The organism is Sellimonas intestinalis (assembly GCF_001280875.1).
In the GTDB taxonomy this organism is placed as follows: Bacteria; Bacillota; Clostridia; order Lachnospirales; family Lachnospiraceae; genus Sellimonas; species Sellimonas intestinalis.
Map to the genome: position 1 here is coordinate 1 of NZ_LGAJ01000011.1, position 57,671 is coordinate 57,671.

55 protein-coding genes, 4 tRNA genes and 1 other annotated feature (1 of these 60 running past the window's edge) are annotated in these 57,671 nt (G+C 47.9%); of the genes, 9 read left to right on the forward strand and 50 right to left on the reverse strand.

What is annotated here, in order from left to right:
* Nucleotides 1–72: 72 nt before the first annotated feature.
* Both AOA56_RS10810 and AOA56_RS10815 read right to left on the reverse strand, forming a co-directional pair.
* Entirely contained in the window at nt 73–3,795 is a 3,723-nt protein-coding gene (locus tag AOA56_RS10810; protein ID WP_238117750.1) for an FtsX-like permease family protein, read from the reverse strand.
* A gap of 10 nt (nt 3,796–3,805) precedes the next feature.
* Nucleotides 3,806–4,510: an ABC transporter ATP-binding protein gene (locus AOA56_RS10815; protein ID WP_053769645.1), complete on the reverse strand. Its 705-nt coding sequence runs from the start codon at nt 4,508–4,510 to the stop codon at nt 3,806–3,808.
* Between the two features lie 99 nt (nt 4,511–4,609).
* Here AOA56_RS10815 and AOA56_RS10820 point away from each other — a divergent pair, with 99 nt between their 5' ends.
* Nucleotides 4,610–5,107 (forward strand): GNAT family N-acetyltransferase, encoded by a 498-nt coding sequence (locus tag AOA56_RS10820; RefSeq protein WP_053769646.1) that lies wholly within the window; start codon nt 4,610–4,612, stop codon nt 5,105–5,107.
* A gap of 100 nt (nt 5,108–5,207) precedes the next feature.
* Nucleotides 5,208–6,335, forward strand: a complete 1,128-nt coding sequence (locus tag AOA56_RS10825) for a DUF362 domain-containing protein (RefSeq protein WP_053769647.1) — start codon at nt 5,208–5,210, stop codon at nt 6,333–6,335.
* A gap of 58 nt (nt 6,336–6,393) precedes the next feature.
* Here the strand turns inward: AOA56_RS10825 and AOA56_RS10830 are convergent, their stop codons facing one another.
* The 9 genes from AOA56_RS10830 to AOA56_RS10870 form a co-directional block, all read right to left on the reverse strand.
* On the reverse strand, nt 6,394–7,005 hold the full coding sequence (locus AOA56_RS10830) for a nucleoside/nucleotide kinase family protein (protein ID WP_053769648.1): 612 nt from the start codon (nt 7,003–7,005) through the stop codon (nt 6,394–6,396).
* Nucleotides 7,006–7,008: 3 nt separating this feature from the next.
* Nucleotides 7,009–7,944 (reverse strand): SPFH domain-containing protein, encoded by a 936-nt coding sequence (locus tag AOA56_RS10835; protein WP_152334146.1) that lies wholly within the window; start codon nt 7,942–7,944, stop codon nt 7,009–7,011.
* A gap of 28 nt (nt 7,945–7,972) precedes the next feature.
* On the reverse strand, nt 7,973–8,428 hold the full coding sequence (locus tag AOA56_RS10840) for an NfeD family protein (RefSeq protein ID WP_330376500.1): 456 nt from the start codon (nt 8,426–8,428) through the stop codon (nt 7,973–7,975).
* A 220-nt stretch (nt 8,429–8,648) separates the two neighbouring features.
* On the reverse strand, nt 8,649–10,010 hold the full coding sequence (locus AOA56_RS10845; RefSeq protein WP_334291732.1) for an MATE family efflux transporter: 1,362 nt from the start codon (nt 10,008–10,010) through the stop codon (nt 8,649–8,651).
* 9 nt (nt 10,011–10,019) lie between these two features.
* Nucleotides 10,020–11,585, reverse strand: coding sequence for a ClC family H(+)/Cl(-) exchange transporter (locus tag AOA56_RS10850; RefSeq protein ID WP_053769649.1), 1,566 nt, complete (start codon nt 11,583–11,585; stop codon nt 10,020–10,022).
* Nucleotides 11,586–11,830: 245 nt separating this feature from the next.
* Nucleotides 11,831–11,904, reverse strand: a tRNA-Pro gene (locus tag AOA56_RS10855).
* A gap of 4 nt (nt 11,905–11,908) precedes the next feature.
* Nucleotides 11,909–11,979, reverse strand: a tRNA-Gln gene (locus AOA56_RS10860).
* 64 nt (nt 11,980–12,043) lie between these two features.
* Nucleotides 12,044–12,117: transfer RNA gene (locus AOA56_RS10865), tRNA-Pro, on the reverse strand.
* 4 nt (nt 12,118–12,121) lie between these two features.
* A tRNA-Gln gene (locus AOA56_RS10870) sits at nt 12,122–12,192 on the reverse strand.
* A gap of 150 nt (nt 12,193–12,342) precedes the next feature.
* Here AOA56_RS10870 and AOA56_RS10875 point away from each other — a divergent pair.
* A complete protein-coding gene (locus AOA56_RS10875; RefSeq protein ID WP_048620412.1) occupies nt 12,343–13,140 on the forward strand; it encodes a MerR family transcriptional regulator in 798 nt (265 codons plus the stop codon).
* On the opposite strand, the gene AOA56_RS10880 is transcribed toward AOA56_RS10875, so the two are convergent.
* The 4 genes from AOA56_RS10880 to AOA56_RS10895 all read right to left on the reverse strand — a co-directional run bounded on the left by AOA56_RS10880 (nt 13,137) and on the right by AOA56_RS10895 (nt 17,286).
* Nucleotides 13,137–14,351 (reverse strand): LL-diaminopimelate aminotransferase, encoded by a 1,215-nt coding sequence (locus AOA56_RS10880; RefSeq protein WP_053769650.1) that lies wholly within the window; start codon nt 14,349–14,351, stop codon nt 13,137–13,139. The two genes, AOA56_RS10875 and AOA56_RS10880, sit on opposite strands and share 4 nt — an antisense overlap.
* Nucleotides 14,352–14,465: 114 nt before the next feature.
* Nucleotides 14,466–15,281 (reverse strand): diaminopimelate epimerase, encoded by an 816-nt coding sequence (gene dapF / locus AOA56_RS10885; protein WP_024733353.1) that lies wholly within the window; start codon nt 15,279–15,281, stop codon nt 14,466–14,468.
* Between the two features lie 137 nt (nt 15,282–15,418).
* The gene (locus AOA56_RS10890; RefSeq protein ID WP_162224702.1) at nt 15,419–16,189 is read right to left on the reverse strand and encodes a polysaccharide deacetylase family protein; all 771 of its coding nucleotides are present in this window, start codon (nt 16,187–16,189) and stop codon (nt 15,419–15,421) included.
* An 80-nt stretch (nt 16,190–16,269) separates the two neighbouring features.
* The gene (locus tag AOA56_RS10895) at nt 16,270–17,286 is read right to left on the reverse strand and encodes a YeiH family protein (protein ID WP_024733355.1); all 1,017 of its coding nucleotides are present in this window, start codon (nt 17,284–17,286) and stop codon (nt 16,270–16,272) included.
* A gap of 122 nt (nt 17,287–17,408) precedes the next feature.
* On the opposite strand from AOA56_RS10895, the gene AOA56_RS10900 reads away from it, so the two are divergent.
* On the forward strand, nt 17,409–18,287 hold the full coding sequence (locus AOA56_RS10900; RefSeq protein ID WP_024733356.1) for a LysR substrate-binding domain-containing protein: 879 nt from the start codon (nt 17,409–17,411) through the stop codon (nt 18,285–18,287).
* Nucleotides 18,288–18,290: 3 nt separating this feature from the next.
* Nucleotides 18,291–18,887: a YitT family protein gene (locus tag AOA56_RS10905; RefSeq protein ID WP_082349972.1), complete on the forward strand. Its 597-nt coding sequence runs from the start codon at nt 18,291–18,293 to the stop codon at nt 18,885–18,887.
* Here AOA56_RS10905 and AOA56_RS10910 read toward each other — a convergent pair.
* From AOA56_RS10910 to AOA56_RS10940, 7 genes are read right to left on the reverse strand one after another with little or no spacing between them, the layout of a single operon-like run.
* Complete coding sequence (locus AOA56_RS10910) at nt 18,835–20,181, reverse strand: sensor histidine kinase (RefSeq protein WP_053769652.1); 1,347 nt, start codon at nt 20,179–20,181, stop codon at nt 18,835–18,837. The genes AOA56_RS10905 and AOA56_RS10910 overlap by 53 nt on opposite strands.
* Complete coding sequence (locus AOA56_RS10915) at nt 20,178–20,861, reverse strand: response regulator transcription factor (RefSeq protein ID WP_024733359.1); 684 nt, start codon at nt 20,859–20,861, stop codon at nt 20,178–20,180. The genes AOA56_RS10910 and AOA56_RS10915 overlap by 4 nt, the downstream gene beginning before the upstream one ends.
* The gene (gene phoU / locus AOA56_RS10920; protein WP_053769653.1) at nt 20,858–21,544 is read right to left on the reverse strand and encodes a phosphate signaling complex protein PhoU; all 687 of its coding nucleotides are present in this window, start codon (nt 21,542–21,544) and stop codon (nt 20,858–20,860) included. Before phoU ends, AOA56_RS10915 begins: the two co-directional genes overlap by 4 nt.
* Before the next feature lie 2 nt (nt 21,545–21,546).
* Complete coding sequence (pstB, locus tag AOA56_RS10925; protein WP_053769654.1) at nt 21,547–22,299, reverse strand: phosphate ABC transporter ATP-binding protein PstB; 753 nt, start codon at nt 22,297–22,299, stop codon at nt 21,547–21,549.
* The gene (gene pstA, locus AOA56_RS10930) at nt 22,299–23,132 is read right to left on the reverse strand and encodes a phosphate ABC transporter permease PstA (protein WP_024733362.1); all 834 of its coding nucleotides are present in this window, start codon (nt 23,130–23,132) and stop codon (nt 22,299–22,301) included. Before pstA ends, pstB begins: the two co-directional genes overlap by 1 nt.
* Nucleotides 23,125–23,994 carry a phosphate ABC transporter permease subunit PstC gene (gene pstC, locus AOA56_RS10935; RefSeq protein ID WP_024733363.1) on the reverse strand — a complete coding sequence of 290 codons (870 nt, stop codon included), beginning with the start codon at nt 23,992–23,994 and terminating at the stop codon, nt 23,125–23,127. Before pstC ends, pstA begins: the two co-directional genes overlap by 8 nt.
* Before the next feature lie 2 nt (nt 23,995–23,996).
* A complete protein-coding gene (locus AOA56_RS10940) occupies nt 23,997–24,887 on the reverse strand; it encodes a substrate-binding domain-containing protein (RefSeq protein ID WP_053769655.1) in 891 nt (296 codons plus the stop codon).
* A gap of 395 nt (nt 24,888–25,282) precedes the next feature.
* Here AOA56_RS10940 and AOA56_RS10945 point away from each other — a divergent pair, with 395 nt between their 5' ends.
* Nucleotides 25,283–26,161: a YitT family protein gene (locus AOA56_RS10945; protein ID WP_330376501.1), complete on the forward strand. Its 879-nt coding sequence runs from the start codon at nt 25,283–25,285 to the stop codon at nt 26,159–26,161.
* A 123-nt stretch (nt 26,162–26,284) separates the two neighbouring features.
* On the opposite strand, the gene AOA56_RS10950 is transcribed toward AOA56_RS10945, so the two are convergent.
* From AOA56_RS10950 to AOA56_RS10970, 5 genes are all read right to left on the reverse strand, one after another.
* The gene (locus AOA56_RS10950) at nt 26,285–26,662 is read right to left on the reverse strand and encodes a hypothetical protein (protein WP_024733365.1); all 378 of its coding nucleotides are present in this window, start codon (nt 26,660–26,662) and stop codon (nt 26,285–26,287) included.
* A gap of 139 nt (nt 26,663–26,801) precedes the next feature.
* The gene (ald, locus tag AOA56_RS10955; protein ID WP_024733366.1) at nt 26,802–27,914 is read right to left on the reverse strand and encodes an alanine dehydrogenase; all 1,113 of its coding nucleotides are present in this window, start codon (nt 27,912–27,914) and stop codon (nt 26,802–26,804) included.
* Between the two features lie 161 nt (nt 27,915–28,075).
* A complete protein-coding gene (locus tag AOA56_RS10960) occupies nt 28,076–30,205 on the reverse strand; it encodes a DNA topoisomerase III (RefSeq protein ID WP_053769656.1) in 2,130 nt (709 codons plus the stop codon).
* Nucleotides 30,206–30,326: 121 nt separating this feature from the next.
* Nucleotides 30,327–31,022 carry a GTP pyrophosphokinase gene (locus AOA56_RS10965; protein WP_048620422.1) on the reverse strand — a complete coding sequence of 232 codons (696 nt, stop codon included), beginning with the start codon at nt 31,020–31,022 and terminating at the stop codon, nt 30,327–30,329.
* A gap of 122 nt (nt 31,023–31,144) precedes the next feature.
* Complete coding sequence (locus AOA56_RS10970) at nt 31,145–31,663, reverse strand: cysteine hydrolase family protein (RefSeq protein WP_024733368.1); 519 nt, start codon at nt 31,661–31,663, stop codon at nt 31,145–31,147.
* Nucleotides 31,664–31,790: 127 nt separating this feature from the next.
* On the opposite strand from AOA56_RS10970, the gene AOA56_RS10975 reads away from it, so the two are divergent.
* The gene (locus AOA56_RS10975) at nt 31,791–32,078 is read left to right on the forward strand and encodes a hypothetical protein (protein ID WP_024733369.1); all 288 of its coding nucleotides are present in this window, start codon (nt 31,791–31,793) and stop codon (nt 32,076–32,078) included.
* A 17-nt stretch (nt 32,079–32,095) separates the two neighbouring features.
* On the opposite strand, the gene AOA56_RS10980 is transcribed toward AOA56_RS10975, so the two are convergent.
* The 17 genes from AOA56_RS10980 to AOA56_RS11055 form a co-directional block, all read right to left on the reverse strand.
* A complete protein-coding gene (locus AOA56_RS10980) occupies nt 32,096–32,452 on the reverse strand; it encodes a SpoVA/SpoVAEb family sporulation membrane protein (RefSeq protein WP_024733370.1) in 357 nt (118 codons plus the stop codon).
* Between the two features lie 14 nt (nt 32,453–32,466).
* Nucleotides 32,467–33,492, reverse strand: a complete 1,026-nt coding sequence (locus AOA56_RS10985; protein ID WP_053769657.1) for a stage V sporulation protein AD — start codon at nt 33,490–33,492, stop codon at nt 32,467–32,469.
* 18 nt (nt 33,493–33,510) lie between these two features.
* Nucleotides 33,511–33,978, reverse strand: coding sequence for a stage V sporulation protein AC (gene spoVAC / locus AOA56_RS10990; protein WP_024733372.1), 468 nt, complete (start codon nt 33,976–33,978; stop codon nt 33,511–33,513).
* Between the two features lie 24 nt (nt 33,979–34,002).
* Nucleotides 34,003–34,425, reverse strand: a complete 423-nt coding sequence (locus AOA56_RS10995; RefSeq protein ID WP_024733373.1) for a stage V sporulation protein AB — start codon at nt 34,423–34,425, stop codon at nt 34,003–34,005.
* Nucleotides 34,415–35,050 carry a stage V sporulation protein AA gene (locus tag AOA56_RS11000; protein ID WP_024733374.1) on the reverse strand — a complete coding sequence of 212 codons (636 nt, stop codon included), beginning with the start codon at nt 35,048–35,050 and terminating at the stop codon, nt 34,415–34,417. Before AOA56_RS11000 ends, AOA56_RS10995 begins: the two co-directional genes overlap by 11 nt.
* Nucleotides 35,019–35,207, reverse strand: a complete 189-nt coding sequence (locus tag AOA56_RS11005) for a hypothetical protein (RefSeq protein WP_024733375.1) — start codon at nt 35,205–35,207, stop codon at nt 35,019–35,021. The genes AOA56_RS11000 and AOA56_RS11005 overlap by 32 nt, the downstream gene beginning before the upstream one ends.
* A 115-nt stretch (nt 35,208–35,322) precedes the next feature.
* Complete coding sequence (locus AOA56_RS11010; protein ID WP_048620428.1) at nt 35,323–36,051, reverse strand: SigF/SigG family RNA polymerase sporulation sigma factor; 729 nt, start codon at nt 36,049–36,051, stop codon at nt 35,323–35,325.
* Nucleotides 36,030–36,488, reverse strand: a complete 459-nt coding sequence (gene spoIIAB, locus AOA56_RS11015; RefSeq protein ID WP_024733377.1) for an anti-sigma F factor — start codon at nt 36,486–36,488, stop codon at nt 36,030–36,032. Before spoIIAB ends, AOA56_RS11010 begins: the two co-directional genes overlap by 22 nt.
* On the reverse strand, nt 36,485–36,799 hold the full coding sequence (locus AOA56_RS11020; protein WP_024733378.1) for an STAS domain-containing protein: 315 nt from the start codon (nt 36,797–36,799) through the stop codon (nt 36,485–36,487). The genes spoIIAB and AOA56_RS11020 overlap by 4 nt, the downstream gene beginning before the upstream one ends.
* 122 nt (nt 36,800–36,921) lie before the next feature.
* Nucleotides 36,922–38,265, reverse strand: a complete 1,344-nt coding sequence (locus tag AOA56_RS11025) for a tetratricopeptide repeat protein (RefSeq protein ID WP_024733379.1) — start codon at nt 38,263–38,265, stop codon at nt 36,922–36,924.
* An 18-nt stretch (nt 38,266–38,283) separates the two neighbouring features.
* Nucleotides 38,284–38,418 carry a hypothetical protein gene (locus AOA56_RS16505; RefSeq protein WP_270522843.1) on the reverse strand — a complete coding sequence of 45 codons (135 nt, stop codon included), beginning with the start codon at nt 38,416–38,418 and terminating at the stop codon, nt 38,284–38,286.
* Nucleotides 38,412–39,716, reverse strand: a complete 1,305-nt coding sequence (locus tag AOA56_RS11030; RefSeq protein ID WP_053769658.1) for a bifunctional folylpolyglutamate synthase/dihydrofolate synthase — start codon at nt 39,714–39,716, stop codon at nt 38,412–38,414. Before AOA56_RS11030 ends, AOA56_RS16505 begins: the two co-directional genes overlap by 7 nt.
* Nucleotides 39,717–39,719: 3 nt before the next feature.
* Nucleotides 39,720–41,942, reverse strand: coding sequence for an LTA synthase family protein (locus AOA56_RS11035; RefSeq protein WP_024733380.1), 2,223 nt, complete (start codon nt 41,940–41,942; stop codon nt 39,720–39,722).
* A 16-nt stretch (nt 41,943–41,958) separates the two neighbouring features.
* Complete coding sequence (locus AOA56_RS11040; RefSeq protein ID WP_053769659.1) at nt 41,959–44,610, reverse strand: valine--tRNA ligase; 2,652 nt, start codon at nt 44,608–44,610, stop codon at nt 41,959–41,961.
* 167 nt (nt 44,611–44,777) lie between these two features.
* Nucleotides 44,778–45,015 (reverse strand) — a binding site (T-box leader).
* Nucleotides 45,016–45,130: 115 nt separating this feature from the next.
* A complete protein-coding gene (locus AOA56_RS11045) occupies nt 45,131–45,805 on the reverse strand; it encodes an HAD hydrolase-like protein (RefSeq protein ID WP_024733382.1) in 675 nt (224 codons plus the stop codon).
* Between the two features lie 2 nt (nt 45,806–45,807).
* Nucleotides 45,808–46,533 carry a DNA alkylation repair protein gene (locus AOA56_RS11050; RefSeq protein ID WP_162224703.1) on the reverse strand — a complete coding sequence of 242 codons (726 nt, stop codon included), beginning with the start codon at nt 46,531–46,533 and terminating at the stop codon, nt 45,808–45,810.
* A gap of 4 nt (nt 46,534–46,537) precedes the next feature.
* The gene (locus AOA56_RS11055; RefSeq protein WP_053769661.1) at nt 46,538–47,557 is read right to left on the reverse strand and encodes an asparaginase; all 1,020 of its coding nucleotides are present in this window, start codon (nt 47,555–47,557) and stop codon (nt 46,538–46,540) included.
* A 184-nt stretch (nt 47,558–47,741) separates the two neighbouring features.
* On the opposite strand from AOA56_RS11055, the gene AOA56_RS11060 reads away from it, so the two are divergent.
* On the forward strand, nt 47,742–49,100 hold the full coding sequence (locus tag AOA56_RS11060) for an MATE family efflux transporter (protein ID WP_053769662.1): 1,359 nt from the start codon (nt 47,742–47,744) through the stop codon (nt 49,098–49,100).
* Here AOA56_RS11060 and AOA56_RS11065 read toward each other — a convergent pair.
* Nucleotides 49,097–49,681, reverse strand: a complete 585-nt coding sequence (locus AOA56_RS11065) for an HD domain-containing protein (RefSeq protein WP_024733386.1) — start codon at nt 49,679–49,681, stop codon at nt 49,097–49,099. The genes AOA56_RS11060 and AOA56_RS11065 overlap by 4 nt on opposite strands.
* A 178-nt stretch (nt 49,682–49,859) precedes the next feature.
* Between AOA56_RS11065 and AOA56_RS11070 the strand changes: the two genes are divergently transcribed.
* Nucleotides 49,860–50,606 carry an SDR family NAD(P)-dependent oxidoreductase gene (locus tag AOA56_RS11070; RefSeq protein ID WP_053769663.1) on the forward strand — a complete coding sequence of 249 codons (747 nt, stop codon included), beginning with the start codon at nt 49,860–49,862 and terminating at the stop codon, nt 50,604–50,606.
* Nucleotides 50,607–50,691: 85 nt separating this feature from the next.
* On the opposite strand, the gene AOA56_RS11075 is transcribed toward AOA56_RS11070, so the two are convergent.
* The 5 genes in view from AOA56_RS11075 to AOA56_RS11095 are tightly spaced (at most 58 nt apart) and all read right to left on the reverse strand, a layout consistent with a single transcriptional unit that may run on beyond the window.
* Nucleotides 50,692–52,491, reverse strand: a complete 1,800-nt coding sequence (locus AOA56_RS11075) for an amylosucrase (RefSeq protein WP_053769681.1) — start codon at nt 52,489–52,491, stop codon at nt 50,692–50,694.
* 58 nt (nt 52,492–52,549) lie between these two features.
* Entirely contained in the window at nt 52,550–54,736 is a 2,187-nt protein-coding gene (locus AOA56_RS11080; protein ID WP_024733389.1) for an alpha-galactosidase, read from the reverse strand.
* A gap of 23 nt (nt 54,737–54,759) precedes the next feature.
* Complete coding sequence (locus AOA56_RS11085; RefSeq protein WP_048620434.1) at nt 54,760–55,602, reverse strand: carbohydrate ABC transporter permease; 843 nt, start codon at nt 55,600–55,602, stop codon at nt 54,760–54,762.
* On the reverse strand, nt 55,602–56,474 hold the full coding sequence (locus AOA56_RS11090) for a carbohydrate ABC transporter permease (RefSeq protein WP_053769664.1): 873 nt from the start codon (nt 56,472–56,474) through the stop codon (nt 55,602–55,604). The genes AOA56_RS11085 and AOA56_RS11090 overlap by 1 nt, the downstream gene beginning before the upstream one ends.
* A 24-nt stretch (nt 56,475–56,498) precedes the next feature.
* A protein-coding gene (locus tag AOA56_RS11095; protein WP_024733391.1) for an ABC transporter substrate-binding protein crosses the window boundary here: on the reverse strand, nt 56,499–57,671 show its 3' portion. 114 nt of this gene lie beyond the right edge of the window; the window shows 1,173 of its 1,287 coding nt (coding positions 115–1,287); its start codon lies beyond the right edge, outside the window; the stop codon is at nt 56,499–56,501.

The following is a 57,671-nucleotide window of genomic DNA, read 5'->3' on the forward strand; positions in this document are numbered from 1 at the left end:
CAGAGTAGAAAACTCTGTGAATTTTTCGTACATACACGAACAGGCGGGATTCTATCCCGCCTGTCAATTTTCTTATTCCACGCTTTTGAGCGATTCAACCATATCAATTTTTTTCAGTTTATAGTACATCACCCAGTTGACAAAAAGTGAAAAACCTACTGTAAACAGAGCACTATATAGATAACTCCGCCAGTTCACTACCCGGCCAAACATTACAGCATCCACTTCCACTGTTGTGATCACAAAACGATGAAGAACTGCCCCCAGTCCGATACCGATTACAATACTGAAAAGAGTCAGCATGATATTCTCCCGATATACATAGGAGCTGACTTCCGCATCATAAAAGCCCAACACTTTCAGTGTCGCAAGCTCCCGCCGCCTTTCTGTGATATTAATGTTGTTCAGATTGTACAGAACGACAAATGCCAGCAACCCGGCGGAAATGATCAGAACCACAATAACCAGATTCAGACTTTCCAGCATCGTGTTGAGCTGATCTTCAATATTATTTGTGTAAGTCACATTCATTACACCATCGTATTTCAGAAGTGTCTCTCCAGCATCTGAAATCTCTTTGTCCGAAGCATTCTTCAAATCAAAGAGAATACTGTTATATCCTGGTTCTTCTCCGTACAACTCTTCATAGAGCTCCGCAGTCATGTAAACATAATGCTCCATGTAATTCTCGCAAATATCTGTGACAGTGACTTCCTTTTCCTCTCCATCCACACCGATATAGATCGGATCTCCTCTGGATACATCCAGCGTCTTTGCCATCTTCTCTGTCAGAATGACACCGTCATCTGTCAGATGATAGATTTCTCCTGACGTCCGATCCCGAAATGTCATAAATTCATCGACCATATCTTTGTCTTCCGGCACACAAAGGTAGACATCCTCTGTCTTTCCATCTGCTGAAGCGGCAATTGGCTCTTTCATCATCTCCATTTCCATATAGCGATCCATTTTCCCCATCTCATCCATAGTATTCATAATCGTGCGGATTTCTTCATCGGTCACACTGTTGCTTAAATAGACCATCCCATCATAAACCTGAAGCTCTTGATACTGAATTGTTCCGATACACATGATGGAATCCCTCAGTCCGAATCCGACTACCATCAGGGCCATACATCCGCCGATTCCTGCGATCGTCATAAAGAATCTCTTCTTATAACGGAACAAATTCCGGACGGAGGACTTCCATGTAAAGCTTAAATGTCTCCAGAGTATGGATACGCGTTCCAAAAGAATCCGTTTCCCCTCTTTCGGTGATGGTGGCCGCATCAGCTCCGCCGGCTGCGCCGCCAGCTCTTTATAACATGCGTAAAGGGTCGCAAGCAAGGTACAGGCGAGTGCCGCCGCTGTTGCCATCGCCGCATAATTCCACTGATACGGAACGACAATATGCGGCAGATGAGTATACATAATCTGGTACGAATAAATAATGATATACGGAAAAACTTTTTCTCCGATCAGTACTCCGAAAACGCTGCCGCCCATCGTTGCCAGAAAAGCATACATCAGATATTTTCCGGCGATGGCCCCTTTGCCGTAACCAAGGGCTTTCATCGTTCCGATCTGAGTTCGCTCTTCCTCCACCATTCTTGTCATGGTTGTCAGACTGATCAGCGCCGCCACAAGGAAGAACAGCTCCGGAAATACTTCGCCAATGGCGCGCATTCGGTCTGCGTTCTCCCCATAACTGGTATACTCTGCCAGAATGTCCCGGTCATTGACATACCATGTCTGTTCGTCCAGCTTTTCTACATCTGACCTGGCATCATTGATCTGGCTCTGAGCATCCGCCAGACGGCTCTCGGCGTCTGCTTTTTGCGACTCGTACTCTTTTCTGCCCTTATCAAGCTCTTTCCTGCCGTCAGCCAGTTCGGTTTCTGCCTCGGTAAGTTCCCTTTCCTTTTGGGCAATCGTATTCTTTGCGCTCTGGATCTGGGACTTTCCACTTGCAATCTGAGATGCCGCCGTGGAAAGCTCTGCCTCAGAGGAACGGAGCTTAGACTGTGTCGCTGCAATCTGCTGTTCGCCGGAAGCGAACTGCGCTTCTGTTTCCTCCTTTGCCTTAGCAAGGGCCTCCTTCCCTGCTTCCAGTTCCTGAACTCCTGCTTCCCATTGATGCTTTTGCTTTTCAAGCTTCTCTTTTACAGGAGCTATACTCTCTGCAAAATAAGCTTCTTTCTCTTGGAGATCTGCTTCTTCCAATTCCAACGCTTTCTGCCCGTCTGAAAGCTCTGCGCGCTTTTTCTCTATCTCAGCAAGACGTGCCTGAGCCTCCTGTTTTTCCACTTCCAGCTCGCCCTTTGCTGCCTCGACCGCACTGCTTCCGACTGCATACTGCTCTTGCAAAGTGGCAAGCTGGGCCTTTTGTTCCTCTGTCGCGCCATCCGGATCCTGGTTGATCAATGCCATAAGCTCTGCAATCTGGTCGCCAAGCGCTTCCAACTTCTGCTGTTGCTCGTCGATCGTCTGCTCTGCTTCCGTAATGCCAGCTTCGATCTCTTCCTGTATCTGATCCAGTGTCGCTGACGCTGTCATAATCTCTGTCTTCTTTGCTTCCAGCTGTGCTCTTCCGTCTGCCAGCGCCTGCTCCCGCGTATCGATCTCCTGCTCTGCGGCATCCAACTGCTGTTTCGCCTCATCAAGCTCTTTCTGGCTTTGGGCAATCTTCGTCTCCTGCTCAGAAAAGCGCTTCTGCGCCGTCTGTTTCCCCTCCTCAAGCTCCGCCTGTTTACTCCGGAGGCTGGACTTGCCGGACTTCAGCGCCGACAGGCTATTCTCATACTGGGTCTCGGCGTCTTTCAAAGTTTCCTCCTGTCTGCTGATCTCTGCTTTTCCGGAAATAAGAGCCTCTCTTCCGTCCGCGATCCGCTTCTCCCCGTCCTGAATTCCCTTCTCACCATCACTAAGCTCTTGTTCTGCTTTCGCAAGCTCGTCATCTGCTTTCTGCCGTTCTTCATCAAGCTGTTTCTGGGAATCTTCGATCTGCTCGAATGCTTCTTCACGGATTTCATTCGTTCTTCTTGCACACGCTACATCCTCGATGCCTTCTACCCGGTTCTTCACTTCGGCAATCAGATCATCGTATCCATCCGTATAGCAAGTCTTCGCTTTTGCTCCGTCCACAAGAAGACAGATCTCTGTGTAAACATCCAGAGAAAACGCTTCCGGCGCTACCACCGCAAATCCTGAGACCTCTCCGTTTCCTACAAGAGAGCTTCCACGCTCAATGGAAATATACTCCGGGCTGCTCCCGGCGCCGACCACCGTCAGAGAATCCTGTTTCAGACTGTCCGTAACCGGGCTGTCTGTTCCGGAGGACAGATAGATCCTGTCCCCGATTTCAAAACCGCCCTCCGCCATGAAATCCTCATCGAGCAGGCACTCGCCCTCTCCTTTTGGCATCCTCCCCTCGAACACCGTGATCTGATTGATCTTCTCATAGGCGGAAGCAATATGCAGCACTTTTTCATTTTCTCCTACCTGGCAAAGCGCATCCACTGTGAAGCCGCCTTCCGCCAGCTCAATTCCTTCTACATCCGAAAGAGTCCTTACATCATCATCCGTCAATCCCAAAGTCCCCTGGACTTTTAGATCCATCAGATTCGTCTCATCATAATACCGGTCCCCGGAAATCCTCATATCCGGCTCAGAAGCCCGGATCCCGGAAAAAAAAGACACGCCCAAAGCTACAATCATAAAAATTGACAAAAACCGTCCCAGACTCTTTCTGATGGACGTCCAGAACTCTTTATGTAGTGCTGTCCTTTTCATCATATCACCGCCATTACCACTCTATCGTCTCTACCGGAACAGGATGGTCATTTTTCAGAATCTTCGATACTTTTCCATTTTTGATATGAATGACCCGGTCCGCCATCGGCGCAATCGCCGAATTATGGGTAATCAGAATCACCGTCACACCCTTTTCCCGGCACGTATCCTGCAACAATTTCAGAATCGCTTTCCCCGTGTTATAGTCCAGTGCTCCGGTCGGCTCATCACAAAGCAGAATCTTCGGATTCTTCGCAAGAGCCCTTGCGATAGAGACTCTCTGCTGCTCCCCTCCCGAGAGCTGTGCCGGAAAATTTTTCATCCGGTCTCCTAATCCAACTTCCTTTAAGACTATTTCCGCATCCAGCGGATCCTTACAGATTTGAAGTGCCAGCTCCACATTTTCCAGAGCTGTCAGATTTTGGATTAAATTATAAAACTGAAATACAAACCCGATATCGTCTCTCCGGTAGCTGGTGAGCTGTCTCGCTTTAAACCTGGTAATATCCGTGCCGTCAATCTGAACGAGACCGCTGGTTGCTGTATCCATACCGCCAAGAATATTGAGTACCGTCGTTTTCCCAGCACCGCTTGGTCCCACAATCACGACAAACTCTCCCTTTTCGATCTCAAAATCGATGCCGTCCACGGCCCGGATTTCGACCTCTCCCATCTTATAAATTTTCCGTACATCTTTCAAAGTTACAAAGCCTGCCATCTCCTGCACGTCACCTCTATTTTTATCTTGCATGAATTTCTTACTATAATTATAATAACAGATAAGGGGTTGAAATAACAGCCTGGAGGAGGAATTTTTATGGGAACATTTCGTATGGAACAAGCCACGACGGACGTTGCGCTGGACAAGATTGCCGCGCTTGCAAACGAGATCTGGCATGAACATTTTGTTCCGATCATCGGCCTTGACCAGGTCAACTATATGGTCGGAAAGTTTCAGTCCTACCCTGCCTTAAAAGATCAGGTGAAAGAGGGATATGAATACTACCGGATTTTCTGTGGCGATGCGTTTGCAGGTTATGCGGGTATCCGCCCGGAGGAAGACGCCCTCTTTTTGAGCAAGCTTTACCTGCACAAGGACTACCGGGGACAACATCTGAGCACAAAGGCCTTGGAGTTTCTGAAAGACTACTGCCACAAACACGGCCTTACGAAAATCAGGCTGACCTGCAATAAGTACAACAGCCACACGCTGGACGTCTACCATCATCTCGGATTTTCTAACGTCCGCAGCCAGGTGGCAGACATCGGGAATGGCTATGTGATGGATGATTACATTCTGGAACTGGAGATCTGATCCTTTTCAGCCCATTGGGATCTGGGGCAGTCGTCAGGACATATCTCAGAAATATAGCGAGAAATTTTCAGGAAACAAAACAATTAGGAGGGAACCATCAATGGAAAAAGCAAAGGTTTATTTTTCAGATCTGCGGGCACTTCCGGGAACCAGTCTTCCGGAGAAACTGAAAAAGCTCATCCGTAGGGCCGGTATCGGAGAGATCGATTTTGAGAAAAAGATGACGGCCATCAAAATTCATTTTGGAGAACCGGGAAATCTATCCTACCTGCGGCCGAACTGGGCGAAAGCCGTGGCGGACATCGTAAAAGAGTTCGGCGGACGTCCGTTTCTGACGGACTGCAACACCCTGTATGTGGGACGCCGGAAAGATGCGCTGGAGCACATCGAGAGTGCCTATGAGAATGGATTCACTCCGTTTTCCACAGGATGCCAGGTCATCATTGCGGACGGCTTAAAGGGGACGGACGAGACTTATGTGCCGGTAGAAGGTGGTGAGCTGGTACAAGAAGCCAAGATCGGAACCGCCATCATGGACGCAGACGTCTTTATTTCCCTGAATCACTTTAAAGGCCACGAGGCTACCGGGTTTGGCGGCGCCCTGAAGAATATTGGAATGGGCTGCGGTTCCCGTGCCGGAAAGATGGAGATGCACAACAGCGGAAAGCCAGCCGTCAATCAGGAGAAATGTGTCGGCTGTAAGACTTGTGCCAAAAACTGTGCTCATGGAGCCATCTCTTTTGATGAGAACCGTCATGCGTCTATCACCCATGAGAAGTGTGTCGGATGCGGACGCTGCCTTGGCTCCTGCAATTTCGACGCCATCTTCAATGAGAACTCTTCCGCAGTAAAAGAGCTTGACATGAAGATCGCCGAATACTCCAAGGCGGTCGTAGACGGTCGCCCGAACTTCCACATCAATCTGGTGATCGACGTTTCTCCGTACTGTGACTGCCACGGAGAGAATGACGTGCCGATCCTGCCGGATATCGGAATGTTCGCAAGCTTCGATCCGGTGGCTCTTGACCAGGCATGTGTGGACGCCTGCAACGCTCAGAATCCGCTGCCGGGAAGTCTTCTCGATGATCGGATGCATGAGGATGGTTTCTGCGACCACCACGATCATTTTGTGAATACCACACCGGAAGCGGGATGGGAAGACTGTCTCATCCACGCTGAAAAGATCGGCCTTGGCACCAGAGAGTACGATCTGATCACAGTAAAATAAACTGCCATGTTAAAAGGAGGTCCGAACCGCACATTGCGGTTTGGACCTCCTTCCATCATTACTCTTCCTTTTCCCGGATTCCAAATGTTTCAAAATACTGCTCCTCCATGGGAATCCATTCGTCCAGAAACCGGGACAGCATTGCCTCCCCATTTCTCCTCAGAATCCGCTCTTTTTGCTCTTGTTTGGAAATGGAAAGGAAATAGACGGCGTCATAGACAGCCCCGAAATAAGGATGAGCGCTGTATGCGCCTTCCACAAGCACGATCTTCGGATCAGCCAGCGTTTCTGTACGGACAAAGCTCTGACTGTGACAACTGTACACCCGGTAACTGCATGATCCGGTTTGAACCAGAGGATCGACCACCTCCAGGCAAAACCGCTTGTAGTCTACATTTCCACCCGGCTCAGAAAGCCGCCCTGGCGTCCGCATCTGCGGTTGCAGGAAAAAGTCATCCATATGAATCACAGCAAGTTCCGGGTAACGCTCTTTCATCTTACCGGCCAGCGTTGTCTTTCCGGAAGCACACATTCCGTCCAGAGCGATCATCCACGGCCGTTTTCGATTCTTCTGATTCTTTTTGCTGCCGGCTCTTTGCTTCTGTTCTTCCTGCCTCCATACTTCGATCTGGTCTATGATACTCGCCTCTATCTCTCGTATTGTGTGCAACGGTTATACCCCGCTTTCTGTCTCTTTTTCTCCAATTTCTACCAGCGATTTCACGAGACCTGCCACGCCCTGAATCTCGGACGGAATGATGATCTTCGTTGCTTTGCCGTCCGCCGCCTTTTCGAATGCTTCGAGGCTTTTTAAGGTCAGAACTGCCTCGTCCACTCCTGCCTCTTTTAAGAAACGCAGACCGTCGGCATTTGCTTTTTGGACTTTCAGAATCGCTTCTGCCTCACCTTCTGCCTCGCGGATCATCTTTTCTTTCTCCGCCTCGGCATGAAGGATCGCTGCCTGCTTATCTGCTTCCGCATTCAAAATTGCGGACTCTTTCTCTCCTTCCGCCACAAGAATGGTGGACTTCTTCTCTCCCTCCGCACGAAGAATGGCTTCTCGTCTTTCACGCTCGGCTTTCATCTGCTTCTCCATGGCATCACGAATCGCCGCTGGTGGAATAATATTTTTCAGTTCCACACGATTGACCTTAATTCCCCAAGGGTCTGTAGCCAGATCCAACTCTGAGCGCATCTTTGTATTGATCGTTTCCCGGGACGTAAGTGTCTGGTCTAATTCCAGATCACCTATGATATTCCGAAGCGTTGTAGCAGTCAAATTTTCAATCGCCATAATCGGGCTTGCGACACCATAGCAGAACAGCTTCGGATCTGTAATCTGATAGAATACAACCGTGTCAATCTGCATCGTAACATTATCCTTCGTGATCACAGCCTGCGGTTCAAAGTCGACTACCTGCTCTTTGAGGTCAATTCTTCTTGCTACCCGCTCAATAATCGGAATCTTAAAGTGGATTCCCACACTCCATGTCGCCTGATAAGCTCCAAGCCGCTCTATGACAAGCGCCTGTGCCTGATGTACGATTTTAATACAGGAGATTAAAATCGCCACAACCAGAATCAGAACAATGATTCCGAGAATCGACATAATAGTAGATGCACCAATACCTTTCATATTACTTTTCCTCCTTTTCCCTTACAATCAGCTTCACACCCTCAATTCTGACAACTCTTGCAAGCTGTCCTGCCTCGATGACCGTATTGTCATCCGCACTTCTCGCCGTCCATTCCTGTCCGTCATAGACTGCCTTCCCTGTCTGTTCGGTGTTGTTGATTTCTTGTGTCACTTTGACTGTCCTCCCAATCACACCTTCGTAATTGGTCTTTTCGCTTTTCTTATTGACATATTTCATCGCCCAAGGCCTGGTAAACACAAACAGGACGATGGAAACAACCAGAAATACGCCAATCTGCCAGCCAATTCCGAGTCCCGCCAGGGACAGCAGAAAAGCCGACGCCGATCCGGCGGCAAACCAGATCGTTGTTAATCCCACTGTTACCAGTTCAATAATCAGAAGTACTACAACCAGGAACAGCCAGATCATTCTCATCGTTTCCGGTGTCAATGCCACAACTTGCACCTCCTTCTGTCAGATATCTTTCCTGTATCGGAAAGACGGGAGATGGTCCTTTTTCAAAACTTTCTCCTTTTTTCTGATTTTTCAAAATACATCAAGTTATTATCAGTTTACTATTATTTCCCGTTTTTTGCAACTGAAACCCTATACTTATCTGCTTTTTTAGTAACTATTCAGTCCCACAGTGGCAAATCAAAGCCGTATGGCTGAATAGTTACCTCTTTTGTCCCAGTTTTCTATAAACAGTCACATACATCGTAACAAAACATGCCACACCGCCAATCAGATTAGACACCGGTTCTGCAAGGAAAACGCCGTGTACCCCAAGCCCTCCGATCATCGGGAACAAAATGGTAAGGGGAATGACGATGATTGCTTTTCTAAGCAGAGAGAAAAATACCGCCTGTCTCGATTTTCCAAGCGCCACAAATGTGGACTGCCCGGTAAACTGAAGTGCCATCAAAAAGATTCCAAAAAAATAGATTCGAAACGCGCCCACCCCTGCTTTCAGAAGCTCCGGCTCACTATTAAACAGATGGATAAAAAACTGAGGCGCTACAAAAAGAAGTCCCCACACCGCACAGGTAAAGATCACACAGCTTATTCCCATAAAACGAATGGCTTTCTTTACCCGGTCGTATTCACCTGCTCCGTAGTTAAATCCAATCACCGGCTGAGCACCGTTAGTGAGCCCGTTGACCGGCATGGTAATGATCTCCCGGACAGAATTGACTACCGTCATCACACCCACGTAGAGGTCTCCTCCATACCTTGACAACATGGCATTACATACGATCTGCACTGCCCCATTGGTAACAGACATGACAAAGCCAGAAAGGCCAAGACCTGTGATTTCCCGAACCAACTTTCCGTCCAGCCGCATAGTCTTTCGCCTCAGCCGGAACAAGGCACGGTCTCCCCTCAGAAACCAGAACACATAGAGCGCTGACACCCCCTGAGAGATCACGGTTGCCGTCGCTGCCCCGTAAACGCCCATGTGGAAGATAAAAATAAAAACCGGATCCAGAATAATATTCAAAATAGCTCCGATCAGTACAGTTATCATCCCCATTTTGCCGAATCCCTGGGCATTGATAAAATTGTTCATTCCAAGACTGATCATTACAAAAAGCGTTCCTAAAAGGTAGACGCTCAGATACCCTTTCGCATAAGGGTACGTCTGGACGCTTGCTCCGAACAAAAAGAGCATGGGCTTCATTGTCAGATAGCAGACTGCCATCAATGCCGCACCCGACAAGAGCAACATGGTAAAAGAATTTCCCATGATCTTCTCTGCCCGTTCTCCGTCGCCCGCTCCCCTGGCAATCGAACAAAGCGGTGCTCCCCCCATGCCAAAGAGATTGGAAAACGCGGTAATCATTGTAATAACAGGGAGAGCCAGTCCAATCCCGGTAAGCGCTTCCGTCGATGTATGGGGAAGATGTCCGATATAGACCCGATCCACCACACTGTAAAGGACGTTGACAAGCTGTGCCACCGTCATAGGAACTGCCAGACTCCAGATATTTTTTACGACACTCCCTTTACTGAAATCATTTCTTGTTTCCAAAATCATTCGCCTCTTTTACTCATTTCTGCATAATTGCTTCATCTGATCACAGACCGCACCGTTGTGTTCTTCGTCGGTCATGGTAATAATGACGTCCCCTGTCTGGATGCGTGTTTTCCCTTTTGGAATCAGTTCCCTTTCTCCCCGCCGGATCGATACCAGAAGACAGAATTCTGGCCACGGAATTTCTCTGACCGTGCGCCCGGACACAAAAGCGTCCTCCGCCACAGCATAATAGTCCAGTACCTTTTCTTGGCCGGATTCCTCCGGTTCCTGTTTCCTACCTTTCAGTATCCTCGCCAGCAGACTCTCATAAATAGGCTCGGACTTCAGCATCATAGTGCTGATATAAGCAATGACAGTTACAACAGACAGGGAGAGCATCTGGCTGATCGATCCTGTCAGCTCAAAAATTAAGATGATACCCGTCATAGGCGCCCGGACTACCGCTGTAAAGAATCCTGCCATGGCAAGCAGAATGAAATTGTTGATATACTCACCGGGAATACCAAACAACTCACTGCACACCGTACCGAAAACACAGCCCGCGAAGGCGCCCAACACCAGCATCGGAAAGAAAATGCCACCCGGTACTCCTGCTCCGAAGCTCACTGCTGAAAATACAAACCGCAGGGCAAACAAAATCAACAATGTCTGAATGATCATTCGCTCGTGTGTCATTGTCTCAATCAAACTGTGTCCGTTTCCCAGCACTTCCGGAGCGAAGATTCCCAGAATCCCCGCCGCAAGAAACGGGATCACCGCTTTGCCTGCCGGTCTAAAGGCAAAAATCTTCTGGTAGAAAGTCTGAACTTTCAAAGTAAACCAGTTATAAAAGACGCCAAAAAATCCCAACAGAACACCCATCAAAATCAACAGTCCATAATATCCCTGGGGCAGGTTACCCACAATTTCAAACTGAAAAACCGGATCCATACCGAGCACCCTGGTCGTCATATAGTCCGCCACTACCGCTGATGTCATCGCAGACACAAATACCGCCGCTGTAAAGTTTTTATGAATTTCTTCCATAGTAAACATCACACCTGCAAGCGGCGCCTGGAACGCGGCAGCCATCCCTGCACTCGCACCACAGGTCAGAAGAAATTTCTCCTCCGTCTTCCCCCTCTTCAGCACTCTTGAGACGCCTTTTCCTGCCATAGCCCCGAGCTGGATGGACGGGCCCTCCCGTCCAAGTGCCAATCCTCCGAACAGCCCCAGAAATCCCCCCAGAAACTTCGCCGGTAGAATCCGGCGCCAATTCTGATGCAGTTTTCCTTCCATCTCCCCTTTCAACTGTGGGATCCCACTACCGGAGATCATCGGCTCCCACTTTACAAGGAGTCCAGTAATTACCGCCATCAGAAAAAGCGCTCCCATCCAGAGCGCTGTTCTTCCCGGATGTCCTTGGCAAAGTCCCAAAATCTCCTGCATCCACGAAGCCGCATAATTCAGGCAAATCCGGTACAAAAGCACCACGCCTCCGGCGAAACATCCTACCAGGATCCCTTCTCCGATCATAATTACCGGAAAATCGGCCGATCTGCGGATGGTATAGGATATATCCTTTTTCTCTCTCATTTTCTTTTTCCTGTCTTTCCTTTTCAATTTAGAAGTTGTTTCACTCCCGTTATTCACAGTATAATTCCATTTTGCTAAATATTCAATCAAAGACTGGAATCAATGGAAGTCAAAACAACCTCTCTTTTTAAACAAAAAAGATTATCCGTTACACATCACCAAATCTGATATGTACGGATAATCCTGACCCGGAACCGTCTGAATTTTATCTTATAAAAAAATCCTCCGTAACATGGAGGATAAAATCGGAGTGACAGGATTTGAACCTGCGGCCTCTACGTCCCGAACGTAGCGCTCTACCAAGCTGAGCCACACTCCGGTGACTACGGATAGAGGACTCGAACCTCTACTAACAGAGTCAGAGTCTGCTGTGCTGCCATTACACCAATCCGCAATACTGCTTTCTGTTACAAAGCTGTGTTTCCTGTTTCATCGGCAAAATCGAGTTTTTCCGGTGATCGGAGTGACAGGATTTGAACCTGCGGCCTCTACGTCCCGAACGTAGCGCTCTACCAAGCTGAGCCACACTCCGATAACTACGGATAGAGGACTCGAACCTCTACTAACAGAGTCAGAGTCTGCTGTGCTGCCATTACACCAATCCGCATCGCACTTTTGCCGTACCGCTGTTTTATCAGCGAACATAGATTATTATACCAAAAAAATCCTGATTGTCAATACTTTTTTTTATTTTCCCTTTTGCTCGCTTTCAAGCCTTGTTATAATATAAATAACAAATCATTTCCGGGAGGACAGTATGAAACAATATTTTAAAATCGGAGAGATCTCAAAGCTGTACCAGATCGGTGTCGATTCTCTTCGTTATTATGAGGAATTGGGACTACTCACGCCAAAGAGAGGTAAAAATGGTTATCGTCTGTACCGTCTCGATGATATTTGGCGGCTGAATGTGATTCGCGACTTACGGGGTCTTGGTTTTTCTATGGAACGAATTCGGGAATACCTGACAAATCGAAGTATTGATACCACAGAGCTTTTGCTCAATGAGGAGCTGAATGCCATCCACCGGAAAATGGCACAGCTTCGCCAGCTCCAGTCCAATGTGGAGCAGCGCCTCGCAACACTTCAGACAGCAAAGGAGCAGCCCCTTGAGACCGTCACAGAGATCCGGCTTCCCGCCCGATCCTGCCATGTTCTCTACTCAGGATATCAAAAAGATGAGGAGATGGACATTCTGATGAAGCAGCTATTAAATCAATCTCAGGACAATCTTTACATTATCGGAAGCAATCATATCGGCTCTCTGATCCCGGTGTATGCGGCAAAAAGCGGGCAGTTCCGGAAGTATGAAGGTGTATTCGTCATTGCGGAGGATGGCCTTGATATCCTTCCGGAAGGACTTTACCTCTCCTACAGCTACCGCGGAAATAACAATCACAACGCAGTTGCAATTCCCCGGCTCCTTTCTTACGCTACGGAGAAAGGCTACCGGATCGGGGAGGAAATCCTGGAGCTTCTCTGGGTGGACATCCACCAGTCTGCCAATCCGGAAGAATATATCACGGAACTTCAGATCCATGTATCAGTTCCCTAAAGATGTTTGATCCGCTCCACGGCTGCCAACGTGTTTTCGTATGTTCCGAACGCAGTCAAACGGAAGTAGCCCTCCCCGCTTGGTCCGAATCCTGACCCCGGTGTTCCTACTACACCGGCCTTTGTCAGCAGATAATCAAAAAACTCCCAGGACGTCATGTTGTCCGGTGTTTTCAACCAAATGTACGGAGAGTTCACTCCTCCGGATACGGTGTATCCTGCTTCTCTGAGCCCTCCGTAAATTGTCTTCGCGTTTCTCATATAGTAAGCGATCTGCTCTTTTAACTGTGCCTTCCCGGCCTCAGAGTACACGGCCTCACCCGCTTTCTGTACAATATACGGCGCTCCATTGTACTTTGTTCCGTGACGTCTTGCCCAGAGAGAATGAAGCATCACATCGCCGCATTTGAGATCTTTTGGGATCACCGTCGCACCGAGCCGCACTCCGGTAAATCCTGCTTTCTTGGAGAAGCTGCGAAGCTCAATGGCACACGTTCTTGCTCCCTTGCACTCAAAGATGGTATGTGGTACATCATCTTCAGAAATATATGCTTCATATGCCGCATCGTAGATGATGACAGATCCCTTCTGATTCGCATAATCCACCCACATCTGAAGCTGATCCTTTGTGATAGCAGACCCCGTTGGGTTGTTCGGAAAACACAGATAAATCAGATCCGGCACTTCCTTCGGAAGTTCCGGCACGAAATGATTGTCCGCCGTACAAGGCATGTAGATCACATCGCTCCACACCTCAGACTTTGGATCGTATGTACCGGTACGACCTGCCATGACGTTGGTGTCTACATAAACCGGATAAACCGGATCACAGACCGCAATCTTATTGTCCTGGTCGAAAATCTCCTGGATATTGCCGGAGTCTCCTTTTGCGCCGTCGGAGATAAAAATCTCATCCGCCTGGATCTCGCATCCTCTTGCCTGGTAATCATTCTTTGCCATAGCGCTTCTTAAAAATTCATATCCCAAATCCGGAGCATAACCATGGAAAGTCTCTGCATGCGCCATCTCATCTACCGCACTGTGAAGGGCGTCGATGATAGCCGGCGCAAGTGGCTGTGTTACATCCCCAATTCCCAGTCGAATGATGGATCTGTCCGGATTTGCCTCGGTATATGCGGCTACCTTTTTTGCGATAGTAGAAAAGAGATAGCTTCCTGGAAGTTTCAGATAATTTTCATTAATTTTAAACATATCCTGTCTCCTTCTCTTTATTTCTTTAATGTATTAAATTCACGTCGCGTATATCATAACACATTTCCGGAAACACGTAAAGAAAATTTTCAAAAGGCGTAGTACAATTTTGTACTACGCCCCTGTTTCCTGGAGAATACAAGGATAATCGCCCTCACAGATAAAATGACAACTTCCGGTGAGATACATCTCTCCGTCGCTCTTCCACTCCACTTCCAACATTCCGCCCAGCATTTCCACATTTACTTTCCGCTTGGTCCGACCGTCCAGGATGGCTGCGGTCGCTGCCGCACACGCTCCGCTTCCACAGGAAAGCGTCTCCTTGCTTCCTCGCTCCCACACCCGAATCTTCATTCCGGTCTCCGAATACACCTGCACCAGTTCCACGTTGACCCCGTCCGGGAAGTCCGAATGACTGCTTATAACGGCTGCCCTCCTCATATCCCAGGTCTTAAAGCTTCCTTCCTCCGGCGGCATGAAAATCACGGCATGAGGATTTCCCATGGAAACGAGCATCATTTCCAACTTCTGCCCCTCCAGCGAAATGATGTGGGACTGATCCAGAATCACAGGTCTCCCCATAGAAACCTTTCCTTTTTCCGAATCTTTCAGGACACGCACCGTGTGTATCCCGCTGTCTGTCTCGACAGCGATCTCCTGCTTTTTTATCTGTTTATAGTCGTACAGATATCGTGCCACACAGCGTACGCCGTTTCCACACATACTGCCCCTGGAACCGTCCGCATTATACATCTCCATCCTGCAGTCTGCCGTATCCGACGGGCAAATAAGAATCATGCCATCCGCCCCCACACCGAAATGACGATCGCTGATCTTCCTGGCCAGAGCCTGTGGATTGGAAATGGCTTCTTTTTCTCCGTCCAGATAGATATAATCATTTCCGCATCCTTCCATTTTCACAAAATGCATTGCCAATACCTCCTGATGTTTTCTGGTATTGTATGGTGACAATTCAGCCCATGCACAAAGTCACAGAAATCTGCGTTCAACCTACTAACCCGGTCTGGCATGGCTGAATGTTATATTATATGAAGAAATGGCCCATTTTATGTCAATCCCGGAATCTGCCGCCCGTTCACATCCATATGATACTTGCCCCGATGAATCAATTCGGAGACCGGGACGAGATGATATCCTTTCTTCTGGATCATGCGTATCAACTCTTTCAGCGCCCCTTTTGTATCCTCCGCCTCACTGTTCAGCCGGACAATGGCGCCGCTTCCGAATTCTTTACTTTTTGTTACCGTCTGAATAAGACTCTCCGGTCCGTAGTTTTTCCAATCCATAGAATCCACAGACCAGCGAACCGTATAGAAACCTTCCTCCCAGGCCGTCCGAATCAGCGAATCATTGTAGTTTCCATAAGGTGGGCGGAAAAACTCCATGGAAATCCCATACTCGTATGCTGCCTTTTTCGCCTCCCTAAGCTCGCTTCTCTGTTCCTCCCCGGTCTTCTGGGAAAGATCTTCGTGACTGACGCCAAGCGTCCCGATATCGTGTCCCTCATCCTTCATCCGCGCGATCAGTTCCGGGTGATTCCGCATCCAGCTCTCCGTGACAAAGAATGTCGCCCGGACACCTTCTTTCTTTAACAGATCGAGAATGTCCCCTGTCCGCTCTTCTCCCCACGCAGTCTCAAAGGTAAGCGCCATCTCCTTTTCCTCCGTCTCCACCGAACAAACCGGCATCTCCCGTCCATTGACGCTGTTTCCGACCGTCGTATATTCCTTTGCGTACCAGATTCCCCCTACAAGCAGAAAGGCAAACGCCATGAGGGATAAGAATACCTTCCTCCCTTTTTCTTTCCAAACATGCATAAACATACTCCGAAGCATTGTGGTGTTCCTACAATATATGCTCCCAAGTTTCCTTTTACCAGTTCCCTTTTCTTTCGGTGTTACCAGATGCCAAGAACATGCTGTATAAGCAGGCTGACGCCCGCAATACCGATCCAACAGCATAGTCCCATGAAAATCGGCTTCCCACCGGTGCGGACAAGCTTCACAAGATTTGTATTAAATCCAATCGCCGCCATCGCCATAATAATGAAAAACTTGCTCAGCTCCTTGATTGGCGCTGTCACCGTCGCCGGCAGTGCGAAGACTGTAGTGACCACGGAAGCCAAAATGAAAAACAGGATGAAGAACGGGAAAATCTTCTTGATATCAAAGGTTCCGCCCTGGATTTCTCCGCTTTTCTTCGCCTTTCTCATCTGCCAGAAAGACAGGACGAGGGTGATCGGAATGATCGCCAGCGTTCTTGTCAGCTTAACAATCGTCGCCGCATCCAGTGTATTGCTTCCGTGCAGTCCGTCCCAGGCCGCCGCTGCCGCTGTCACAGAGGACGTATCGTTCACTGCTGTCCCGGCAAAGAGACCGAAACCCTCGTTGCTCAGCCCCAGAATCATTCCCAGTTTCGGGAAGATCAGCGCCGCAATGACATTAAATAAGAAGATAACCGAGATGGACTGGGCGATCTCCTCGTCGTCCGCATCGATCACCGGAGCCGTTGCCGCAATGGCGGACCCGCCACAAATACTGGATCCTACACCAACCAAGGTAGAGATCCGTGCCGGAATATGCATTACTTTATATAGAATAAACGAAATCACCAGTGATGTGGAGATTGTTGCCAGGATGATAGGCAGAGACTGACGGCCCTTTACAAGTATATCCGTTAGATTCATGCCAAATCCCAGCAGAATGACTGCATATTGCAAAATCTTCTTAGATGTAAATTTGATTCCCGCCTGAAGCGACCCGCTCTCTTTTACCAGAAGCGCCAGACACATACCGATCAGTATCGCGAATACCGGGCCTCCAATCACCTCGAACTGTTTGCCGAGCAAAAAGGCCGGAATGGCGATCAAGAGACAGAATCCGATTCCTTTATAAGTTTCCTGCATTGTTTTCATCTGTATTTCCTCACTTTCCCATTTCTGCAAGTATCATATCAAAGACCCGGCATTATGAAAAATGATATATATTTATTTATCCATAAATTTATGTTATGATTAAGAAAAAGGGGGCGATATCTATGCTGGATTTCCGTGTCTACACGTTTCTGGAAGTCTGTAAATACATGAATTTCACCAAGGCAGCCGAGGCTCTCCACATCACCCAGCCTGCCGTCTCGCAGCACATTCGTTTCATCGAAGACTACTACCAGACGAGGCTCTTTTCCTTCCAGGGCAAGAAGCCGGTACTCACAGAGGCCGGGGAATATCTGCTCCATGCCTTTTCGACCTTAAGCCACGACCAGGTTTACTTAAAGGAACAGGTTCTTGCCATGAAAAACAAACACCCATCCCTTATCTTCGGAGCGACCCTCACCATCGGGGAGTACGTCATGCCGCAGTTTTTGATTGAACACCAGACACACCACCCGGACACCGCCCTGACGATGATCACCGCCAACACCCACGAGCTTCTCGAACGGATCTCCGATGGGGAGATCGATTTTGCCATTGTGGAAGGATATTTCGATAAGACCCAGTATGACTACCTGACCTTCTCGACGGAGCCCTACATTGCGGTCGCAGGAAAGCCACCGCAAAGTGGGATACGTCCTGCCCAGCTGACAGATCTTCTTGGGGAAAAGCTTCTAATCCGGGAAACCGGATCAGGGACGAGGGAGATTCTGGAGAAATGTCTGACTTCCCGCAATCTTTCGATCCACGATTTTGCCGGGATCTCCGAAATCGGAAATATCCCTGCCTTAAAAGCAATGGCTGCTGCCGGTATTGGTATCACCTTCTTATACCGGTCCGCTGTGGAAGAAGAGCTGAAAAGCCATACTTTGTATGATATCACACCGGAGGACTTCTCTGTAACCCATGATTTCACGTTGATCTGGCAGAAGGGCAGCATCTTCGCCTCTCGTTACCGAACATTATTTAAGGAATGGAGACACTAAGCCATGAGAAACCTTTTCACCATACAGAATGGGAAACGCTATCTGAGCATCATTTTAGGCAATCTGTTGATTACCGGCGCTTATGCTTTCATCACTGTGCCTAATAAGATCGTAAACGGAGGCGTTACGAGCTTTTCTATGATTCTGGAGGAAGTTACCTCCATCAATCTGACGTACCTGGTGGACTTTATCACCATCTTACTTTTGCTGCTTTGCTATATTTTTCTTGGTAAGACCTTTTTTACCGGAACCGTGTTTAGCTGCATTTGCTATCTTGTCTTCTTCTCGATCTTGCACAGCACCGGGCTTGCTCTGATCGTGCCGCCTGCCCTTGGCATGGTGGTCGCCGGAACCATTGTAGGATTCGGATACTATTTCTGCATCAGTGCGAAGTCCACAGCCGTAGGATTCGATGTAGTGGCCCTGATTTTAAATAAAAAAAATCCGAAAATCAATATCGCACTTAGCATGTATCTGATCAACATGTGCGTATTGCTTTTCGGACTCTTTACCTACGGTATGTTATCCGTCCTGACCGGAATCGGATTTACTGCGCTTCAGTCCCTGACACTGAATCACCTTTTAAAAAAGAAAGGGTAATGGTCGTCCCTTTTCCAACCTCACTGTCAGTCCGGATCTGAATATTGTGTATAACCGCTCCATGCTTGACGATAGAAAGCCCAAGCCCGGTTCCCCCTGTCTCCTTGGAGTGGCTTTTATCCACCCGGTAGAAGCGCTCAAAAATGCGCTCCTGCTCCTCTTCCGGGATTCCAATCCCCGTATCTTTCACGATGATCTTCGGCCCGCTTAAGGTACTGCCCACCCAGACATGCACCCGGCCACCCGGTTTATTATATTTTACGGCGTTCTCGCACAGATTCCAGACCATCTCATCCAGAATCCGGTATACACCTTCAAATTCTACTGTTTCTCCACTCAAATCCATGGAAACATGATGGCGCTCCGCCATATTCTCCAGACGCACCAAAACATCCTCACAGATGGCATAAAGATTTACCGTCTCCTTTTCCAGACCCACGCCTCCTTCATCTAGCTTGGAAAGCTTGATGATATCTTCCACTAACACAATAAGCCGGCTTGCCTCCTTATAGATACGCTCCGCGAATCCCGGCACATCATCTGGTTTTACAAGCCCACTCTTCATAATCTCAGCATAACCGGAAATAGACGTCAGCGGAGTCTTCAGCTCATGGGAAACATTTGCGGAAAATTCTTTTCGCATCTGCTCATTCTTTTCCTTTTCCTTCTTCTGACTTTCCATACTAAGAAGCAGAGGCGTCAGCTCTTCGTAGACATCGTTATCAATCGGATGTTCCAGATCAAGTTCATTGATCGGCTGCACCAGCCGGCTCGCCATCCACTTCGAAAGCCTCCAGGCGATCACGACCAGGGCAATACCAATCCCAAACATATAAGGCAGAACGCGCACAGCCGTGCTGCTTACGCCGTCCATGGACTTGGCGACCCGCAGAACCGTACCATCCTCCAGAAGTGTCGCATAGTAATAAAGCTCCTGCCCTACTGTCTCGGACATCCGCTTCGCCTGACCATGCCCTTTTTCCAGCGCCTCTTTGATCTCTTTCCTCTGTGCATGATTCTCATCCTTACTGTTGATTCCGTGGGAATCATAGAGGACGGTTCCCTCCTCGTCGATCTGCGTTACACGAGTATCTGTATTGACGTCGTCCATCTCCTGGAGATACTGGCTTCCCAACAGGTTAATGGCCTCCTTGATATAGGCTGCCTCCTGCCTTGCGTCCTGCCTCATGATCCGGTAAGTCTGATTGTAGACAATACCAATGATAAATGCATAGGACGCCAGAAGTGTCAGAACAATCATGAACACCATATTTCTCTGGATCTTGTTTCTCATGCTTCCTCCTGATCCTCTGTGATCCGGTAACCCACGCCGCGCACTGTTTCAATGACCTCCCCGGCGCTCCCAAGTTTCTGGCGCAAGGTTCGGATATGTACGTCCACGGTCCGTGTCTCACCATCAAAGTCATAGCCCCAGATCTCTTCTAAAAGCCGGTCTCTTGTGAGAACAATCCCTTTGTTATGAATCAGTCTCTTCAGCATCTCGTACTCTTTCAGCGTCAGATTAATATGCTCTCCGTCTACAAGTACCTCGTGCTTTTTCTCGTTGAGCGTGATCGGCCCTGCCTTTAGGACTTCGGCCTCCTCCTTTTTCTTCGTACGCCTGAGTACGGCTTTAATCCTGGATACCAGTTCCATCATCCCAAACGGCTTGGTCACATAGTCGTCCGCCCCGGCGTCAAGCCCGGACACTTTGTCGTACTCTGTCCCCTTTGCCGTCACCATGATAACCGGAATGTCTTTTGTCTTTTTGTTACCTTTCAGCTTTTTCAGAATTGTAAGCCCGTCTTCTCCCGGCAGCATAATATCAAGTAAAATAAGCTCTGGCAGCCGTTCTGCCAAAGCTTTAAAAAACACTTCGCCGTCTTCAAATCCTTCCGCTTCCATGCCTGTACTTGATAATGTATATACTACCAGTTCTCTAATATTCCTGTCGTCTTCTACACAAAAAATCATTTTACTTCTCCTGCGCTTTTCCTTTCATGGACCTCCGTGGCAATGCGGTGATTTCCGGTGACGGAAAACTCTACCCACTCGGCGATGTTGGTCGCATGGTCCCCGATTCGTTCCAGATATTTAGCAACCATAATCAGATCTACCGCGTCCTCGCCGCCGTCTCCGTTTTCTTTGGCAATATATTCTATGATTTCTTGACGGATCTTGTCAAAAAGCCGGTCTACTTCGTCGTCCGCTGTCATCACTTTCTTCGCAAGCATCATGTTCTGCTCAACGTACGCCCGGACGCTTTCCCGAACCATCTTCGCTGCGGCCTGGGCCATCACGCCGATGTCCTTATTGTCCATCTCCATCTTAAGATCTGTAGAGAGCAGAATCTCCGCAATGTCTGACGCCTGATCTCCGATCCGCTCCATGTCGGTAATCATTTTCAATGCCGCTGAGATCTGGCGAAGATCCTTTGCCACCGGCTGCTGCTGAAGCAGAAGCTTCAGACAAAGTCTCTCAATGTCTTTCTCTGCCTGGTCGATCTCCTCGTCCGCAAGGATGACCTCTCTTGCCTGCTCTTCCTTACCTTCCAGAATAGCCTCTGTGGCCTTTGTGATCGCAACTTCGCACAACTCGCCCATATTGGTAAGCTGTTCTTTTAATGAGTCAAGCTGCATATCGAATTTGTTTCTCATATTTAGCCGAACCTCCCTGTAATATAGTCTTCTGTTCTCTTATCTGATGGAATTGAGAATAATTTTTCCGTGTTGTTGTACTCGATCATTTCTCCAAGAAGGAAGAATGCGGTATTATCGGAAATTCGTACTGCCTGCTGCATATTATGTGTTACCATGACAATAGTATAATCTTTTTTCAAATCTGCCGCAAGATCTTCTATTTTAGAAGTGGAAATCGGATCCAATGCGGAGGTCGGTTCGTCCATCAAAAGCACTTCCGGTTCCACAGCCAGAGCTCTTGCAATACAAAGTCTCTGCTGTTGTCCACCAGACATTCCAAGGGCGCTTTTCTTGAGACGGTCCTTCACCTCATCCCAGATCGCCGCATTTCTCAAGGATTTCTCCACAATCTCATCCAGCCTTGCCTTGGAATGGATTCCGTGTGTTCTCGGTCCATATGCTACGTTGTCATAAATGCTCATCGGGAACGGATTCGGTTTCTGGAATACCATACCGACGCGTTTCCGAAGAGTGTTGACATCCATTGATTTTGCATAAATATCCTGTCCATCCAGAAGGATTTTCCCTTCGATGCGGCATCCTTCCACCAGGTCGTTCATTCTGTTTAAAGACTTTAAAAGCGTAGATTTCCCACAGCCACTTGGTCCTATGAACGCTGTAATTTTATTTGGTTTGATTTCCAGGTTGACATTTTTGAGTGCCTGGAACGAGCCATAAAACAAGTCCATATCTTTAATATTGATTTTGCCCATTACCGTGTCCCCTTTGTAAGTTTTCTTGCCGCAACGGCAGATAAGGTATTCATTCCGACTACCACAATCAGAAGAATCACTGCTGTCGCGTACGCCTGATCCATGTATAGCCCCTCACTGGAAAGATTGTACATGTGAACAGCCAGTGTACGTCCGGAATCCATTGGAGACGACGCCATTTTCGGAACCGTTCCTGCCGTGTACATCAAGGCCGCTGTCTCACCCATGATTCTTCCGATTGCCAGGATAACTCCCGCCATAATTCCCGGCACTGCCGCTGGAAGCACAATCCTGAAAATCGTACGAAGCTTTCCCGCCCCAAGTCCAAAACTTCCTTCCCTGTATGTATCAGGTACGGATTTTAACGCCTCTTCTGTCGTTCTCATAATCAGCGGAAGAATCATAATGGACATGGTAAAAGCACCTGCCAGAATGGAATATCCCCACTTAAGCGCTGATACGAAAAACAACATACCAAACAGACCGTACACGATGGATGGAATTCCGGATAAAGTCTCCGCCGTAATCCGGATGATACCCACAAATTTATTTCCTTTTTTTGCGTACTCCACAAGGAAAATGGCGGAGAAAATACCAAATGGAATCGCAATGACCAGCGACAATGCGGTCATAATGACAGTATTCACCAGCGCCGGCATCAAAGACGCATTTTCCGTGTTATACTCCAATGAGAATAAAGAGGGCTTGATATTCGGAAGTCCATTTATCAAAATATAAGCAAGCAGGAACAAAAGCACTGCAAATGTCGCTGCAGCAGCCGCAAAAATCAGTACCCGCAAAATGATACTTTCCACTTTTCTGCCTTTAGTCATTTCTGCTCCTCCTGTTCAAAACGGATACACATCCATTGATAATCAAAATAAATACAAACAGTACCACCGCAGTCGCAATCAGTGCTTCTCTGTGCAGATCCGCCGCATAACCCATCTCCATTACAATGTTTGTCGTCATTGTACGCACACCTTTCAGAAGCCCTTGTGGCATTCTCGGCTGGTTTCCTGCAACCATGATGACCGCCATAGTCTCGCCGATCGCACGTCCTATTCCAAGAACAATTCCCGCGATCACACCGGATTTGGCAGCCGGGATCACAATCCGAAAAACTGTCCTCTCCTTTGTAGCTCCCAGAGCAAGTGAACCTTCATAGTACTGATCCGGTACACTCCGCATGGCAGACTCGGTCACACCGATAATGGTCGGAAGAATCATAATTCCGAGAATGATGGACGCTGTCAGCATCGTCTGGCCGTTCCCTCCCACGCCGGTTTTCGCTGTATATGTTCTTATCAACGGTACAATAACTACCAGACCGAAAAATCCATAGACAACGGACGGAATTCCGGCCAAAAGCTCAGTCGCTGATTTTAAAAATGGGTAAATCTTTTTCGGACAATAGTGCGCCATGAAAACTGAGGTAAAAATCCCGATCGGCACACCGATAACCACGGCTCCGGCCGTCACATAGATACTTCCCATAATCATCGGTAGAATACCGTAAATATTATTGCTCGGTCTCCACTCCTCTCCCAGAAGGAAGTCCAGAAAACCGATCTCGGACATCGCCGGAACCCCGTTTGCAAACAAAAACACACAAATCAGTGCTACCGCTAAAACGGAAGCACAGGCCGCAAGGAGAAATACTCCCTGCATGCCTTTTTCCTTCCAATTTTTCATAATTACTTCGTTACCTCATCCCAAGAAGTCGTTTCACCTGTAAAGATCTGTTTTACCTGATCGGATGTCAGTTCCTCTACGCTGTTATCATTGCTTACAATCACGGCAATTCCATCTGTCGCAATGACTGTCGCCTTCACACCTTCGGACGTCTCGGAGTCTTTCAGTTCACGGGAAGCCATTCCGATATCGCTGATTCCTTCGATCGCATTGGATACACCTGTTGTAGAATCACTTGTCTGGATTTCCACTTCGACATCTTTGTTCAGTTCTTTATATGCCTCGGAAAGTTTTTCCATTACCGGAGATACAGAAGAAGAACCAGATACTGTCACTTTTCCACTCAGCCCGGATGCACTATACTCTGTGGAAGTCTCTACCGGAATATATCCTTCATCAGCCACTACTTCCTGTCCCTGGCTGCTCATAATGAAATTGAGGAAATCCTGCGCCGCTTCGCTTAAACCGTCTTTTGTTACAACATTAAACGGACGGGATATTTTGTAAGTACCACTCTCAATGTTTTCTGCTGTAGCCTCTGCTCCATCAATCTTGACGGCTTTTACATCATCACTTAAAGACCCAAGAGATACATATCCGATTGCATTCGGATCCTGTGCTACAGTAGAAAGCATGACGGATGTATTGTTGGTGACAGTGGCATCTGTTGTTGTATTATCTACTTTCTCGCCGTTTACTTCTTCTTCCACACCGAAAAGCTCAACGAATGCCCCTCTTGTTCCGGATCCTTCCTCCCGGGAAATGACGTTGATGCTTCCTCCTGAAGAAGATCCTCCGTCGCTTCCTCCTTCTTTATCACTGCTACCACATGCCGCAAGAGACATCATCATAACTGCTGCTGTAATAATTGCTGTAACTTTTCTTAATTTCATAGTTTTCTCTCCCTGATTTCAAATTTTACATTTTTGTTGTTTTCCTGTCGACAGTGCCTATCATAAAGGACAAATGTTAAATCTATTAAAAACTTCCGGTTAAATCTATGTAAAATATTTATCCCCCAATTTTACATTTTCATGCTGTCGGGAAGAAAATCCGTGTAAAAATCAAGAAAATGTAAACTTTTCTACGACGATTCTAAAAACTTTACATTGATTTTATGTAGTAATTCAACCATGCGACCTGTAATCAATAAAACCTGCAATCACTTTTTTATTGTTATCTTTTAGACAATACTTGCCATGGTCATGGCAGAATGATAGAATGAGTTGGAATTATTTCTATACATATAGAAGAAAAACATTGGCATTTATCAGGGAGGAGAAAAGAAATGGCAATGAAACCAGCTCAGAAAAAACAGTTGACCGGCCTTTTCTACGCCGTATGCGGCGGTGTACTGTTTGCGGCCGGCGTGAATCTGTTCATCACACCGCTGGATCTGTATAACGGTGGATTCATGGGAATCGCACAGCTGATCCGTACCCTTTTGACATCTGTCTTCCATCTTTCTTTCGGGCAGACCGATATTGCGGGTATCGTTTACTTTTTAATTAATCTTCCGCTTCTGTACCTTGCGTGGCAGAAAATGGGAAAGGGCTTTTTCGCCCGAACTGTCTTTACTGTCATTGTCCAGACAGCAGCGCTGACCTTGATTCCAATTCCCGAACGCTCTATCATCGACGACCGTCTGACTTCCTGTATCATCGGCGGACTTATCGCAGGATTCGGAAGCGGCCTTGTACTGCGAGGCGGAAGTTCCGGTGGCGGACAGGACATTCTGGGACTTTACTTTACAAAGAAGTTTCGAAATTTCAGCGTCGGAAAAATGTCCAATATTATCAATATCTTTGTATACGGAGTCTGTCTGTTAATGTTTGACCTGGAAATCGTCATTTACTCACTAATCTATGGCGTCATCTATGCCATGGCATGTGACCGGATTCACATCCAGAACATTAATATGAGTGTGATGATCTTCACGAAAAAGCTCGGCATCTCCAAGGCGATTATGGAGGAGACGGGACGTGGCGTGACTAACTGGGACGGCGCCGGAGCCTACACCAATGAGACGTCCTATATCCTGTTCGTGATGATCTCCAAGTATGAGGTTAACCAGATCCGCAGAATCGTCCAGAACATCGATCCGAACGCCTTTATGATCTTCACGGAAGGTTGCTCCGTAGAAGGGAACTTTGAGAAGAGGCTGTAAACGCTCCGACGTGGCAAATGCTTGTACAAAACACCCGAAGAATGAAAGTGTATATCTTCCATTCTTCGGGCGTTTTCGTTTATGATCTTATTTTAAGTTTCTTTTCCTTGTTTCTACCGCTCTCTATGATTCTGCAAGAAACAGTCTCGCAATTTCCTTGTACAGCCACGATCTGCGCTGGATCTCAACCCCGCCGACCTCCACTGTGCCGCCTCTTGTCATAGTCGCAACTCCAAGCTCCGGAATCCTTATCTCCATGGAGCCGTCCGCATTTGTCATAGGACGTTCCCGGCGGATCCCCGGGTTGCCAGCAGCGGCCACAAGCTGCTGAATCCGTTCTCTATCGAAGTAGGTATCGTTTACCATGACGCCTTCCTCCGTCACAATAATCATATCTATCTCGTCCGGATCCCTTTCATTCGGGTCACGATAAAGGCGTCTGTACAGTCTTTCCAGCAGTCCCATATGATGAAAACCGGATTGTTTCAGAATTCTATTCATACCTGTCCCTCCTTCGTTCTGTTATGAGGCTATTCTATCACTGTCCTCAACTTGCTTCAACGAAAGATATTCTGTAGAAACTGAAGATATTCTGAATATCCGCAATCCGGCTTTCATTGTTTTTTAAGATTTTCGTATTCTATAACAGCTCTGCAAGGTCTGTGTATTCCATCTCAAAGCTCTCCGCCACATTTTTGCATGTAAGCTTCCCGTCATAGGTGTTCACTCCCGAGATCAGAACCGGGTTCTTTCTGCATGCTTCCTCCAGTCCATGCTTCGCAATGGCAAGTCCGTAACGCAATGTCGCATTGGTCAAAGCGATGGTGGAGGTCCTTGGCACTGCTCCCGGCATATTTCCGACGCAGTAATGGACAATACCATCTACTTCGTAAATCGGATCGTCGTGGTATGTTACTTTTGTCGTCTCACAACATCCGCCCTGGTCTACTGCTACATCCACAATTACGCTGCCCGGACGCATTTCCTTTAAGTACGCACGTTTCATCAGCTTCGGAGCAGCCTTACCTGGAATCAGAACGCTTCCGATCACCAGATCCGCGTCTTTCACCGCATTCTCGATATTGGTATCGGTGCTGACAAGTGTCTGGATTCTTGCCCCGAAAATATCATCCAGATAGGCAAGCCTTGGCAGGCTGATATCCAAAATCGTCACGTTAGCCCCCATGCCGACCGCAATCTTACATGCATTCGTGCCTACGGAACCGCCGCCGATAATCACAATGTTAGCCTTTGGCGTACCCGGCACGCCGGATAAGAGTACCCCGGATCCTCCGAACGTCTTTTCCAGATATTTCGCACCCTCCTGGATGCTGAGTCTTCCGGCAATCTGGCTCATCGGCGCTAAAAGAGGAATACTCCCGTCCCGCTCTATCAGAGTCTCATAAGCAAATCCTTTCATGCCGGATGTCAGCATAGCGTCTGTCAGAGCTCTGTCCGCCGCCAGATGAAGATAAGTAAAAAGCAGAAGGTCTTTGCGGAAGTATCCGTACTCTTCCGGCAGCGGTTCTTTGACCTTTACCATCATATCTACGCCGTCCCAGACTTCCTTTGCTTTATCACAAAGCTTCGCACCGGCCTTTTCATATTCTGCGTCTGTAAAGCCGGATCCCAGACCAGCTCCCTTTTCGATCCACACTTCATGTCCTGCGTTCACATAGCTTTTTGCGTTGTCTGGAATGAGTCCTACCCGGTACTCTCTGTTTTTGATCTCTTTCACACAGCCGATCTTCATGTTGTTACCTCCTTATGTGTTTTGTAGAATCGACCAATCCTTGTGCGTCTGTATTGGTTTTCATAGTTCTCTATGCCCATCATACATCATCTAAATTGTCTTTTCAATCATTGTTAATTTTTAGATTGATCTATCATTTAAAAGGCCCAAAAAGCTTTCTGTCAATCCAGTTTGATCTTTGCGAAGGCCTCGGCAAATGCATGGTTGAGAGGCTGTTCCGCCTCTTTTTGCTGTTGCTTCATATAACGCCGGACGTCCTGACGGCTTACGTCCTTTCCTTCTCTCTTCCTTCTGTCTTCAAAGGCAGCCATCTTCTCTTTGTGACCACAGACGCAGACAAAGGTCTGTGCCTCTCCCTTACCAAAAAGTTCCATCCGCTTGTGACAGACCGGACAACGGGCATTGGTCGTCCGGGAGATTGTCTCTCGGTATCCGCACTCTCTGTCCTGGCAGACAAGCATTTTGCTGTTCTTTCCGTTTACGGCAAGCATTCGTTTACCACAGCGCGGGCACTTCCGATTTGTAAGATTGTCATGCCGAAATGTCCCCTCACTTGTACGAATGTCAGATAATACATCGTTTGTGTACCGTTCGATTTCCCTCATAAAGGACGACTCTTTTTGCCTTCCCTCGGAAATCCTTTGGAGTTCCTTCTCCCACCTGGCCGTAAGCTCCGGTTTCTTCAGATCCTGAGGCACCAGCTCCAGAAGCTGCTTTCCCTTGGAAGTAATCAAAAGATCGTTCCCTTTCTTTTCCATATAAAAGGTATGAAACAGCTTTTCGATAATGTCCGCACGGGTGGCGACCGTCCCAAGCCCACCCTTTTCCATCGCAGTCAGAAGGGCTGCTTCCGTATACCGTGCCGGAGGTTTCGTCTTTCCTTCGGTCCGCTCCTGTCTCTTGATGAGAAGGCTTTGCCCCTCTTTCAGATCCGGGAGTGTCTGATTGCCCAGCTCATCCTCCCCATCTTCCTCCTCGATACTACTGTCGTAGACTGCTCTCCATCCGGCCTCCCGGATCGTCTCTCCTTTTGCGACGAAACGCTCTTTGCAGACAGACGCCTGAATACGTACCTGCTCATACTCTGCCGGAGGGTAGAGAACCGCCAGAAATCTCCGTACAACCAGATCATAAATCTTCCGTTCCTCCGAAGTCATATGGGTCAAGTCCACAAACTGCTCCGTCGGAATAATCGCATGATGGTCGCTCACCTTGCTGTCATCCACAAACCGTTTCTCCGCTTTGAACGTCTTTCCATGAAGGGCTTTTGCAAGGTCCCGAAAAGGCCCTGTCTTGCACGCTTCCACACGCTCTCTCAAAGTCGGAACAATATCTGAACTTATATACCGGGAATCTGTCCGTGGATAAGTCAGTACCTTATGATGTTCATAAAGCCGCTGCATGATATTGAGTGTCTCCTTGGCGGAAAAGCCAAACCGTCGGCTGGCATCCCGCTGAAGCTCCGTCAGGTCATAAAGTGCTGGAGCGTATGTATGCTTCTTCTTTTTCTCCACACGTTCCAGAAGAAGGCGTTCTCCCTGGATCATCTCCGTGATCTTTTTTGCCCGCTCTCCGTCAAAGATACGGGTGCTGCCGGACTTTTGATCTTGCCAGGTAAAGCAGATCCCTTCAGAATAGAGCCGCACACCATAGTAGGACTTTGGCGTAAAGGAGTGGATCTCCTCCTCCCGGTTTGCAAGTAGTGCCAGGGTTGGCGTCTGTACCCGCCCGCATGTAAGCTTGGCATTATACTTGCACGTCAGTGCTCTCGTGGCATTGATCCCCACGAGCCAGTCCGCCTTGGCTCTTGCTCTCGCGGCATCGTAAAGGTTCTCAAAGTCCCTCCCGTCCCTCAGACGGGCGAAGCCTTCCCGGATCGCCCGGTCCGTCACCGACGAAATCCACAGCCGTTTGAGCGGCTTTTGGTTTTTTGCCATGTCAAGAATCCATCTCGCCACCAGCTCGCCTTCCCGTCCGGCATCCGTAGCAATAATGATCTCTCCCACATCCTTTCTGCGGATCTGCGCCTTGACCGCGCCAAACTGCTTTGCTGTCTGACGTATCACCGTCAGCTTCCATGATTTGGGCACCATTGGAAGTACTTCCATCTTCCACTCTTTCCAATCTGGAGTATACTCCTCCGGATCAGCCAAAGTAACAAGGTGCCCAAGCCCCCAGGTGATGATATACTTTTCGCCCTCTATCATCCCCTGGCCATTCTTTTTACATCCCAACACCCGCGCAATGTCTCTTGCCACGGATGGTTTTTCCGCTATAACTAATACTTTCATGTCAATCCTTTCTCCTGTTTGGGAACTCTAAAAAACATCTATTGAACGTTTTTGTCGTATGCATTGCAACAGGAAAGGATATTGCCGGGACCCTCCCTTTGATCATCCTGCAATATCCTCTCTATTCGTTCACGATCAGATTTCCGTACTGATCCTTCAAAAGTTCCAGTTGTCTGCTCTCCTCCTCAGCCTCATCCAGACATCGTAAAATCGCTTCATTTAATGAGAGCATCTTGTCGTCCAGCTCCGATACCATCTTTGCGCACTCTTTTAGTTCCCTGCTAATGTATTCCGGTGCATTGCCCTCAAATTTGTAATAGATCTTATGCTCCAGGCTCGCCCAGAAATCCATGGCGATGGTTCGAATCTGAATCTCCACCTTTGTATCCACCACGCTGTCTGTCAGAAAAATCGGGACAGAAACAAGCATGTGGTAGCTTTTGTATCCGCTCTCCTTCGGATGCCGGATATAATCCTTAATGGAGAGCACCTTCAAATCGCTCTGGTTCCCAATCAGCTCCGCCAGCCGGTAAATGTCCGATGTAAAAGAACAGATCAGACGTACTCCGGCGATATCGTTGATGTACTTCACCATGTTCTCAATGGAACTCTCATGCCCCTGTCTCTTTAGTTTCTTAACAATGCTTTCCGGCGTCTTGATTCTCTTTTTGATATGTTCAATCGGGTTGTACCGATGGACATGCTGAAATTCGTCGTTTAGAATCTCCAGCTTGGTACCAACTTCCTTCAATGCCGCGTTATACAGGAACATCACGGTTTTCCAACTGTCGACATCTTCATAGTTTTTTACGTTCATCCTTTTCCACCTTTCACGAAAAAGACTTGCATGTTCATGCTTACCGCATTTACGCGCCACCTTATATTATAACATATTCTATTTACTTTGTCATTTATTTCACATTTTAACCATGTTTTTCTCTATTTTACTAAAATTTGGCACATTCTCATTGTACATAATGCCGCATGATGGCTCTCTAAAGTGACGCCAGCACAACAGGACGCATCCACCGAAACCGGCAGCTCCGGCACATATGCCTTGACAAGCAGTGCATTGGACACCACGCAGATATCTGTACAGACTCCGATCATCTCCACTGCTTCGTATCCGCCATCCCGGATATACTCTGCAAGCTCCACACTTCCAAACGCCGGCTTGTCAAAAATCCGGCTGTCCCCGGCAAACGGCTGAAGCTGTGGAATAATCTCCCATCCTTCACTACCCCGGATGCAATGTGTGATCGGAAGTTTTCGCCCTTCCTGGGTTTCAAGATAATTCTCCCCGTGGGTATCACGGGTAAAGACAACCTCTCCTCCCTCGGCAGTCCAGGACAGGATCTTCTGCCGCACCTTCTCTGTGATGGCACAGGCCTCCTTCGTCCCAAGGCTCCCTGTCACAAAGTCATTTTGCATATCAATCACAACCAGAAGTTCTTTCATCCTGCTCCTCCTCCTCTTGCTTTTTCTGTATTGTAACACGATTCCCACAGGGCGTAAAGAAACGTGGAAAACTTTACAATTCTTTTATAGAATGGTATGATATTCAGACAGAGAAAGGAGATTTCAGATGTTTCGATTGTGGGGAAAGATATGGAAAAACAACCGGATGGCCGCGGATACCGTGATCTGCGATGATTCCCCGGACACGAGAACGCACAAGGTGTTCCGGGCTCTGGACGAGATCTGTTACACCTTTGATCTCAGCAAGCCGATCTGGCTCGATACGAATATCCGGGAGTTTCAAAAGCACGCAAAAGTCCGGTTTTATCAGGACAGTTTTATCGACGGCATTGATTTCGATTATCTGGAGATCCAGGTCATCGAGGAGGATTCATACAGCACGGATTATGTATAGCGGAGGGATACCCTCCGTTATTTTTTCATCTTCGGTTCAAAAATCAGAGAGGCGAGATAACCAAAGATCAGCGCTGCTGAGATACCCACCGCACTGGAGGTAAAGCCTCCTTCAAAAATGCCGATGAACCCGTCTTTTTGCACCGCTTCTTTCACTCCCTGAAAGAGGGTGTTTCCAAATCCAAGCAGCGGTACGCTCGCCCCGCATCCGACCATTTCTATGAGCGGATCATATACGCCCAGGAATCCAAGCACGGTCCCTGTCGTCACTAAAAGGACCATCACTCTTCCCGGCATCAGTTTCGTCCGATCCAGAAGGATCTGCACCAGGGCGCAGATCAATCCGCCCGCCCAGAACGCATTGACATATTCCATCTTGTTCCTCCTTATCATCCAGCATGTTCCAGCACAATTCCGTGTGCGATTCCGGGGATGCTCTCTCCTTCGTTGAAGCTTACCGTGGACATGAGCGCCCCGGTCGGAACGAAAAGTACTTTCTTCCACTCCCCTTTACAGATCTTTGGGACCACATAGGAGCCAAGCGTCACCGCCGCACAGCCACAGCCGCTGCCCCCGGCGTGTGTGTCCTGGGTCTGCTGATCAAAAATTGTCTTCCCACAGTCCATATGCCGGTCCTCAATATCCACCCCATTTTTCTTTAAAAGTTCCAGAAGGATCGTACTTCCTATATAACCCAGATCCCCAGTAACAATCTGATCGTACGCCTCCAGATCCTGTCCGAAATCCTTACGGTTCGTCAGAATCGTATCACATGCCGCCGGCGCCATACAACCACCCATATTCTGGGAGTCCTTAAGTCCATAGTCCACAATCTTTCCGACAGTCACGCCGGAGAGGCGAACTTTCGACTTCTCACATCCGATGACAAAAGCACCGCTTCCGGTCACTGTCCACTGAGCCGAGAGAGGCCTCTGAGACGCATAGCCAAGAGGAAACCGGAATTCCTTCTCCGCACTTCCAAAATGGCTCGACGTGACTGCCAGGGCATAGTCCGCATAGCCTCCCGCCACCGTCATAGACGCCAGAGCCAGTGCCTCACCGGAGGTCGAGCAGGCCCCAAAAAGTCCGAACATAGGGATCTGGAGACTCTCGATTCCCATCGCCGTCGCCGTACCCTGCCGCAGAAGATCACCTCCAAAGAGATAGCGGATCTTGTCCTTGGGGATCCCGGATTTTTCCACTGCCCGCAGGCACGCCCGCTTCTGCATCTCACTTTCCGCCTCTTCCCAGGTCGTCTTTCCGAAGAGGTTATTCTTGTCCTGTCCCCTCTCGTCAAAGAGCTTTCCCAGTGGTCCCTGGCTTTCTTTCTGTCCCACAATCGTTCCTGCACTTAGCAGGTACGGAGCCTCGGCAAACCCAAGGCTCTGCTTTCCCTTTGCTATTCCATTTCTCATCTTCCATCCCGCCTTTCTCTACCAGTTGATTCCCGCTTTCAGCAGGAGATAATAAATGAGTCCGAAGGCCCAGCTTGTTACGATTCCATAGAGGATGACGGGACCTGCAATCGTAAAGATCTTACAGCCTATCCCGAACACCTGCCCTTCCTTTTTATATTCGATAGCAGGCGCGGCTACAGAGTTGGCAAACCCGGTAATCGGGACCAGCGCCCCGGCTCCGCCCCATTTCGCAATCTTCGGATAGAGGCCAAGTCCCGTCAGAAGAACACTTAAAAACACGAGAAGCATGGATGTATAACAGCTCGTCATTTCCTTGTCCATTCCTGTACCGGACACGTAGTTGGAGATGATCTGGCCCACAAGACAGATGGCACCTCCGGTTACAAAGGCCCGGAACATATTTTTCCAGACATTGTGCACCGGCGTTTTCTGTTTGACATATTCTTCGTAGCTTTTTTGCTTTCTTGCCTGTTCTTTGTTGATCGGCTTTTTCAAACTGATTCCTCCTTACGTTCCCCATCTTCCCAGGAAATACAAAAGCGCTCCCGCCGTTTTCCCAAGAGACAGGCCCATGATAATATATGGTATAGTTTTTACAATTTTCAGCCGCCGGATAAAGATCGGAAATACATTGAGGATATCTGCCAGCGCCATCGCCCAGCACCCTACAAATATCCCCGAAAAGATGCCAAGCACTGCCAGAAGTACGCTGCCTCCCGGAATCCGGACCTGGTAGAGATAAAAGATATTAAAGAGGGTCCCTCCCAGTACAATAGAATCTTCATACAGTAGAATCTGTCTTCCCGTGTGGGTCCGGTCCGCAAAGATGGAGACAAGACCAAGCCCGATGAGAAAGGAAAATAATCCCCCTGCAATCACGGCGCCGGAGGCAAATCCGATGACGCCAAGAAGTACCTGCTCAGCCCACATCTTTTTCTTTCCCCTTTCTGGAATACTCGTCAATGAGGGTCATCTCAATATCTTCCTCATAGGTCCGCATCTCCACTTCCATCGGCGTCGGATCCGGGGTAAAGCGCTTCTTCCCAAAATGATTGAAAAAGAGCAGAATCCCCACGCTCATTCCAAGGCTGTATGTGAGCTCCAGAATCGTAAATCCATCCGACGTCGTCCCGGTCACGAGATAGTAGATCTGATCGAAAAGCTTTGGCACATCCACGTCGTTATTAAACGACATGATGGAAAACCCGGCTCCGATAAATGTCACGAGAAGGACAAAGAAACTCTTTACGGCCTGCACCACTTTCTTCTGTTTTTTCTGCTCCTCGATGGTGACGATCAGATCCGTCTCCCCCAGATTTTCTACAGTAAGATTCGGACAGACCTCATGGATCTTTGCGATCACTTCCAAAATGGAGACAACATAACGCTTTTGCCCCTGTCCATTTGCCTTCAAAAGTCGTACCGGTTTCAACCGGTTGACGATTGTCTGGTCAGCACATTCCATAGAGAGGATATCCCCCAGAAGGACGTCCGACTTTGTCACCTCTTTATTCTTATCCCCTTTAATATATAAAATCTGACCCGTTGTCCCCATCATTTCCTCCTTCTGCCATCCGGCTGCTTACCAGCGTCCCATTCTCCTCTGAAACCGAATGACGCTGTGACATGACGTAATAGAGAAGTCCCAGAAGCACTGCTGCCGTGACAACGCAGATCAGGCATATCCGGATTCTTCGTTTCGCCTGTTCCATCACCTTCACCTTTCCTTTCTTTCAAGTGTAGTATGTCTGTTTGGGCTGTTTTTATACCGGATATGCCTGATTTCTTTTTGTATCAGTGATAAGCCGAAGTGGTAATTCCCTTCTTTTACGGGACACTTGAACCGCCGTACTCTTTCATCCGTTTCAGGATTTTCTTTTCCAGACGCGAGACCTGCACCTGGGACATGCCAAGCTGTTTCCCTGTCTCTGACTGTGTCTTGTTTTCAAAATACCGAAGATAGATCAGTTGCCGTTCCTCCTTCCCGAGCTTCTCCAATAGAGAATACAAAAATATCTGGTCAATAATCTTCTCCTCTGTCTTTTCCTCTTTCTCAAGCTTCTCCAGAAGCTCCACCTCACTTCCGTCCTTTTTGTAAACCGGACGGTGCAAAGACTCCACTTCCGACGAGGCTTCCAGAGCCTGTACCAACTCTTCTTTCCCCACCCCGGAAAGCTCTGAGAGTTCCTGGATGGTTGGTTCTCGGTTGTACTTTCTGACAAATTCTTCTTTTGCCTGACATGCTTTGTAGGAAATTTCTTTGAGTGAACGGCTGACTTTCAGCATCCCATCGTCCCGCAGGAAACGTCGGATCTCCCCGGAGATCATGGGCACGGCGTAAGTAGAAAATCGGACATCATAGGCCAGGTCAAACTTGTCGATTGCTTTTAATAGGCCGATGCTTCCGATCTGAAAGAGATCCTCGGCCTCCGTCCCTCTTCCGCTGTAACGCCGGACAATACACCAGACAAGTCCCACATTTTCTTCCACCAGCCGTGTCCTTGCCTCCTGATCTCCCTCGTGCGCCTTACGGATCAGCTCTGTGGTACGATCCATCCGTCCCTCCCGCTTCCGATCTTCTTTTTCATGCGGACCGTCGTTCCCTTTCCCGGCTCGGACTCTACCTCAAGTTCGTCCATAAAAGCCTCCATAAATGCAAATCCCATCCCGGAGCGATCAAGCTCCGGCCTTGTGGTGAACATCGGCTGCATGGCTTTTTCTACATCTTCAATCCCGTTTCCTTCGTCCCGGATTTCTATTTCCATCGCATGTCCCGAGATCCGGCAGCGGATCCGGATTTTATGTATTTCCTGGTCGTAGCCGTGTATGACTGCGTTGGTGACAGCCTCGGATACCGCGGTCTTAACATCCGCCACCTCCTCCAGTGTCGGATTGAGCTGGGTAAGAAAGGCCGCTACTGCTACCCTGGCAAATCCCTCGTTCTCCGAACAACTGTCAAATATCAATTCCATTTCATTCGTATCCTGTTTCATCTTCTTTCCTCCTCGTAAATCCGAATAATCTTTGCCGCTCCCGACATTTTCAGGATCTTCTTCATCCGTTCGTTCAGATTCGCCGCCCAGACTTCTCCCCCTGTCAGACTCAGCTTCCGGTACCGCCCCATCATCACTCCGATCCCGGAGCTGTCCATAAAGCTTGTCTCCCCGAAATCAAAGATCACATATTTCACATGATTCCGTTCGATCTGCCGATCCGCCTCTCTCCGGATTTCTTCCGTCTGATGATGATCCAGTTCCTTAGGCAGAAAGATCGTCAGACAGTTCTCTTCTATCTGATATTTCATAGTGCGCTCCCCTTTCTATCCATGATGTCCCCTCTTCCTTTGTAATTTCTGCCGTCTGATAAGCACAAAAGAGGATGATGCACAATGTACATCATCCTCTTTTGTAAACTCTTCTTTGTCCTCTATTGTCCATTCTTTCCTGCACTTGCGGCATTTAGACTCTCCAGCGCTTCCTGTGCGTCATTGCCTAAAGTCGTTCCGGAGTGCTGTTCCGATACTTTCTGATAGTAATTCTTTGCATTCTCCGTGTCGCCACTCTTTTCGTAAGCCTGGGCAAGAAGATACATGGCGTTCCCGCTGTCGTAGGACTCGTCCATCCTGACGACTTTCAGCAGATTTTCAATCGCCGCTTCATAGTTTTCCACGTCAAAATTAGCGCTTCCCCGGTTGTATAGTCTGCTACACGCCGATGGGTAGATACTGTTGGCAAGTGTCGTATGCTGCTCTTTTCCAAGCTCTCCAAGGGAATCCAGATTGATTGCCAGAAGCTCATCCGCCAGGTTTTCATTGGACTTGGCGCCGCTTTGGTATTGCGTCTGAATATCCATCAAAGCTTCGTAGCTGCTTTTTGTGGACTCCGCCGTCTCCTTTGCCGTCTGCGCCTCATCATTCTTTGTTCGGTAGCTCTCCAGTTCCTTTTCCAGAGCGTTGATCTCAGCTTTCTGGGACGCAATCTGATTGCTCGCTTCCACGATACTCTCATTCTTCTCCCTTGTCTGAGACTCATTGACAGCCGGCATAATCAGGAACCACATCACCGCCGCCCCGATGACCAGTCCGATGACAATATTGACAATGGTAAATGCCATGCCCTTTTCCGGATCCTTCGTCTCCACTGGTTTAATGATCGTCTCGTTACCAAGCTTATAGCTGACGGTCTGCTGTCCTTTCACATCTTTCTGTCCGGACGTCCGCTTTTTGTGCATCCGGTTCAGCTCATAAATATATCCGAGTGTAACCGGATCTGTCGTATCCAGCCGCTGGGCCGTCCTTAACACCTGCCTAGCTTTTGCGTACTGTGAAGTATGCAGATACAAAAGGGCTAAAAGCTGGAATGCCCGCAGGAAATCCGGCTGTTCTGACACGATCTTCTTTAACTGAATAATGGCGAGATCCTCGCCCCCTTGCCTGCAGTACTGTAAACACTGGTTGTACTTCTTGGCAGCCTGATCCACAGTATCCAGCCAGTTTTTAGATTCTCTGCACGATTTTAAATACTCCGTCGCTACATTCTCCCTGGGATTTAATCGCTCGCTGACGATCCAGACGGCCATCGCGCGAGGCACCTCGCCTCTTCCATAGTAAACAAGGCCAAGAAGATTTCTCGCATCCTTATTATACTTGTCAAAGCGAATGCTCTTCTTTAGGGACGCCAAAGCTCCTGTCAGATCCCGTATCTTTGCTTTTTTTAATCCATCGTTATACCAGTACAGGGACCGATAACGCAATTCTCCTCTGATATCCATACAAATCTCTCCGTTTCCCTAACGCGTTGTATCCAAGATATCTTTTAACAGATCCGACAGGTCGGTCAAATCTTCACTTATTGCCTCCGCCTCGATCTCATCTACCTCCAGACTCGGCTGAAACTTCTTCAGTTCTTCTTCAAAATTTAACATTCGGATGCCTCCCTTAACACTGCTTCCACTTCTCCAACGAGGTACAGGGATCCAAAACAGTAAATCCGGTCCTGTTCCCTTTTCTGTCCGCACACATAACGGACCGCCTCCTCAACTGTATCTACTTCCACCACCGGGCAATTAGCCCACTGTTCAAAATCGGCTTTCATCTCTTCAGCTTTCACACCACGGCTAGCCGAAATCTGTGTCACCACAAAGAGATCCGCTGGAATCTCCCGGCAGATAAGATGTATCATCTCACGATAATCCTTCTCCTTCACCGCCGAAAACAGGACGATCACCCTGCCGTCTTTTGGCATCAGTTCCCTCTGTTTGCAGACACTGTCTGTAAAGACGCGAACCGCCGCAAGATTATGCGCCCCGTCAAGGATCACTCCTGGACGCACTTCCTCCATACGTCCTTTCCAGACAACGCCGGCAAGGATCTGATACCAGGATGCCTTTGGTGTCTCAATCAGACAGGCAGCCGCCTCCAAAGCCAGAACGACATTCATCGGCTGATAAAGTGCGGTTGTCCGCAGTTTCCACTCGGCAGTATCATCATACCGATTCTCTGTGGAAAAAACAAGATCCTTCTTGGTAATTTCCTGGATTTTGAACGCATTTTCTGAGATTTCTCTACAAGGAGCACCAGCATTTTCTGCCGTCTTTCGCAACACCTTCTGAACGGTTTCGTCTGAGGCATCACAAATCAGCGGTACTCCCGGCTTGATGATCCCCGCCTTTTCCGTGGCAATCTTCTCGATCGTATCTCCCAAAATCTCAGTGTGATCCATCCCGATGGAGGTGATGACCGTCAGAACAGGATGCTCAATGCTGTTCGTAGCATCCAGCCTCCCTCCAAGTCCCGTCTCCAAAATGATATATTCCATCTTAGCGTCGTCAAAAGCTTTCATCGCCATGCCAAAGAGGAACTCGAAATATGTCGGATGGCTCAAACCATCTGTCTCCATCTTACGAACTGCCTCAAGTGTCTCTTCAAACACCGTAAGGAACCGCCTTTTGGATATCATCTCCTCCCCGATGCAGATCCGCTCTCGAATCGTCATCAGATGAGGGGATGTAAACAATCCGGTGCGTTTCCCCTCTCCAATAAGGAGCGCCTGCAGATATCTGCAAACGCTCCCTTTCCCATTTGTCCCTGCCACATGGATCATCTTTTTCTTCTCCTGCGGCGTGCCTAAATACGAAAGAAATGCCCTTGTATGATCCAGCGTATGTTTCCTGGCAAACATCTGGAGTTCATTAATATAGCTTACCGCTTCTTCATAATTCATCTTTTATTCCTCATCCTCGGTTCCTTCAAAGGCCTCCACCCAGTTCTTTGCGGGTGGATCCTGTTCCTCCTCAGGCGCCAGCGTAATCTCGCCGTTCTGGTACACATATTTCTTGGAGGTGGCAAACACCGTACTGCTGGATCCCATCTGGATCACGGTAATGATATCCCCATTTTCCAATGTGCAGTCGTTTAAAATCACATGAGTATTATTTAAAAACTTGCTTTCCTGCTGCTCACCGTTGACAAAGATCTTACTGCTCTTTGTCAGATTCTCTCCATAAAGGCTGTAGGTCTTCTCCTCACCCGGCTGAGGCACGATATTGCTCAATGTCACATCCTTGACGCCCATACGCATATGTCCTTCCGTAATCGGCGGTTCCCCCTCATATACATACTGGTCGCCATAGAGAATATCATACTGCAACAGCTCCAGATCCTTTAAATAGTCCTCGGTTTTCCTTCTCTGCTGATGGTAGTTGAAAAGCGTCCCCGAGTGAATATCAAGCCGTTCCAGCACATCTGCCATAATCTGATAGGATGGAATGTTCCGGTCCTCTTTCTTAAGGCCAATATTATCCCAAATCACATAATTCGTATTATAGAGATACTTGCTTTTTAAATCTTTCGCTTCCAACCCCATGGTCGGCAGGTGATCTCCGTAGAAAACGATGACACTTGGTTCGTCCCGCTTATCCACTTCCTCAACCAGATGCTTTGCGAATTGATCCATCTCATAGACCTGATTCACATAATACTCCCAGGCATTCTGCTTTCCTTCGTCCTCCATTCCGGACACTGTGATCTCCGGATTCTCGATCACCTTTTCTGTCGGATAATCCCCATGTCCCTGTACACTGATACAGAACACGAAATCCTGCTGTTCATCTGAATCCAAGGCATCCGTTATATGCTCCACCAGAATGTCGTCCTTCGACCAATTATTCGGCGTCGTTTGAAGGATGTTCATAAACTCTTTACTCGTAAAACTGTCAAATCCTGTATCATTATAAACCCGGGCACGGCTGTAAAAATTCCCTCCATTATTGTGGATCGCGTGGGCACCGTATCCCAGAGCAGAAAGTGCGGTCGCCGCACTTTCGCAGACCTCGCTTTTGAGCTTGGTCTTATATGGATACTCTCCCGGCCCGAAATAGCGCATGTTCATTCCTGTCAGCACTTCAAATTCCGTATTTGCTGTTCCCGCCCCCACTGACGGTACCTTGAAGTATCCGGTAGAATAATTCTCAAACAAAGACCGTAAAAACGGAATCGGATCCTTGGAGAGCTGGTAGAATTCCACCTCCGCCGGATCGAAGAAAGACTCTAACTGCACGAAAATAATGTTCGGCTTCTCTCCATCTGCAAGCCCCGTCGTCGTCTTTGTCAGGCGTCCTCCCTCGTTGATGTCCTCCATCGTCCCCTCGTCATACCCGTTCGGCTTGTCGATTCCGGTATTAAAAAGGCTGGCGGAAAAGCAATATGGAAGGCCATAGTCTTCGTACGCAAACGCGATATTTCCAAAATAAGTCGATACCACCCGCTTGTCAATCGCCTGATTCGTTAAAAAGACATAGGCCCCACAACAGATCCCGATTCCGATCAGGGCCCTGATCCGATGCATTTTCCCTTGATACTGTCCACCCCGGCGCCACATGGCAATCACCCAGATGATGACCGCCACAACACCAACTGCCATAATGACCAGCTCATAGATAGCAAAATAATTCGTAAACAGAGAAAGTCCCTCGGTCAGCGTCTTGAGATCCTGCGCGTTAAACGGCGTGACACGCTTTAACAGCATGGCACCGTTGACCACTCCGAGCATAATCCAGAAAACACTGATCAGAATCCGGGCAAACACCCTTCTCCGGACCAGGTATACAATAGAAAACGTCACAAAAATCATAAATGAATTGTATAAAAACACAAGTGGCGTTTCTACCGCATAACTCCATGCCGAGACGAACGAATGGCGAGAAATACTTTCAATGATCAGATTAATCGCCATCGCCCATATTGCTTGAAGCGGAAGCGAGAAAAGATTCATCCACTTATATACCGGAGCCATCTTTTTGGCAAAAGCACTGTTTTTGCGCTCCTCCAAAATCCGCTGCCGGCGTTCTTTTCGCTTTTTCGCGCTCTCTTTGAGATCTTCTCTGCTCAGATGCCGCAGCTTCTCTATCTTTCCTTTGATATCTGGTTTCTTAAAATGGATTGTATTCATGTTTTCCCCTTGTCTGCTACTTCCTGATCGATGCAAGACGCTCCTGAACCTGTTCCATCATCTGTGTATATTTTTCAAGCTTTGCCTGCTCCTCAGCGATCTTCGTCTCCGGAGCTTTGCTCATAAACTTTTCATTGTTCAGCATGCCGTTGACACGGGCCAGCTCCTTTTTGAGCCTCTCTTCTTCTTTTAAGAGACGCTCCCGCTCCTGCTCAAAATCAATCAGATCTTCCAGCGGCATATACACTGCTCCATCCGGAACCACAATAGAAACCGCATCTTCAGAAATACCATCATTTGTTTTCTGAATGATGAGTTCGCTTGCATTCATCAATGGATTCACTGATTCTTTTAATGTTTCAAACCCTTCACAAAGTGTCTCATTCTCACAAACAATATATACTTTCGCTTTTCTTGCGTTTGGCACGTTCATTTCGGCACGGGCATTTCTTACCCCACGTACAATGTCCTTGATGTGCTCTACAATATTCTCTTCCCGTGGATAATCCAAAGCTTCGTCATACTCCGGCCAGGAGGACATCATCAAAGACTCTTCTGCCGGAACAAGAACGCTGTAAATCTCCTCCGTCACGAACGGCATATACGGATGCAGAAGCTTCAGTGCGTCCGCAAGTACTGTTTTTAATGTCCAAAGCGCCGCATTGGCCGCCTTATAATTGTCATCCGCATGGTAGATCCGGTATTTTGCAAGCTCAATGTACCAGTCACAGAACTCATCCCAGATAAAGTCGTAAACTTTCTGTACCGCAATACCAAGCTCAAACTTATCCATGTTTTCCGTCACGTCTTTTGCCAGACGATTGACTTTGGAAAGAATCCATTTGTCTGCTGCTGTCAGGTCCTCTGCATCCGGACGGCTGATTACCTTATCCTCCATGTTCATAAGGATAAAGCGGGACGCATTCCATACTTTGTTGGCAAAGTTCCGGTTGGCTTCCACTCTCTCCTTGTAGAAACGCATATCGTTTCCAGGCGCGTTTCCGGTCACTACCGTAAGACGGAGCGCATCCGCACCATACTGGTCGATGATCTCCAGCGGATCAATGCCGTTTCCGAGAGACTTACTCATCTTTCTTCCCTGGTCGTCCCGAATCAGTCCATGGAAAAATACCGTGTGGAACGGGCATTTACCGGTCTGCTCAAATCCGGAGAATACCATCCGGATCACCCAGAAAAAGATGATATCGTATCCGGTTACCAGAACGTCTGTCGGATAGAAATAGTCAAGATCTTCGGTCTGCTCCGGCCATCCCAGTGTGGAGAACGGCCACAGTGCGGAAGAGAACCACGTATCCAGCGTATCCTCATCCTGTGTAAAATGATTGCATCCACACTTTGGACATACGTAAGGCGCACCTCCTTTTTGTACTACCATTTCACCACACTCATCGCAGTAATATGCCGGAATTCGGTGTCCCCACCAGATCTGCCGGGAAATACACCAGTCTCTGATATTATTAAGCCACTGTAAATAGATTTTATTCATCCGCTCCGGAATCAGCTTTAACTCTCCTGTTTCCAGCGCCTTGACGGCCGGCTTTGCCAGTTCCTCCATCCGCACGAACCACTGCTGCTTGATCAGTGGCTCAACTGTGTGATGGCACCGTTCATGCACACCAACGCTGTGGGTGTATTCTTCTACTTTAACGAGATATCCCTGATCCTCCAGATCCTGTACAATAGCCTCTCTCGCCTCATAACGGTCCATCCCCGCGTACTTGCCGCCATTTTCATTGATCGTGGCATCATCGTTCATAATATGAATTTCCTCAAGGCCGTGACGCTTTCCGATCTCAAAGTCATTCGGGTCATGTGCCGGAGTCACCTTCATGGCTCCGGTTCCGAATTCTTTGTCAACATACGCATCTGCGATGATCGGAATTTCCTTATTTACAAGTGGAAGCATCGCTTTCTTTCCGATAATATCCGTATAGCGCTCATCCTCCGGATTGACAACAATCGCCGTATCTCCAAGCATCGTTTCCGGACGGGTTGTCGCGATCACAAGGCTTCTGTCCGTACCTACGATCGGGTAGCGGATATGCCAGAAATGTCCCGCCTGTTCTTCATGCTCTACTTCCGCATCTGAAAGAGACGTCTGGCATACAGGACACCAGTTGATGATCCGGGAGCCTTTGTAAATGTAGCCTTTCTCATAAAGACGGAGGAATACTTCCTCTACTGCCTTACTGCATCCCTCGTCCATGGTGAAACGCTCTCTGTCCCAGTCGCAGGATACGCCAAGCTTTTTCAACTGGGACTCAATCGTCCCTGCGTACTCTTCCTTCCACTCCCAGGTCCGCTTTAAGAAACCTTCTCTTCCAAGCTCTCTCTTATCGATCCCTTCATCCTTTAACTGGTTTGTTACTTTAACCTCTGTTGAAATCGCCGCATGGTCTGTCCCCGGAATCCACAGCGCATTGTAGCCCTGCATTCTCTTGTATCGGATCAGGATGTCCTGAAGCGTATTATCAAGAGCATGCCCCATATGCAGCTTTCCGGTAATATTCGGAGGCGGCATCACCGTCGTAAACGGCTTTCTGCTCCGGTCTGCCTCTGCGTGGAAATACTTATTCTCACACCATTTTTCATAAAGTTTCGGTTCAATCTCTTTTGGATTGTACGTCTTGTCCAACTGTCTGCTCATTATTACCTCCTCATCATAAAAAAGAATCCTGTTTGGCAGGATTCTCCGCCTGCTGCGGGTCGCTTCAGCGGCAGCTTCCACTCCGCTGCAGTGCGATCCGCGCGGAGCGTTTCTTATTTCATAGGAACGCAGTTTCCTATGAAATAAAGAAAACGCCCTTTACATATGTAAAGGGCGTATAAACGCGGTACCACCTTCATTATATACCCGTCCTCCCTGACAGGTATATATCTCTTCGTTCTATAACGGGAACCACTCCGGGATGTCCTACTGTCCTGTCGGACCCATTCAGATATCCGGCTCCAAAGCTACCTTCCACAACTCCTACTTGTAATCACCTTCCAGCCAGTGGGTAATTTTCTCTGTCAAGGGCAGGTGTGTACTCCTCTTTATCAACACCTTTAAATATGAAACTATGATAATCATAGTCACGAAGCTTTCATTTGTCAAGGAGTTCATGGAATTTTCATGGATTCTTAAGGTTTCCCTGAACGACACTGCCTTTTTGGCAGCTTATTTTCTATTCCTTATTAGATCCTGCCAGATATTCACCAAGTTCCTCTGCCGTATCAAAGATCTGATCCGCCCCGGCATCTTCCAACTCTTCCCTACTGCCAAAGCCATAAAGTACACCTGCGGAGGCAAGTCCGTTTGCCTTTGCCCCGTCAATATCGTAGTGACGGTCCCCCACCATAATCACCGAAGGATCCCCTGCTTTCCGATGAAACGAATCAAGCGCATATTCGATGACGGCTTCCTTTGTCAGGCGTTTCCCTTCCATATCGCTTCCGCAGATGGCGTCAAACCAGCATGTGATCCCCGCATCTTCTGCAATCATCTTTGCATAGACCTCCGGCTTCGACGTGGCCATCACGACGGTTTTTCCCGCTTGTTTCAGACGTTTTAGCAAATCGGTCACGCCATCGAAAAGGCGGTATTCATAAACTCCTTTGACACCGAAATTTTCCCGGTAGTAGGATACAGCCTGAACAGCTTCCTCCTCGCCTAATCCCGTGTATTCCCGGAAAGAATGAACCAGCGGCGGCCCGATAAACGGAAGAAGTTCTTCCCGCTCTTTTTCTATTCCAAACTTTTCCAGGGCGTAAATGACGGAATTGACGATCCCTTTCTCTGAATCAATCAGTGTCCCGTCAAGATCCAGCAAAATCATATCAAAGCCTGCCTGTTCTCTCATCCTTATTCCTCCTGCTTTCGTTTCAGCTTCTGGAACATAGCTTTGTCTTCGGCGCTGACCCGCCTGGATTCTCTACATTTCTGGATTGCCTTATTGTGTGTCCACACATCCATCCGGTGCCCTTTTAATAGGTCAATGATCTTGTCCGGATATTTCAGATAGGCAGTCGCAAGGCTCCAGGCAATCCCCATCCGGACATAATATTCTTTCTGCCCAATTTCTTCGTAAATCTTCAATACCCGATCAATATACAGATCCTTCAGGAAATAATCCATCATGGAAATGACGCCAAAACGGACCTCAAATTCCCGGTTGCTTGTCACCCATTTTTGCAAATAAGAAAACCAGAAATCCGGATCCTCTTCCATCCATCCAAAAGTCGATACACAGCAGTCACAGTCAGCCCAGGAGCAGATCCCAGGTACCCATGCGTCCAGATACTGCACTCTCTCTTCCCGGGACGCTTTCCGGTATCCGGCCACCATCCCAAAGAGCATATGCTCCTCCTGATAAATGCCCTCCCCTTTCGTTCTGGTCATCTCATAAAGCCATCCGTCTTCTTTTTGCATCTCTTTGGCGGTCTCTTTTGCAAGTTTGCGAAGCACCGGAACACGGATTCCGAGCGTCTTCACAGACGGTGCGTTCAAAATCCGGTCGTTGAATTCTTTATACTCCGGATCAGAAAGCCCTATCAGCCTTTCCCTCATTTTCTCTTTCTTTCCTGCCACCTGTCTACTTCTCCTCTCTGAATCCCGCAAACAGAATATCATGGTTAATCATGGTATAAAAACGGTTCTTGATCTCCTCGTAACTATTTGACGGCTGTGCCATCAGCCACATCAGCTTGGTAATCGTTGCCTCCAGCGTCATATCGTATGCCTCCAGAAGGTCAAAGTCCTGTTTCACTTTCTTTCCGACCTCATAGACTGTCATATTACTTCCCTCACTGACTACCTGGGTTGTCATCACAATGAGTTTCCCTTCTTCTTTCCACTTCTTCATACCTTCATAAACTTCCTTTGTGATGCTATCAGGAAGACCGCCCACACCAAAGCTTTCAATCACCACACAGTCATAGAAATCTAAAATCTGGGTGAGCACACCGTTTCTCATCCCCGGCACCAGTTTCAGTACATATACGCTGTCTTTCATCTCGTGATAGAACCGCACTTCTCCCTGATGTCTGACCGGAGGAATATAACGAATTACCTGTTCGTCCTGGATCACGGCCGGATATGGAAAATTAATACTGGAAAAAGCATTGTAACTCTTGGCACGCTCTTTTTTCGCTCTTGTTCCGAGAATCACTTTTCCATCAAATACAATGCTTACGTCTTCAGAATTGTCATCCGACGCATAAATAAAGCTGTCCAGAAGATTCGTTTTGGCATCTGTCACATCCATATTGATCGGCTTCTGTGCTCCTGTAATGACGATCGGCTTCGGAGAATTTTGAATCATATAAGAAAGTGCCGCTGCCGTATAAGCAAGAGTATCGGTTCCATGACAGATCACAAAGCCATCGTAACTGTCATATCTTTCTTCTACCGCCTCTACGATAAGCTTCCAATGTTCCGGTGTCACATTCGTACTGTCTATATTGCACACCTGAAACGTTTCCACCTCGCATACTTGCTCCACCTGAGGAATATAAGACAAAATGTCCTGCGGTGTCAGTCCCGGAGCCAGCCCGTTTTCCGTCTGTCTGGACGCAATCGTTCCTCCGGTTCCAATCATAAGTATTTTCTTCATTCTCGTATCCTCTCTCTTTCCATACTTCCCCTTCTGTCAGAAAAAAGCCCCACCACAAAGCGGATGGGGTTCTGCTATAATTTTAGTATAAAGAAATTTCCCCGGGAAATCAACTGCTTCTGGGATTTTACCTGTTTTTGTGATAGAATAAATACAGTTTGTACAAATGAGGGAGGAGCAGGATATGAGACAAAAAATTGATTTGCTGAACGGACCGGTGTTTCCGTCACTTGCAAAGCTCGCTGTGCCGATTATGGCTACATCACTTGTCCAGATGGCGTACAACCTGACCGACATGATCTGGATTGGCCGCATCGGCAGCAACGCTGTAGCATCGGTGGGCGCTGCCGGAATGTATATGTGGTTTGCCAATGGCATTGCCGTCCTGGCAAAAATGGGCGGACAAGTGAAAGTTGGCCACGCCCTCGGAGCCGGTGAGCCGGAACAGGCACGTGGCTATGCCAGAAACGCGATTCAGCTTTCGCTGTTTTTCGGCCTTTTCTATGGAATTATCTGCCTGCTGTTTCAAGGTCCGTTGATCGGATTCTTCCGTCTGAATTCCAAAACCGTAATCCAGGATGCCGAAGTATATCTCGCCATCACCTGCGGACTGGTCATATTTTCCTTTTTGAACCAGGTATTTACCGGAATTCTGACTGCCATGGGAAACAGCCGGACCTCGTTTCTCGCGACAGCAATCGGACTTGTCATCAATATCATCCTTGACCCTATCCTGATTTTCGGAATTGGGCCATTTCCACAGATGTATGTGGCCGGAGCCGCCATTGCCACTGTATTTGCACAATCCGTTGTCACAGCGGTCTTCCTCGTTTCCATCCGCAGGGAACCGGATATTTTTATGAATCTGCATTTTTTTACCCGTCCCCAGACGGATATTCTGAAAGAATTGATTCAGATTGGCCTGCCTTCTTCTATTCAGAATATGATGTTTACCGGGATTTCCATGGTAATCGCACGGATGGTAGCAAGTTTTGGAGACGCTGCCGTGGCTGTCCAAAAGGTCGGTTCCCAGATCGAGTCCATCTCCTGGATGACGTCCGATGGTTTTGCCGCAGCGGTCAATTCTTTTATTGCGCAGAATTTCGGAGCCGGAAACGAAACCAGAGCAAAACGGGGTTACCGCTGTTCCATGATCGTTGTCCTGCTGTGGGGCTTTTTTTGCACCATCGTACTGATCGTATTTCCGGCACCGATCTTCCGGATTTTCATACCAGAAGCCGCCGTTCTCCCGATGGGCATAGATTACCTGCGTATCCTCGGCGTTTCCCAGCTTTTCATGTGCATGGAAATCACAACGGCCGGAGCATTTTCCGGGCTTGGACGCACCCTTCCTCCATCCATTGTCAGCACCTCTCTCACCGTTGCCCGGATTCCGATGGCCCTGCTTCTGATCTCCACCCCGCTTGGACTAAACGGTATCTGGTGGAGTATCACAATCTCGAGTATATGCAAAGGCATTGTCCTGACTGCCGCTTTCAAAAAGATGACATTCCGGGGAATAAAAGTGAATACACATTCCTAAAGGGAAATGAGCTCCGGTCCCTTGTTCGCCCCGGATGATTCCCCACTTCCGAAATGCCTGTCCACCAGGTGACAGTACTCTTCATAAGCCGGAACCTCGGAAAACGCTTCCCGAAGCGCATCCTGGATGCCCTTATAATACCATCCAATCATCTTTTTATCCTTCATCCGAAACCGATTCCAAAGCTCCTCCCCGACAACCGGATAATCCCTGTCAATATCCCGCATATTGGACAGCTTGTCCGCAAGTCCGATCATCTGTACCTCATAAGGAGCACAACGAATTCTTTTTATCGTTGAACCTTTCCGCTCTATCCACGACCTGGACTTGTCCTCACTTTCCTGTGCCACCAGCGATGCGACCCGCTCTGAAAAAGACGCCTCCAGCAGCTCTTTGGTCACTCCCTCGCAGTCCTCAATCGTATCGTGAAGAATCGCCGCACTGATCACTTCCTCGTCCTTCGTCATCGTAGAGACGATGTCCCCCACCTCAATCGGATGAACAATATAAGGACGCTTCGTCCCTTTCCGAAACTGTCCTTCATGTGCCTTTGTCGCAAATTCGATTGCCCGGTCTATCATCATATTCCGTTCCTTTCTTCTGTTGACATTTACAGATTTAGCGTACCACGTTGAAAAATAAAATCAAGGTTTTTCTTCCATAAATTGAGATTCTATCGTATACTAGTTTACGTCAAAAGAATGGAAACGAATCATCGGAAATGTATTTTCGATTTGTAGAAAGTAGGAGGTTTTTGCCATGAAGAAAAAGAAAGGCGTCCTCATTACCGGGGCGTCCAGGGGGATCGGACGTGCAGCCGCTCTTTTACTTGCCAGATATGGGTTCCATCTGTTTCTCAACAGCGCCCATCACCTGGATGCTTTAAAAGAAGTACAAAAAGAGATTTTGCGTCTCCCTGGTGCTTCCTGTGAACTTTGTCCGGGTAATGTTGGCGATCCTGGGCAGGTACGGAATATGTTCTCACAGATCTCCCGCTCCGAACAAGTGGATGGAGGTGTGGAGATTCTCATTAACAATGCCGGGATTTCCCATATCGGGCTGTTAAGCGATATGACGGACAGCGAGTGGAATCAGGTGATCGCAACCAATCTTTCCTCCGCTTTTTACTGCTGCAGGGAAGCCATCCCGCACATGGTATCAAAAAAAACGGGCAAAATCCTCAATATTTCTTCCATGTGGGGACGAAGCGGCGCATCCTGCGAAGCAGCTTACTCCGCCTCCAAAGCGGGGATTCACGGCCTTACCCAGGCGCTGGCCAAAGAACTTGCGCCAAGCAACATCCAGGTAAACGCCATCGCTTTTGGAGTCATCGACACCGCTATGAACCAGATGCTCGATCCGGACGAATGGCTCGCTCTCCAGGACGAAATCCCTGCCGGCCGCTTCGCCGCACCGGAAGAGGCCGCACAGATGATCTTACATGTTCTTCAAGCGCCTTCTTATATGACTGGACAAATCATTGGATTTGACGGCGGATTTTTATAGAAATTGCCGCCATAAAGATATTAGAAAAGGAAACCTGTTCCTTCTATTGATCGGAACATGGTTTCCCTTTTTTATATTTCTGTAGTTACTTCAGGCACCACGCATATCCATATTCCGGCAGCGTGATAACGCCGTCTTCAATTATTTCACCGCTAAAGAGTTCTCTTTGTAGTCCTTCTTGCGGAAGACGAAATTCTTTTGACCTGTCAGCAAAGTTAAAGATTCCGGTCAATGTCCGGCCATTCCATCTTCTGATCATACAAAGAATTTCCTGATCCCCGGTTTCCCACGTATTCACTTCCGCTTCTGGACCTAGAATATCTTCCTGCGCTCTTAGTTTCTCCATATAATCCAGTGTCGCAAAAATCTGGCCTTCCACCGTATCTTTATCATTCCGGTTTTCTGCAAGTTCCCACTTGAAAGCTCCTCTGTGGATGTATCTGGAGTCTGAACATTTATCCGGATCTTCTTTATATGTGTAGTCATTCACCTGTCCGATCTCATCCCCGCTGTAAATCATCGGAATCCCCGCCTGCATGAACATATAGGCATGAAGCATCAGATCTTTTCGGATGGCCTTCTCCATTTTGGCACCGTCCTGCTCAAACCCTGCGCTTTCAATCCCACACATGGATGCCGTCGTACCGCAAAATCTGGCGTCTTTTGTCACCGGATCGTCGTTGTAGAGCTCCCCACGACTTACGCTTCCCGGATACTTACCTGTAAAGTAATCGTTCAAATATTGTTTGTGAGGAATTTCTTTCATTCCCCACCATTTCAGTGTATCATAGTCCAGACCCCAGCCAATGTCGTCGTGGCATCTCAGATAATTCAGAAAGGTATATTGCTTTGGCAGACTGTTCACAATATCAAGCTGCTTCTTGAGAAGTCTCGTATCGTGTACCGCCAGGGTGTGCCAGGTGGTCGCCATGGTTGTGACATTGTATAGCATATGGCACTCTGGCTTTTCTACCGTTCCAAAATAAGGCAGCACTTTCTCCGGTTCCATCACAACCTCACCCAGAAGTGCTACTGCCGGACAGACAATTTCACCGATCATCCTCATCATACGGACAATAGTATGAACCTGTTTTAAGTTCCGGCAGGATGTACCGAGCTCTTTCCAGATATAAGGAACCGCATCAATACGAATAATATCCATTCCCTGATTTGCGAAGAACAGGAAATTGTACATCATCTCGTTAAACACTCTAGGATTTCCATAGTTCAAATCCCACTGGTACGGATAAAATGTCGTCATCACATAGTGTCCGATTTCCGGAATCCAGGTAAAATTCCCCGGCGCCGTCGTCGGGAATACCTGCGGAACCGTACGCTCAAACTGGTTGGGAATATCCGGATTGTCGTAGAAGAAATAGCGGCTCATATATTCGCCTTCTCCTCTTCTCGCCCGCACCGCCCACTCATGCTCCTCGGAAGTGTGGTTCATCACAAAATCCATACAAAGGTCGATTCCCATTCCGTGACATTTTGTTGCCAGTTTCGCCAGATCTTCCACCGTTCCCAGATCTTCCCGAACCTTGCGGAAATCCGCCACAGCATATCCCCCGTCAGATTTTCCCTTTACAGTATCGAGAAACGGCATCAAATGAATGAAAGATGCATGACTCTCCTTGATATAGTCCAGTTTTTTCTGTACCCCTTTCAGATTCCCGGCAAAATGATCGATATAAAGCATCATGCCAAGCATGTCTTTCTTACGGTACCAGCCCGGGTGTTGTTCCCGCTCCCGGTCACGCTTCTTTAAAGCCGCACTTCGGTTCCTATAATATTCATACATCTGGCCGCACAGTTCCGCATACATGGAATCGTTTCCGTAGAGCTCCATATAGAGCCATTTCAATTCATCCTGATGCTTTTCCATACGAATCTGAAATTCTATGTCGCTTTTCTTTCCTCTTCCCACGATTTTCAAAGCCCCTTTATTGTTCTACTCGTCTCAGATACTTCTGGTATGCAAGATATTCTCCGCTCTCGATCGGCACCGGAAGCCCAGCCTGCATCAGTGCCGCTCCACTGTAGAGCCGGTCATGTCCGTCAATCCTATAATATGCTTCCGGCACCAATCCACGCATTTTCACATAGTTCACCGTCATGTTGCCATGCTGTTTCAGCATAACTACATTTACCAACGCCTCAGACCGGTCCTCTGATACAAACGCCCATGCTCCCAACTCGTCTTTTAACGGATCTGACAATCGATAGTAATCTCCATTCTGGATCAACGGCGCATATGCCTTGAACTTCTTTACCTGATCTTTGACTTCTTCTTTCTCCTTGTCGCTTAACAGTCCCAGATTCAGCTCATAACCGAATGTTCCCGCCATAGCTACGACACCTCTCGTGTTCAGTGAAGTCACCCTTCCGGTCTGGTGGTTTGGCACAGCAGACACATGAGAGCCCACACAAGATGCCGGATAAATAAAGGATGTACCATACTGTATCTCGATCCGGTCGATTGCATCCGTATTATCACTGCACCAGATCTGAGGGGTATAGTATAACATTCCCGCGTCAAACCGTCCGCCGCCACCGCTGCATCCTTCAATCAGTGTATCTGGGTACCGCTTCAGAAGCCGCTCCAGGAAATCATAGACGCCCAGAACATAATCATAAAGAACCTTTCCCTGCTCTTTCGTCTCAGAAGAATAAATATCGGAAATACTGCGGTTCATATCCCACTTGATATAATCAACTTTCCCCTGATCGAGCACCGAACAAATCTGATCGAATACATGATCCCGAATCTCTTTCCTGGAGAAGTCCAGCACAAGCTGGTTTCTTCCCCGGACCGGATGACGCTTCGGAATCTGCAGTGCCCAGTCTGGATGTTCCCGGTAAAGATCACTATCCTCGGAGACCATCTCCGGCTCAATCCACAGTCCGAATTTTAATCCCAGATCGTTGATCTTTCCGATCAGTTCTCCCATAGTACATCCCAGCTTCTTCTCATTGACTACCCAGTCTCCAAGACTTGTATTGTCATCGTTTCTCTCCCCAAACCATCCGTCGTCCAGCACAAGCATTTCAATGCCAAGTTTCGCGGCTTCCCTTCCAAGCTTTAACAGGCTCTCCCCCGTAAAATTAAAATAATCTGCCTCCCAACTGTTGACGAGAACGGGACGTACTTCATTTTTAAATTTTCCTCTGCACAGATGATTACGGAAACACCGATGCAGATTTTGGGAAAGCTGTGACATCCCCTCTGCGGAATAAGTCAAAACTGTCTCCGGAATCAGGAAGCTCTCCCCCGGCCCAACTGGATAAGAAAATAATTCCGAGGCAAGGCCCATCAGTGCTCTTGACTGATTAAACTGATCTTTTTCAGCTTCCGCTTTGAAGCAGCCACTGTATACAAAGACCATTGCATAGCAGTTTCCGGATTCCTCTGTCGTGTCTTTTTCCGCCAAAATCATTGCCGGATTGTACTGGTGACTGGATGTTCCTCTTCTGCTTCGCAGAATCTGTTTCCCGTGGCTTAACGGTACCCTCTGGAAATTCCTCTCCATCGCGTGGCGCCCGTAAAAGCTGATCAGATCATAATCTCCACTTACAAAGTCCAGGCAGGCAGACGCTGCCTTGCTGATATGAATCTTTTCTTCGCCCTGATTGATGATTTTCACGCTACGTGTAATAATGTCGTATTTCGGCAGAACGCCGTACAAAAGCACTGCCTGCACTTTTGTCACAGCGTCCTCCATCAGGATTTCCAGTGTCTGTGCTTCGTCTTCTGTGGCATAGACCGCCGGCAGACCCGGAAGAGAATATTTCCCATTTATAATCCGATGGCTCTTATAGCGCAGATCACAGCTATACGTGCCGTCACTGTTTTTCACGGTAAGAGCCGGACTGCGGAAATCTCCGGTTCCGCTTGTCGGGAATTCTTGTGGCAGCGCATCCATGGAATAGGTTCTGTCCTGGTTCGCATCATACGGATTGGCGGAAAATCCTCTGTCATAATAGGTCAGCAGATAATCCATTCCCCCGTAGACCGTCTTCCCATAATATAGATGCAGCAGAAATCCATATGCGTCTGCCTGAAACTGATATGTCGTGTGGTCTGTCTGTAATGTAAAAATTCTTTTCTCATTTTCAAATTCAATTCCCATATTTACTCTCCTTGTACCGTCTTTTATTTTACCGCACCGTTTACTACTCCATTTAAGATCTGTTTCTGACAGATCACGTAGAAAATCACAATCGGAATGAGGGCCAACAAGTACGATGCAAACGCCAGGTTATAATTGGTTCCAAACTGTGTCTGGAAATTGAGCTGTGCCAACGGCAGGGTATTCTGTCCTGTCCCGGCCATGATGACAAGCGGTGTCATTACGTCGTTCCATACGGAAAGAGCTGTGATAACCGCAACCGTCGCATGCATCGGTTTCATAATGGGAAAGATCACTTTCCAGTATGTTCTCCATGTACTTGCGCCGTCCACCCGCGCCGCCTCTTCCAACGCAATCGGAATATTAGTGAGATATCCGGAATACAGTAAAACATTCATCGGCATATAGAATACCACATAAAGAATAATAACGCCAACCCAGTTTCCAAGTCCCATCTCAGCCGTCTGCTTTGCAAGCGGCATCATCAGGATCGCAAACGGCACAAACATACCGCTTACAATAAACAGATAAACAAAATTGTAAAACTTACTGTGCGCTTTATTTCTTCCCACCGCGTATCCCATCAGGGAATGGATCACAATGGAAAGTACCACAGTCAGCACGGAAATCAGCAAACTGTTTCTCAGGGAATTCCAGAAGTCCGTTACCTTCATCGCTTCTTTGAAATTGCTGAGACTGAAGCTTTCCGGTAAAGATAAGATACCGGAAATGCTGTTGGTCATCTCGCTTGGCTGTTTGAACGCGATCACGATCGTCATATAAAGAGGGAACGCAATCGTAATCAGTCCAAGGATCAAAAGGATCATTACGGTCCAATTTGTTTTGTGTTCTGCTTTTACTTTCATTATAACTGCTCCTCCTTCCGTGATGAAAAGCTCATCTGCGCTACGGAAATCGCCACGATCACAATAAAGAAGATCACCGCGTTCGCACTCTGGAATCCGAACTGTCCTCCAGCCATACCATTATTGTAGATCAGGTAGGAGATGGACTCGGTACTCTGTGCAGGTCCTCCTTTTGTCAGTGCCATGATCTGGTCGAATACCATGAGGAAGTTTTTTACACAGAGAACCATATTGATTGTAAAAAATGGTATAATCAGAGGGAAAGTCAGGAGTTTAAATTTCTTCCATCCTGTCGCCCCGTCGAGAGATCCCGCCTCATAAACATCTTCCGGCACGGTCTGAAGACCGGAGATATAAATAATCGTATTCATTGCAATAGACTGCCATGCACAGACAACCACTACCCCAATCCATGCTGTCTTTTCATTGGAAAGCATACTTCCACTCAATGCTCCGCTTCCTATCGTCTTTCCGAATTCCGGAAGGATGTATGTAAAGAAATAGTTGAAGATGTAACCGACTACCAGCGCTCCCAATACATTCGGAAGGAAGTAAGCCGCTCTGAAAAAACTCTTACCTTTAATCTTGCTATTGAGCCCAAGTGCAAGAATCAGACTGATGACATTGGTAATGATCGTAGCACAAATGGCAAGACGAAATGTAAACCAGTAGGATTTGCCGACTCTTGCGTCGGTGAAAAGATCCGTGTAATTCCGAAGACCTACCATATCGTAGTCTCCAAATCCTTTAAAGTTCGTAAAACTGTAGTACACACCTCTGATGAGCGGAACCGTGTTAAAGCAGATAAACAGTGCCAGAATCGGTATCGTGATCAACAGAAAGGTACGATTTCTATCGTTCATTTTTCTCATGTTTTTGCTCTCCTTTCCTTAAACTTAGGCGTCCCCGTTTTCTTCCTCATACTCCTGCACTTCCCGTATAATATCACGGTTGTATCTTGTCCAGTCACTGTCGAATTTCTTCAGAAACGCATCCACATCTTTATTGATCAGGAAAGTCTGGATCTGTGCATCCACCGCCATCTCAGACGGATAATAGTGATCCTGATAATCTGTCATATTACCCGCTTCGATATACTCCGTCATACCGTCCAGTTGGGAAGCCAGATCAAAATCTCCTTCTTTACAAGGGATCGCATTTTGGTCATCAATGTATGCCTGGATATTCTCATCTTCATAGAGAAATTCAAGTACCTCATATGCTGCCTCTTTATTTTCACAATCCGCCGTCACAGCAAACATCAGGTCGACACCGGAGTTCAATGTATTCCCTTCCTTCGTATCACTGGCCGGTGTAACGAAAGAATCAATATTCATATCCGGATTCACAGATAAGATCTGAGGTACAGCGTAGCTTCCGATTGGATACATTGCAGATTCCCCGTTGGCAAATGCGGTGCAGGCGTCATTATATCCGTAGGCAAACGGATCTTCCGGTCCATAGTTTAAAAGTTCCAAATATTTTTCCGCGACTTCACGGTACGAATCCGTAAAGTTTGCATCGCCTTTATTCACCTGCTTACACAGATCCGGCGGTGCCAATGCAACTGCCATAGAGTTCCACGGCGCCAGACATGTCCAAGTATCCTTGAACCCGAAATAGAATGGAAGAATCCCTTCGGACTGAATATCATTGCACAATGTCATCAACTCATCCCACGTATTCGGGATCTCCCATCCATGTTCTTCAAACATATCCCTGTTATAAAGTATCCCTGCTGCATTCGCTACATAAGGGATGCCAAACGTTCCTTCCGTTGGAACAATTTCCAGTGCTTCCAGAATATCTTTGTAAGAATCCTTAATTTCCCCCATCACTTCACTGTCGGAAACATCCGCCAGAATTCCGGCATCCACATAATAAGAATAATTGATATCCCCGCCAATTCCGATAATATCCGGATAGTCCTCCCGGATAAACCTTGTCCTCATAATGGTAGAAGCATCGTTTGGCGAATCAATGGTCAGATGGATATCGTCGTGTGTTGCATTGAATTTCTCTTCCACCTGGTCAAAATAGGTTGCCGCTTCCGGTTTGTACTGCAAAAT

Bases quoted from the DNA above. Each gene is read 5' to 3' on its own strand.
- AOA56_RS10810 (WP_238117750.1), bottom strand. From the start codon at position 3,795: ATGATGAAAAGGACAGCACTACATAAAGAGTTCTGGACGTCCATCAGA.
- AOA56_RS10815 (WP_053769645.1), bottom strand. From the start codon at position 4,510: ATGGCAGGCTTTGTAACTTTGAAAGATGTACGGAAAATTTATAAGATG.
- AOA56_RS10820 (WP_053769646.1), top strand. From the start codon at position 4,610: ATGGGAACATTTCGTATGGAACAAGCCACGACGGACGTTGCGCTGGAC.
- AOA56_RS10825 (WP_053769647.1), top strand. From the start codon at position 5,208: ATGGAAAAAGCAAAGGTTTATTTTTCAGATCTGCGGGCACTTCCGGGA.
- AOA56_RS10835 (WP_152334146.1), bottom strand. From the start codon at position 7,944: ATGTCGATTCTCGGAATCATTGTTCTGATTCTGGTTGTGGCGATTTTA.
- AOA56_RS10845 (WP_334291732.1), bottom strand. From the start codon at position 10,010: ATGATTTTGGAAACAAGAAATGATTTCAGTAAAGGGAGTGTCGTAAAA.
- AOA56_RS10850 (WP_053769649.1), bottom strand. From the start codon at position 11,585: ATGAGAGAGAAAAAGGATATATCCTATACCATCCGCAGATCGGCCGAT.
- AOA56_RS10875 (WP_048620412.1), top strand. From the start codon at position 12,343: ATGAAACAATATTTTAAAATCGGAGAGATCTCAAAGCTGTACCAGATC.
- AOA56_RS10880 (WP_053769650.1), bottom strand. From the start codon at position 14,351: ATGTTTAAAATTAATGAAAATTATCTGAAACTTCCAGGAAGCTATCTC.
- dapF (WP_024733353.1), bottom strand. From the start codon at position 15,281: ATGCATTTTGTGAAAATGGAAGGATGCGGAAATGATTATATCTATCTG.
- AOA56_RS10890 (WP_162224702.1), bottom strand. From the start codon at position 16,189: ATGCATGTTTGGAAAGAAAAAGGGAGGAAGGTATTCTTATCCCTCATG.
- AOA56_RS10895 (WP_024733355.1), bottom strand. From the start codon at position 17,286: ATGAAAACAATGCAGGAAACTTATAAAGGAATCGGATTCTGTCTCTTG.
- AOA56_RS10900 (WP_024733356.1), top strand. From the start codon at position 17,409: ATGCTGGATTTCCGTGTCTACACGTTTCTGGAAGTCTGTAAATACATG.
- AOA56_RS10905 (WP_082349972.1), top strand. From the start codon at position 18,291: ATGAGAAACCTTTTCACCATACAGAATGGGAAACGCTATCTGAGCATC.
- AOA56_RS10910 (WP_053769652.1), bottom strand. From the start codon at position 20,181: ATGAGAAACAAGATCCAGAGAAATATGGTGTTCATGATTGTTCTGACA.
- AOA56_RS10915 (WP_024733359.1), bottom strand. From the start codon at position 20,861: ATGATTTTTTGTGTAGAAGACGACAGGAATATTAGAGAACTGGTAGTA.
- phoU (WP_053769653.1), bottom strand. From the start codon at position 21,544: ATGAGAAACAAATTCGATATGCAGCTTGACTCATTAAAAGAACAGCTT.
- pstB (WP_053769654.1), bottom strand. From the start codon at position 22,299: ATGGGCAAAATCAATATTAAAGATATGGACTTGTTTTATGGCTCGTTC.
- pstA (WP_024733362.1), bottom strand. From the start codon at position 23,132: ATGACTAAAGGCAGAAAAGTGGAAAGTATCATTTTGCGGGTACTGATT.
- pstC (WP_024733363.1), bottom strand. From the start codon at position 23,994: ATGAAAAATTGGAAGGAAAAAGGCATGCAGGGAGTATTTCTCCTTGCG.
- AOA56_RS10940 (WP_053769655.1), bottom strand. From the start codon at position 24,887: ATGAAATTAAGAAAAGTTACAGCAATTATTACAGCAGCAGTTATGATG.
- AOA56_RS10945 (WP_330376501.1), top strand. From the start codon at position 25,283: ATGGCAATGAAACCAGCTCAGAAAAAACAGTTGACCGGCCTTTTCTAC.
- AOA56_RS10950 (WP_024733365.1), bottom strand. From the start codon at position 26,662: ATGAATAGAATTCTGAAACAATCCGGTTTTCATCATATGGGACTGCTG.
- ald (WP_024733366.1), bottom strand. From the start codon at position 27,914: ATGAAGATCGGCTGTGTGAAAGAGATCAAAAACAGAGAGTACCGGGTA.
- AOA56_RS10960 (WP_053769656.1), bottom strand. From the start codon at position 30,205: ATGAAAGTATTAGTTATAGCGGAAAAACCATCCGTGGCAAGAGACATT.
- AOA56_RS10965 (WP_048620422.1), bottom strand. From the start codon at position 31,022: ATGAACGTAAAAAACTATGAAGATGTCGACAGTTGGAAAACCGTGATG.
- AOA56_RS10970 (WP_024733368.1), bottom strand. From the start codon at position 31,663: ATGAAAGAACTTCTGGTTGTGATTGATATGCAAAATGACTTTGTGACA.
- AOA56_RS10975 (WP_024733369.1), top strand. From the start codon at position 31,791: ATGTTTCGATTGTGGGGAAAGATATGGAAAAACAACCGGATGGCCGCG.
- AOA56_RS10980 (WP_024733370.1), bottom strand. From the start codon at position 32,452: ATGGAATATGTCAATGCGTTCTGGGCGGGCGGATTGATCTGCGCCCTG.
- AOA56_RS10985 (WP_053769657.1), bottom strand. From the start codon at position 33,492: ATGAGAAATGGAATAGCAAAGGGAAAGCAGAGCCTTGGGTTTGCCGAG.
- AOA56_RS10995 (WP_024733373.1), bottom strand. From the start codon at position 34,425: ATGTGGGCTGAGCAGGTACTTCTTGGCGTCATCGGATTTGCCTCCGGC.
- AOA56_RS11000 (WP_024733374.1), bottom strand. From the start codon at position 35,050: ATGGGGACAACGGGTCAGATTTTATATATTAAAGGGGATAAGAATAAA.
- AOA56_RS11005 (WP_024733375.1), bottom strand. From the start codon at position 35,207: ATGGAACAGGCGAAACGAAGAATCCGGATATGCCTGATCTGCGTTGTC.
- AOA56_RS11010 (WP_048620428.1), bottom strand. From the start codon at position 36,051: ATGGATCGTACCACAGAGCTGATCCGTAAGGCGCACGAGGGAGATCAG.
- spoIIAB (WP_024733377.1), bottom strand. From the start codon at position 36,488: ATGAAACAGGATACGAATGAAATGGAATTGATATTTGACAGTTGTTCG.
- AOA56_RS11020 (WP_024733378.1), bottom strand. From the start codon at position 36,799: ATGAAATATCAGATAGAAGAGAACTGTCTGACGATCTTTCTGCCTAAG.
- AOA56_RS11025 (WP_024733379.1), bottom strand. From the start codon at position 38,265: ATGGATATCAGAGGAGAATTGCGTTATCGGTCCCTGTACTGGTATAAC.
- AOA56_RS16505 (WP_270522843.1), bottom strand. From the start codon at position 38,418: ATGTTAAATTTTGAAGAAGAACTGAAGAAGTTTCAGCCGAGTCTGGAG.
- AOA56_RS11030 (WP_053769658.1), bottom strand. From the start codon at position 39,716: ATGAATTATGAAGAAGCGGTAAGCTATATTAATGAACTCCAGATGTTT.
- AOA56_RS11035 (WP_024733380.1), bottom strand. From the start codon at position 41,942: ATGAATACAATCCATTTTAAGAAACCAGATATCAAAGGAAAGATAGAG.
- AOA56_RS11040 (WP_053769659.1), bottom strand. From the start codon at position 44,610: ATGAGCAGACAGTTGGACAAGACGTACAATCCAAAAGAGATTGAACCG.
- AOA56_RS11045 (WP_024733382.1), bottom strand. From the start codon at position 45,805: ATGAGAGAACAGGCAGGCTTTGATATGATTTTGCTGGATCTTGACGGG.
- AOA56_RS11055 (WP_053769661.1), bottom strand. From the start codon at position 47,557: ATGAAGAAAATACTTATGATTGGAACCGGAGGAACGATTGCGTCCAGA.
- AOA56_RS11060 (WP_053769662.1), top strand. From the start codon at position 47,742: ATGAGACAAAAAATTGATTTGCTGAACGGACCGGTGTTTCCGTCACTT.
- AOA56_RS11065 (WP_024733386.1), bottom strand. From the start codon at position 49,681: ATGATAGACCGGGCAATCGAATTTGCGACAAAGGCACATGAAGGACAG.
- AOA56_RS11070 (WP_053769663.1), top strand. From the start codon at position 49,860: ATGAAGAAAAAGAAAGGCGTCCTCATTACCGGGGCGTCCAGGGGGATC.
- AOA56_RS11075 (WP_053769681.1), bottom strand. From the start codon at position 52,491: ATGGAAAAGCATCAGGATGAATTGAAATGGCTCTATATGGAGCTCTAC.
- AOA56_RS11080 (WP_024733389.1), bottom strand. From the start codon at position 54,736: ATGGGAATTGAATTTGAAAATGAGAAAAGAATTTTTACATTACAGACA.
- AOA56_RS11085 (WP_048620434.1), bottom strand. From the start codon at position 55,602: ATGAAAGTAAAAGCAGAACACAAAACAAATTGGACCGTAATGATCCTT.
- AOA56_RS11090 (WP_053769664.1), bottom strand. From the start codon at position 56,474: ATGAGAAAAATGAACGATAGAAATCGTACCTTTCTGTTGATCACGATA.